The sequence below is a fragment of the Streptococcus oralis genome (genome assembly GCF_016127915.1).
GTDB lineage: Bacteria > Bacillota > Bacilli > Lactobacillales > Streptococcaceae > Streptococcus > Streptococcus oralis_BO.
Map to the genome: position 1 here is coordinate 1,814,195 of NZ_CP066059.1, position 57,671 is coordinate 1,871,865.

The 57,671-nt window shown below is 41.4% G+C and carries 57 protein-coding genes and 1 other annotated feature (2 of these 58 running past the window's edge); of the genes, 49 read left to right on the forward strand and 8 right to left on the reverse strand.

Annotated features, from left to right (window positions below; genetic code table 11):
* From I6H78_RS08880 to alaS, 6 genes are all read left to right on the forward strand, one after another.
* A protein-coding gene (locus I6H78_RS08880; RefSeq protein ID WP_198459454.1) for an ABC transporter ATP-binding protein crosses the window boundary here: on the forward strand, nucleotides 1-549 show its 3' end. 609 nt of this gene lie to the left of the window's left edge; 549 of the gene's 1,158 nt are visible here — the last part of the coding sequence; its start codon lies beyond the left edge, outside the window; the stop codon is at nucleotides 547-549.
* Complete coding sequence (locus I6H78_RS08885; protein WP_000754114.1) at nucleotides 530-1,336, forward strand: ABC transporter permease; 807 nt, start codon at nucleotides 530-532, stop codon at nucleotides 1,334-1,336. The genes I6H78_RS08880 and I6H78_RS08885 overlap by 20 nt, the downstream gene beginning before the upstream one ends.
* Complete coding sequence (locus I6H78_RS08890) at nucleotides 1,333-2,106, forward strand: ABC transporter permease (protein WP_198459455.1); 774 nt, start codon at nucleotides 1,333-1,335, stop codon at nucleotides 2,104-2,106. Before I6H78_RS08885 ends, I6H78_RS08890 begins: the two co-directional genes overlap by 4 nt.
* Nucleotides 2,103-3,173, forward strand: a complete 1,071-nt coding sequence (locus tag I6H78_RS08895) for an ABC transporter substrate-binding protein (protein ID WP_198459456.1) — start codon at nucleotides 2,103-2,105, stop codon at nucleotides 3,171-3,173. Before I6H78_RS08890 ends, I6H78_RS08895 begins: the two co-directional genes overlap by 4 nt.
* 257 nt (nucleotides 3,174-3,430) lie before the next feature.
* A complete protein-coding gene (locus I6H78_RS08900; protein ID WP_000847083.1) occupies nucleotides 3,431-3,916 on the forward strand; it encodes an LURP-one-related/scramblase family protein in 486 nt (161 codons plus the stop codon).
* Between the two features lie 20 nt (nucleotides 3,917-3,936).
* Nucleotides 3,937-6,555, forward strand: coding sequence for an alanine--tRNA ligase (alaS, locus tag I6H78_RS08905; RefSeq protein WP_198459457.1), 2,619 nt, complete (start codon nucleotides 3,937-3,939; stop codon nucleotides 6,553-6,555).
* Between the two features lie 87 nt (nucleotides 6,556-6,642).
* Here the strand turns inward: alaS and I6H78_RS08910 are convergent, their stop codons facing one another.
* The gene (locus I6H78_RS08910; RefSeq protein ID WP_198459458.1) at nucleotides 6,643-8,091 is read right to left on the reverse strand and encodes an alpha-amylase; all 1,449 of its coding nucleotides are present in this window, start codon (nucleotides 8,089-8,091) and stop codon (nucleotides 6,643-6,645) included.
* A 272-nt stretch (nucleotides 8,092-8,363) separates the two neighbouring features.
* Here I6H78_RS08910 and I6H78_RS08915 point away from each other — a divergent pair, with 272 nt between their 5' ends.
* The 16 genes from I6H78_RS08915 (at nucleotide 8,364) to I6H78_RS08990 (ending at nucleotide 26,269) form a co-directional block, all read left to right on the forward strand.
* The gene (locus I6H78_RS08915; RefSeq protein WP_198459459.1) at nucleotides 8,364-9,527 is read left to right on the forward strand and encodes a class I SAM-dependent rRNA methyltransferase; all 1,164 of its coding nucleotides are present in this window, start codon (nucleotides 8,364-8,366) and stop codon (nucleotides 9,525-9,527) included.
* A complete protein-coding gene (gene aroD / locus I6H78_RS08920) occupies nucleotides 9,524-10,201 on the forward strand; it encodes a type I 3-dehydroquinate dehydratase (RefSeq protein WP_000780376.1) in 678 nt (225 codons plus the stop codon). Before I6H78_RS08915 ends, aroD begins: the two co-directional genes overlap by 4 nt.
* A complete protein-coding gene (locus tag I6H78_RS08925; protein WP_198459460.1) occupies nucleotides 10,191-11,045 on the forward strand; it encodes a shikimate dehydrogenase in 855 nt (284 codons plus the stop codon). The genes aroD and I6H78_RS08925 overlap by 11 nt, the downstream gene beginning before the upstream one ends.
* A gap of 18 nt (nucleotides 11,046-11,063) precedes the next feature.
* Nucleotides 11,064-12,131, forward strand: a complete 1,068-nt coding sequence (gene aroB / locus I6H78_RS08930; RefSeq protein ID WP_198459461.1) for a 3-dehydroquinate synthase — start codon at nucleotides 11,064-11,066, stop codon at nucleotides 12,129-12,131.
* Nucleotides 12,132-12,140: 9 nt separating this feature from the next.
* Nucleotides 12,141-13,307 carry a chorismate synthase gene (aroC, locus tag I6H78_RS08935; RefSeq protein ID WP_198459462.1) on the forward strand — a complete coding sequence of 389 codons (1,167 nt, stop codon included), beginning with the start codon at nucleotides 12,141-12,143 and terminating at the stop codon, nucleotides 13,305-13,307.
* Between the two features lie 9 nt (nucleotides 13,308-13,316).
* A complete protein-coding gene (locus I6H78_RS08940) occupies nucleotides 13,317-14,420 on the forward strand; it encodes a prephenate dehydrogenase (protein ID WP_198459463.1) in 1,104 nt (367 codons plus the stop codon).
* Between the two features lie 10 nt (nucleotides 14,421-14,430).
* Nucleotides 14,431-14,769, forward strand: coding sequence for a YlbF/YmcA family competence regulator (locus tag I6H78_RS08945; RefSeq protein ID WP_198459464.1), 339 nt, complete (start codon nucleotides 14,431-14,433; stop codon nucleotides 14,767-14,769).
* A gap of 89 nt (nucleotides 14,770-14,858) precedes the next feature.
* Nucleotides 14,859-16,142, forward strand: a complete 1,284-nt coding sequence (aroA, locus tag I6H78_RS08950; RefSeq protein WP_198459465.1) for a 3-phosphoshikimate 1-carboxyvinyltransferase — start codon at nucleotides 14,859-14,861, stop codon at nucleotides 16,140-16,142.
* Nucleotides 16,135-16,611, forward strand: coding sequence for a shikimate kinase (locus tag I6H78_RS08955; RefSeq protein ID WP_125848739.1), 477 nt, complete (start codon nucleotides 16,135-16,137; stop codon nucleotides 16,609-16,611). The genes aroA and I6H78_RS08955 overlap by 8 nt, the downstream gene beginning before the upstream one ends.
* Complete coding sequence (gene pheA, locus I6H78_RS08960) at nucleotides 16,608-17,456, forward strand: prephenate dehydratase (protein WP_198459466.1); 849 nt, start codon at nucleotides 16,608-16,610, stop codon at nucleotides 17,454-17,456. The genes I6H78_RS08955 and pheA overlap by 4 nt, the downstream gene beginning before the upstream one ends.
* Nucleotides 17,453-18,748, forward strand: a complete 1,296-nt coding sequence (locus I6H78_RS08965) for an LCP family protein (protein ID WP_198459467.1) — start codon at nucleotides 17,453-17,455, stop codon at nucleotides 18,746-18,748. Before pheA ends, I6H78_RS08965 begins: the two co-directional genes overlap by 4 nt.
* Nucleotides 18,749-18,890: 142 nt before the next feature.
* Nucleotides 18,891-19,727, forward strand: coding sequence for a LicD family protein (locus I6H78_RS08970; protein ID WP_198459468.1), 837 nt, complete (start codon nucleotides 18,891-18,893; stop codon nucleotides 19,725-19,727).
* A complete protein-coding gene (locus I6H78_RS08975; protein WP_198459469.1) occupies nucleotides 19,724-20,692 on the forward strand; it encodes a glycosyltransferase family 2 protein in 969 nt (322 codons plus the stop codon). Before I6H78_RS08970 ends, I6H78_RS08975 begins: the two co-directional genes overlap by 4 nt.
* An 8-nt stretch (nucleotides 20,693-20,700) precedes the next feature.
* On the forward strand, nucleotides 20,701-22,854 hold the full coding sequence (locus I6H78_RS08980) for a LicD family protein (protein WP_198459470.1): 2,154 nt from the start codon (nucleotides 20,701-20,703) through the stop codon (nucleotides 22,852-22,854).
* Nucleotides 22,855-22,857: 3 nt separating this feature from the next.
* Nucleotides 22,858-23,574, forward strand: a complete 717-nt coding sequence (locus tag I6H78_RS08985) for a LicD family protein (RefSeq protein ID WP_061852448.1) — start codon at nucleotides 22,858-22,860, stop codon at nucleotides 23,572-23,574.
* Between the two features lie 181 nt (nucleotides 23,575-23,755).
* Entirely contained in the window at nucleotides 23,756-26,269 is a 2,514-nt protein-coding gene (locus I6H78_RS08990; protein ID WP_198459471.1) for an MBL fold metallo-hydrolase, read from the forward strand.
* Between the two features lie 45 nt (nucleotides 26,270-26,314).
* Here I6H78_RS08990 and I6H78_RS08995 read toward each other — a convergent pair whose 3' ends face one another.
* Nucleotides 26,315-27,793: an oligosaccharide flippase family protein gene (locus I6H78_RS08995; protein WP_061413759.1), complete on the reverse strand. Its 1,479-nt coding sequence runs from the start codon at nucleotides 27,791-27,793 to the stop codon at nucleotides 26,315-26,317.
* A gap of 122 nt (nucleotides 27,794-27,915) precedes the next feature.
* Between I6H78_RS08995 and mecA the strand changes: the two genes are divergently transcribed.
* The 11 genes from mecA (at nucleotide 27,916) to I6H78_RS09050 (ending at nucleotide 39,755) form a co-directional block, all read left to right on the forward strand.
* Nucleotides 27,916-28,656: an adaptor protein MecA gene (gene mecA / locus I6H78_RS09000; RefSeq protein WP_000782704.1), complete on the forward strand. Its 741-nt coding sequence runs from the start codon at nucleotides 27,916-27,918 to the stop codon at nucleotides 28,654-28,656.
* A gap of 147 nt (nucleotides 28,657-28,803) precedes the next feature.
* A complete protein-coding gene (locus I6H78_RS09005) occupies nucleotides 28,804-30,090 on the forward strand; it encodes a homoserine dehydrogenase (RefSeq protein WP_198459472.1) in 1,287 nt (428 codons plus the stop codon).
* A gap of 1 nt (nucleotide 30,091) precedes the next feature.
* On the forward strand, nucleotides 30,092-30,961 hold the full coding sequence (gene thrB / locus I6H78_RS09010; protein ID WP_198459473.1) for a homoserine kinase: 870 nt from the start codon (nucleotides 30,092-30,094) through the stop codon (nucleotides 30,959-30,961).
* 213 nt (nucleotides 30,962-31,174) lie between these two features.
* Nucleotides 31,175-32,113 (forward strand): peptide-methionine (R)-S-oxide reductase MsrB, encoded by a 939-nt coding sequence (msrB, locus tag I6H78_RS09015; protein ID WP_198459474.1) that lies wholly within the window; start codon nucleotides 31,175-31,177, stop codon nucleotides 32,111-32,113.
* 59 nt (nucleotides 32,114-32,172) lie between these two features.
* A complete protein-coding gene (locus tag I6H78_RS09020) occupies nucleotides 32,173-33,897 on the forward strand; it encodes an ABC transporter ATP-binding protein (protein WP_198459475.1) in 1,725 nt (574 codons plus the stop codon).
* Nucleotide 33,898: 1 nt separating this feature from the next.
* Nucleotides 33,899-35,647 carry an ABC transporter ATP-binding protein gene (locus I6H78_RS09025; RefSeq protein ID WP_198459476.1) on the forward strand — a complete coding sequence of 583 codons (1,749 nt, stop codon included), beginning with the start codon at nucleotides 33,899-33,901 and terminating at the stop codon, nucleotides 35,645-35,647.
* Between the two features lie 105 nt (nucleotides 35,648-35,752).
* Entirely contained in the window at nucleotides 35,753-37,012 is a 1,260-nt protein-coding gene (locus I6H78_RS09030) for a TRZ/ATZ family protein (RefSeq protein ID WP_198459477.1), read from the forward strand.
* Nucleotides 37,013-37,074: 62 nt separating this feature from the next.
* Nucleotides 37,075-37,210, forward strand: a sequence feature (ribosomal protein L10 leader region).
* Nucleotides 37,211-37,248: 38 nt separating this feature from the next.
* The gene (rplJ, locus tag I6H78_RS09035) at nucleotides 37,249-37,749 is read left to right on the forward strand and encodes a 50S ribosomal protein L10 (protein ID WP_001287274.1); all 501 of its coding nucleotides are present in this window, start codon (nucleotides 37,249-37,251) and stop codon (nucleotides 37,747-37,749) included.
* Nucleotides 37,750-37,823: 74 nt separating this feature from the next.
* Nucleotides 37,824-38,192 carry a 50S ribosomal protein L7/L12 gene (rplL, locus tag I6H78_RS09040; RefSeq protein ID WP_001196964.1) on the forward strand — a complete coding sequence of 123 codons (369 nt, stop codon included), beginning with the start codon at nucleotides 37,824-37,826 and terminating at the stop codon, nucleotides 38,190-38,192.
* Nucleotides 38,193-38,421: 229 nt separating this feature from the next.
* On the forward strand, nucleotides 38,422-39,324 hold the full coding sequence (locus tag I6H78_RS09045) for a DUF2268 domain-containing putative Zn-dependent protease (protein WP_198459478.1): 903 nt from the start codon (nucleotides 38,422-38,424) through the stop codon (nucleotides 39,322-39,324).
* Between the two features lie 62 nt (nucleotides 39,325-39,386).
* Nucleotides 39,387-39,755: an EXLDI protein gene (locus tag I6H78_RS09050; RefSeq protein WP_096406794.1), complete on the forward strand. Its 369-nt coding sequence runs from the start codon at nucleotides 39,387-39,389 to the stop codon at nucleotides 39,753-39,755.
* A gap of 101 nt (nucleotides 39,756-39,856) precedes the next feature.
* Here I6H78_RS09050 and I6H78_RS09055 read toward each other — a convergent pair whose 3' ends face one another.
* Together I6H78_RS09055 and gdhA are read right to left on the reverse strand one after the other, a co-directional pair.
* A complete protein-coding gene (locus I6H78_RS09055) occupies nucleotides 39,857-40,342 on the reverse strand; it encodes a GNAT family N-acetyltransferase (protein ID WP_198460247.1) in 486 nt (161 codons plus the stop codon).
* Between the two features lie 31 nt (nucleotides 40,343-40,373).
* Nucleotides 40,374-41,720: an NADP-specific glutamate dehydrogenase gene (gene gdhA / locus I6H78_RS09060; RefSeq protein ID WP_198459479.1), complete on the reverse strand. Its 1,347-nt coding sequence runs from the start codon at nucleotides 41,718-41,720 to the stop codon at nucleotides 40,374-40,376.
* 204 nt (nucleotides 41,721-41,924) lie between these two features.
* Here gdhA and I6H78_RS09065 point away from each other — a divergent pair, with 204 nt between their 5' ends.
* From I6H78_RS09065 to I6H78_RS09095, 7 genes are all read left to right on the forward strand, one after another.
* Nucleotides 41,925-42,860, forward strand: a complete 936-nt coding sequence (locus I6H78_RS09065; RefSeq protein WP_198459480.1) for a dihydroorotate oxidase — start codon at nucleotides 41,925-41,927, stop codon at nucleotides 42,858-42,860.
* A 32-nt stretch (nucleotides 42,861-42,892) separates the two neighbouring features.
* Nucleotides 42,893-43,930 (forward strand): DNA polymerase III subunit delta, encoded by a 1,038-nt coding sequence (gene holA / locus I6H78_RS09070; protein WP_198459481.1) that lies wholly within the window; start codon nucleotides 42,893-42,895, stop codon nucleotides 43,928-43,930.
* Nucleotides 43,931-43,999: 69 nt separating this feature from the next.
* Complete coding sequence (gene sodA, locus I6H78_RS09075) at nucleotides 44,000-44,605, forward strand: superoxide dismutase SodA (RefSeq protein ID WP_000974728.1); 606 nt, start codon at nucleotides 44,000-44,002, stop codon at nucleotides 44,603-44,605.
* A 155-nt stretch (nucleotides 44,606-44,760) separates the two neighbouring features.
* Nucleotides 44,761-45,291 carry a YutD family protein gene (locus I6H78_RS09080; protein ID WP_198459482.1) on the forward strand — a complete coding sequence of 177 codons (531 nt, stop codon included), beginning with the start codon at nucleotides 44,761-44,763 and terminating at the stop codon, nucleotides 45,289-45,291.
* Nucleotides 45,292-45,311: 20 nt separating this feature from the next.
* Entirely contained in the window at nucleotides 45,312-46,397 is a 1,086-nt protein-coding gene (gene rlmN, locus I6H78_RS09085) for a dual-specificity RNA methyltransferase RlmN (RefSeq protein WP_198459483.1), read from the forward strand.
* Between the two features lies 1 nt (nucleotide 46,398).
* A complete protein-coding gene (locus tag I6H78_RS09090) occupies nucleotides 46,399-46,878 on the forward strand; it encodes a VanZ family protein (protein WP_198459484.1) in 480 nt (159 codons plus the stop codon).
* 1 nt (nucleotide 46,879) lies between these two features.
* Entirely contained in the window at nucleotides 46,880-48,421 is a 1,542-nt protein-coding gene (locus I6H78_RS09095; protein ID WP_198459485.1) for an ABC-F family ATP-binding cassette domain-containing protein, read from the forward strand.
* Nucleotides 48,422-48,463: 42 nt separating this feature from the next.
* On the opposite strand, the gene I6H78_RS09100 is transcribed toward I6H78_RS09095, so the two are convergent.
* Nucleotides 48,464-48,703 carry a zinc-ribbon domain-containing protein gene (locus I6H78_RS09100; protein ID WP_000600216.1) on the reverse strand — a complete coding sequence of 80 codons (240 nt, stop codon included), beginning with the start codon at nucleotides 48,701-48,703 and terminating at the stop codon, nucleotides 48,464-48,466.
* Between the two features lie 27 nt (nucleotides 48,704-48,730).
* Nucleotides 48,731-49,537: a peptidylprolyl isomerase gene (locus I6H78_RS09105; RefSeq protein ID WP_198459486.1), complete on the reverse strand. Its 807-nt coding sequence runs from the start codon at nucleotides 49,535-49,537 to the stop codon at nucleotides 48,731-48,733.
* A 216-nt stretch (nucleotides 49,538-49,753) separates the two neighbouring features.
* Here I6H78_RS09105 and rpsP point away from each other — a divergent pair, with 216 nt between their 5' ends.
* From rpsP to I6H78_RS09140, 7 genes are all read left to right on the forward strand, one after another.
* Complete coding sequence (rpsP, locus tag I6H78_RS09110; RefSeq protein ID WP_000268760.1) at nucleotides 49,754-50,026, forward strand: 30S ribosomal protein S16; 273 nt, start codon at nucleotides 49,754-49,756, stop codon at nucleotides 50,024-50,026.
* A 19-nt stretch (nucleotides 50,027-50,045) separates the two neighbouring features.
* Complete coding sequence (gene kphA / locus I6H78_RS09115) at nucleotides 50,046-50,285, forward strand: RNA-binding protein KphA (protein ID WP_000379617.1); 240 nt, start codon at nucleotides 50,046-50,048, stop codon at nucleotides 50,283-50,285.
* 43 nt (nucleotides 50,286-50,328) lie between these two features.
* Nucleotides 50,329-50,673 (forward strand): MazG nucleotide pyrophosphohydrolase domain-containing protein, encoded by a 345-nt coding sequence (locus I6H78_RS09120; protein WP_232619934.1) that lies wholly within the window; start codon nucleotides 50,329-50,331, stop codon nucleotides 50,671-50,673.
* Nucleotides 50,663-51,214 (forward strand): hypothetical protein, encoded by a 552-nt coding sequence (locus I6H78_RS09125; protein WP_198459488.1) that lies wholly within the window; start codon nucleotides 50,663-50,665, stop codon nucleotides 51,212-51,214. Before I6H78_RS09120 ends, I6H78_RS09125 begins: the two co-directional genes overlap by 11 nt.
* Before the next feature lie 73 nt (nucleotides 51,215-51,287).
* Entirely contained in the window at nucleotides 51,288-51,806 is a 519-nt protein-coding gene (gene rimM / locus I6H78_RS09130; RefSeq protein ID WP_198459489.1) for a ribosome maturation factor RimM, read from the forward strand.
* Entirely contained in the window at nucleotides 51,796-52,515 is a 720-nt protein-coding gene (trmD, locus tag I6H78_RS09135; RefSeq protein ID WP_198460248.1) for a tRNA (guanosine(37)-N1)-methyltransferase TrmD, read from the forward strand. The genes rimM and trmD overlap by 11 nt, the downstream gene beginning before the upstream one ends.
* 11 nt (nucleotides 52,516-52,526) lie before the next feature.
* Nucleotides 52,527-52,865, forward strand: coding sequence for an ATP cone domain-containing protein (locus tag I6H78_RS09140; RefSeq protein ID WP_001196045.1), 339 nt, complete (start codon nucleotides 52,527-52,529; stop codon nucleotides 52,863-52,865).
* A gap of 27 nt (nucleotides 52,866-52,892) precedes the next feature.
* On the opposite strand, the gene I6H78_RS09145 is transcribed toward I6H78_RS09140, so the two are convergent.
* Nucleotides 52,893-53,213 (reverse strand): hypothetical protein, encoded by a 321-nt coding sequence (locus I6H78_RS09145; protein ID WP_198459490.1) that lies wholly within the window; start codon nucleotides 53,211-53,213, stop codon nucleotides 52,893-52,895.
* Nucleotides 53,214-53,316: 103 nt separating this feature from the next.
* Here I6H78_RS09145 and I6H78_RS09150 point away from each other — a divergent pair, with 103 nt between their 5' ends.
* Nucleotides 53,317-53,535 carry a YdbC family protein gene (locus I6H78_RS09150; RefSeq protein WP_198459491.1) on the forward strand — a complete coding sequence of 73 codons (219 nt, stop codon included), beginning with the start codon at nucleotides 53,317-53,319 and terminating at the stop codon, nucleotides 53,533-53,535.
* A gap of 33 nt (nucleotides 53,536-53,568) precedes the next feature.
* Here I6H78_RS09150 and I6H78_RS09155 read toward each other — a convergent pair whose 3' ends face one another.
* Complete coding sequence (locus I6H78_RS09155; protein ID WP_198459492.1) at nucleotides 53,569-54,126, reverse strand: TetR/AcrR family transcriptional regulator; 558 nt, start codon at nucleotides 54,124-54,126, stop codon at nucleotides 53,569-53,571.
* 560 nt (nucleotides 54,127-54,686) lie between these two features.
* Here I6H78_RS09155 and I6H78_RS09160 point away from each other — a divergent pair.
* Nucleotides 54,687-57,671, forward strand: the 5' portion of a protein-coding gene (locus tag I6H78_RS09160) for a Cna B-type domain-containing protein (protein WP_198459493.1). Its footprint extends 1,335 nt past the window's final position; only the first 2,985 of its 4,320 coding nucleotides appear in the window; the start codon lies at nucleotides 54,687-54,689; its stop codon lies beyond the right edge, outside the window.

Below are 57,671 nucleotides of genomic sequence, written 5' to 3' on the forward strand. Positions count from 1 at the left end.
ATGAGTGACTGGATTTTCGTTATGAACGATGGCGAGATTGTTCAGTCTGGAACGCCTGTGGACATCTATGATGAGCCGATTAACCACTTTGTTGCCACCTTTATCGGTGAGTCCAACATCTTGCCAGGAACTATGATTGAGGACTACTTGGTCGAGTTCAATGGTAAACGCTTCGAAGCAGTCGACGGGGGGATGAAGCCAAATGAGCCTGTGGAAGTTGTTATTCGTCCAGAGGACTTACGAATCACTCTTCCTGAAGAAGGCAAGCTCCAAGTTAAGGTGGATACTCAGCTTTTCCGTGGGGTTCACTACGAGATTATCGCCTATGATGAACTTGGCAATGAATGGATGATCCACTCGACTCGTAAGGCCATTGTGGGCGAAGAAATCGGTCTGGACTTTGAACCAGAAGATATCCACATCATGCGTCTCAACGAAACCGAAGAAGAGTTCGATGCTCGTATCGAGGAGTACGTAGAAATCGAAGAGCAAGAAGCAGGTCTGATTAACGCGATCGAGGAGGAAAGAGATGAAGAAAACAACCTCTAAACTCTTTGTAGTGCCCTACATGCTTTGGATTGCCCTCTTTGTTCTCGCACCCTTGGTCTTGATTTTCGGTCAATCCTTTTTCAACATCGAAGGGCAGTTTAGTTTAGAAAACTACAAATCCTACTTTGCATCACAAAACTTGACCTATCTCAAAATGAGCTTCAACTCTGTGCTTTATGCGGGGATTGTGACTCTAGTGACACTTCTTATCAGCTATCCAACAGCCCTCTTTTTAACCCGTCTCAAGCACCGTCAACTCTGGCTCATGCTGATCATCCTGCCGACTTGGATTAATTTGCTCCTTAAGGCTTATGCCTTTATCGGGATTTTTGGTCAAAATGGCTCCATTAACCAATTCTTGGAATTTATCGGAATCGGTTCGCAACAGTTGCTCTTTACTGATTTCTCCTTTATTTTTGTCGCAAGCTATATCGAGCTTCCCTTTATGATTTTGCCTATCTTCAATGTTTTGGACGATATGGACAACAATCTCATCAATGCCAGCTATGACCTCGGTGCGACCAAGTGGGAAACTTTCCGCCATGTTATTTTCCCTCTGTCTATGAATGGAGTGAGAAGTGGGGTTCAGTCTGTCTTTATCCCGAGTTTGAGTCTCTTCATGCTGACACGTTTGATTGGTGGGAACCGTGTTATCACGCTGGGAACGGCTATTGAGCAGAACTTCCTGACCAATGACAACTACGGAATGGGTTCTACCATCGGTGTAATCCTCATCCTGACCATGTTCATCACCATGTGGGTGACCAAGGAAAGGAGAGAACGATGAAAAAATTTGCCAATCTCTACATAGCCTTTGTCTTTATCATCCTTTATTTGCCAATTTTTTACTTGATTGGCTATGCCTTTAATGCAGGGGATGATATGAACAGCTTTACAGGCTTTAGCTTGAGCCATTTTAAAACCATGTTTGGTGATGGTCGCCTCATGTTGATCCTCACCCAAACCTTTTTCTTGGCCTTTCTATCTGCCTTGATTGCGACCATTATCGGGACTTTCGGTGCTATTTACATATACCAGTCTCGTAAGAAATACCAAGAAGCCTTTTTATCACTCAATAATATCCTCATGGTTGCGCCTGACGTTATGATTGGTGCCAGCTTCTTGATTCTCTTTACCCAGCTTAAGTTTTCACTTGGCTTTTTGACGGTTCTATCTAGTCACGTGGCCTTTTCCATCCCTATCGTGGTCTTGATGGTCTTGCCTCGTCTCAAGGAAATGAATGATGATATGATTCACGCGGCTTATGACCTTGGTGCCAGCCAGTTTCAGATGTTCAAGGAAATCATGCTTCCTTATCTGACACCTTCTATCATTGCAGGTTATTTCATGGCCTTCACCTATTCGCTAGATGACTTTGCCGTAACCTTCTTTGTGACAGGGAATGGCTTTTCGACCCTATCAGTTGAAATCTACTCTCGTGCTCGTAAGGGGATTTCGTTAGAGATTAATGCACTGTCTGCACTCGTCTTTCTCTTTAGTATTATCCTAGTTGTTGGATATTACTTTATTTCACGTGAGAAGGAGGAGCAAGCATGAAAAAACTCTATTCATTTTTAGCAGGAATTGTAGCGATTATCCTTGTCTTGTGGGGAATTGCGACTCATCTAGATAGTAAAATCAATAGCCGAGATAGTCAGAAATTGGTTATTTACAACTGGGGGGACTATATCGATCCAGAACTCTTGGAGCAATTCACAGAAGAAACAGGTATTCAAGTCCAGTATGAGACCTTTGATTCCAATGAAGCCATGTATACCAAGATTAAGCAAGGTGGAACGACCTACGATATTGCCATCCCAAGTGAGTACATGATTAATAAGATGAAGGATGAAGATCTCTTGGTTCCTCTTGATTATTCAAAAATTGAAGGAATCGAAAATATCGGACCAGAGTTCCTCAACCAGTCTTTTGACCCGGGCAATAAATTTTCAATCCCATACTTCTGGGGAACTTTGGGAATTGTCTACAATGAAACTATGGTAGATGAGGCGCCTGAGCATTGGGATGACCTCTGGAAGCCAGAATACAAGGATTCCATCATGCTCTTTGATGGGGCGCGTGAGGTGCTGGGACTCGGGCTTAACTCACTTGGTTACAGCCTCAACTCAAAGGATCCTCAGCAGTTGGAAGAGACAGTAGACAAACTCTACAAATTGACTCCAAATATCAAGGCCATTGTAGCCGACGAGATGAAGGGTTACATGATTCAGAACAATGCGGCCATCGGTGTGACCTTCTCTGGGGAAGCCAGCCAGATGTTGGAGAAAAATCCTAATCTCAAGTATGTCGTTCCGACTGAGGCCAGCAATCTCTGGTTTGATAACATGGTCATTCCAAAAACCGTGAAAAACCAAGATGCCGCCTATGCCTTTATCAACTTTATGTTGAAACCTGAAAATGCTCTGAAAAATGCGGAGTATGTGGGTTATTCAACACCAAACCTACCAGCCAAGGAAATGCTCCCAGAGGAGACCAAGGAAGACAAATCCTTCTATCCAGACGCTGATACCATGAAACACCTAGAAGTTTATGAGAAGTTTGACCATAAATGGACAGGCAAATATAGCGATCTCTTCCTACAGTTTAAAATGTATCGGAAGTAGGAGTGATGGTTTATTGTCGGCTTTTCCAGTTGACGCAGAACCCAAAAAACGATATAATAGTAGAGTTGAGAATTGATTTTCAGTTGTCTTAGTCCAGAGAATTGGCGGTGCTGCAAGCCATCTAAGCTAGGAAGTCATGCTACTCAATCAGACAATTGCATAAGAATAAGAGAATGACAAGTTCATTGAATGAAGGTGGTACCGCGGTTTTTCGCCCTTCGTGATATGGACTTGTCTTTTGATTTTTGGAGGTGTTTATGAAGACATTTCTCGTGAAACAAAAGTTTCGTCTTGGAGGCGAACGCTTCGATATTAAAGATGATAGAGGAGTAGTAAATTATCAGGTAGAGGGCTCTTTCTTCCAAATTCCTAAGACCTTTACCATCTATGACGCCTATGGTGAGCAAGTAAGTGAGATTAGTAAAGAATTTTTCACTTTGCTTCCTCGCTTTACTATCCAGTTACGAAACGGTTCCAATTTCGTCATTCGTAAGAAGTTGACCTTCTTTCGAGATAAGTATGAGTTTGATGATCTAGGGCTTCGTATCGAGGGCAATATCTGGGATTTGAATTTCAAATTGCTGGATGACCGCGACCAAGTGATTGCCGAAATTCGGAAAGAGATTTTCCATTTGACCTCAACTTACACCGTAACCGTCTATGAAGACTCTTATGCAGACCTAGTCATTTCCCTCTGTGTCGCGATTGACTATGTGGAGATGCTGGAAAGCCAATCAAATTAAACAAGTAATAAGGAGATATTATGAAACAACTATCTAGTGCTCAAGTTCGCCAAATGTGGCTTGATTTCTGGGCAAGCAAAGGACACTCTGTAGAACCATCAGTCAGCTTGGTTCCTGTAAATGACCCAACTCTTTTGTGGATTAACTCTGGGGTAGCAACCCTTAAGAAATACTTTGACGGAACCATTATCCCTGAAAACCCACGTATTACCAATGCGCAGAAAGCTATCCGTACCAATGACATCGAAAATGTCGGAAAAACAGCTCGCCACCATACTATGTTTGAAATGTTGGGGAACTTCTCTATCGGGGATTACTTTCGTGACGAAGCCATCACTTGGGCTTATGAGCTTTTGACCAGCCCAGAATGGTTTGATTTTCCTGCTGAAAAACTGTACATGACCTACTATCCAGACGATAAGGATTCTTATAACCGCTGGATTGAAGTAGGAGTGGACCCAAGCCACTTGATCCCAATCGAAGACAACTTCTGGGAAATCGGTGCTGGACCTTCTGGACCTGATACAGAAATCTTCTTTGACCGTGGAGAAGCATTTGACCCAGAAAATATTGGTATTCGTCTGCTTGCAGAAGATATCGAAAACGACCGTTACATCGAAATCTGGAATATCGTTTTGTCACAATTTAACGCTGATCCTGCTGTTCCTCGTAGCGAATACAAAGAATTGCCACACAAGAACATTGATACGGGCGCTGGTTTGGAACGTTTGGTGGCGGTTATCCAAGGAGCTAAGACCAACTTTGAAACAGACCTCTTCATGCCAATCATCCGTGAAGTTGAGAAATTGTCTGGTAAGGTTTATGACCAAGATGGCGACAATATGAGCTTTAAGGTTATCGCTGACCACATCCGTTCCCTTTCATTTGCTATCGGTGATGGTGCCCTTCCAGGAAACGAAGGTCGTGGTTATGTTCTTCGTCGTTTGCTCCGTCGTGCTTCCATGCACGGTCAAAAACTGGGCATCAACGAGCCTTTCCTTTACAAACTCGTTCCAACTGTTGGAAAAATCATGGAAAGCTATTACCCAGAAGTGCTTGAAAAACGTGACTTTATCGAAAAAATCATCAAGAGCGAAGAAGAGTCATTTGCCCGTACCCTTCACTCAGGTCAACACTTTGCAGAAACCATTGTAGCTGATTTGAAAGAAAAAGGCCAAACGGTTATTGCTGGTCAAGATGTCTTCAAACTCTACGACACTTACGGATTCCCAGTGGAGTTGACAGAAGAAATCGCTGAAGAAGCAGGGATGACTGTCGACCGTGAAGGATTTGAAGCAGCCATGAAAGAGCAGCAAGAACGTGCGCGTGCGTCAGCTGTCAAAGGTGGTTCAATGGGAATGCAAAATGAAACCCTTCAAAACATTACAGTGGAAAGTGTCTTCAACTACAATGCCAGCCAATTGCCTTCTAAGTTGGTGGCTATCGTAGCGGACAATGCTGAAGTAGAAGCTGTTTCAGAAGGAACTGCCTCTCTCATCTTTGCAGAGACTCCATTCTACGCTGAAATGGGTGGACAGGTAGCTGACCACGGTCAAATCTTGGATGCAGCAGGGAACCTTGTAGCGACTGTAACGGACGTGCAAAAAGCACCAAACGGACAAGCTCTTCATACTGTCGAAGTTCTTGCACCACTTGCTTTGAATCAAGAATACACCTTGGCCATCGACAGCAATCGTCGTCACCGTGTCATGAAAAACCACACTGCGACTCACTTGCTTCACGCTGCCCTTCACAATATCCTTGGTCACCATGCGACACAAGCAGGATCTCTGAACGAAGTTGAATTCCTTCGCTTTGACTTTACGCACTTCCAAGCCGTAACTCCTGAAGAATTGCGCGCCATTGAACAGCAAGTTAATGAGAAAATTTGGGAAGCAATTGCTGTAGAAACTGTTGAAACAGATATTGATACTGCCAAGGAAATGGGAGCGATGGCCCTCTTTGGTGAGAAATACGGAAAAGAAGTCCGTGTTGTTACAATCGGTGACTACTCTATCGAGCTTTGTGGTGGTACCCACGTTGGCAACACTTCTGAGATTGGCCTCTTCAAGATTGTCAAAGAAGAAGGGATTGGTTCAGGAACTCGCCGTATCTTGGCGGTAACTGGTAAGGAAGCCTTTGAAGCCTACCGTGAACAAGAAGACGCTCTTAAAGCTGTTGCAGCAACCTTGAAAGCACCTCAACTCAAGGAAGTGCCTCACAAGGTTGAAGGTCTTCAAGAGCAACTCCGTCAATTGCAAAAAGAAAATGCAGAATTGAAGGAAAAAGCCGCAGCCGCAGCCGCAGGTGATGTCTTCAAGAATGTTCAAGAAGCAAACGGACACCGTTACATTGCGAGTCAAGTTTCTGTATCAGATGCAGGTGCTCTTCGTACCTTTGCGGATAACTGGAAACAAAAAGACTACTCTGACGTGGTTGTCCTAGTTGCAGCAATTGGTGGCAAGGTGAACGTTCTAGTAGCTAGCAAGACAAAAGATGTGCATGCAGGAAACCTGATCAAAGAATTGGCTCCAATCGTTGATGGACGTGGTGGTGGTAAACCAGACATGGCCATGGCAGGAGGAAGCAACCAAGCTAAAATCCAAGAATTGTTGGATGCAGTAGCAGGTAAATTGTAAGACAATAAAGATCTATCCATTTGGGTAGGTCTTTTTGTGCATACAAAAAAGCCAAACCCGGTTGGATCTGGCTTGTACCTGATAGGTTTATTTTGCTGCCCAGACACTGACTGAACCCGCTGCTACTGGAAATTCTCCATAACCTTCAGCATTGATTGTAACTTGTGCTGGGTGATTTTTAAGGAGGTCAACAAAGGTATGGTCAGCCCATTCTTGCCCGACAAACATAGATTTGCTGTTTTCTTGGTCATTGGAGATAAGGACAGCGATTGGGGATTGATGTTCAGCACCTGAACGAACCCAACCGATACAGTTAGCATCGTCAAAGTAGTCTGTTTGCTCTCCATAGGCCAAGTCTTTTCGGATGGCTAGGAGACGGTCAAGAACTTCTCTGAAATCTTGTTGAGCAAATTGCCCTGAAATACCGTAATAATCTCCGTAAAAGACACATGGAAGCCCATCTTGGCGTAATAGAATAAGGGCATAGGCTGCTGGCTTGAACCATTCTTCAACAGTAGACTCAAGGGCTTGTCCTCGTTGAGTATCATGGTTGTCAACGAAAGTGACAGCCTTGTCAGGCTTGAGTTCAACCAAGCTATCAGTAAAGATAGTACGAAGGTCGTAGCTTGCTCCAGCCTGACTAGCTTCAAAGAGGTTTTGGTGGAGGCGAACATCGACAAGGTCAAAACGTTCTTCTGTTTTCTCAAGATAGTCTAGATTGGCTTCCTTGTCTGGATTCCAAAATTCCCCAAAAACATAGAAATCTTGACCGTATTTTTCCTTCATATCACGGATGAAATTGCCCATAAAGAAGGAGTCGATGTGCTTAACGGCATCCAAGCGGAAACCTGCCACTCCAGTCGTTTCCATGAACCAGTCAGCCCAGTCATAGATATTTTGGATGACTTCAGGATGCTTAAAGTCCAGGTCAGCATACATGAGGTAGTCGTAGTTGCCGTTTTCGTTATCGACCAATTCCTCATTTGCCCAGCCTTTGTTGTCTCCCTGGATCAGGTAAATGCCAGATTTACGGCGCTTGGCATCGTAGTCTGTACCTGTGAAGTGGTACCAGTGCCAGTGGAAGTCATTGTAGATATCTTGGCGGCCATCGAAAGTAAAGTGAGTCCAGCCATTGATAGTAAAGGGTTCGCTTAGTTGAACAGTACGATCCTCAGGATCCACTTCAATAACCTGAAAGGCTTCCATATGATCGGCAGCAGCCTTGTGATTGAGCACCACATCAGCCATAGGTTGAATTCCCTGTGCCTTTAGGGATTGAATGGCTTGAAGATAGTCTTCTTTAACCCCATACTTGGTACGGACAGTTCCTTTTTGGTGAAATTCGCCTAGGTCAAAAAGATCGTAAACACCATAGCCTACATCTTTTTCGTTGGTTGCCTTGAAGGCAGGTGGCATCCAGATATGGCTGATACCAAGGCTTGCTAGGTGCTCTGCGTCATTTGTTAGTCGAGCCCAGTGCTGGCCGTCATGAGGCAGATACCATTCAAAGTATTGCATAAGTGTCTGATTTTGCATTGTTTTTCCTCTTGCTTATCAATGTTGTGTTTTATTCTACCATAAAGTTTAGAACTAGGCAAACGTTTGCGCAAGATTCTATACTCATTTCTGAAATTGTCTATTTTTAGCGCGTGGAAACTCTCCTTCCACTACAAGGGAGAGAATATCTTGGCGAGAAAGTAAATGGAATAAACTTATTTTAATAAAAATGACACTCAGTAAACTAAAGTACAACTGGTTAAACGGTTTCTTTTTTGAGAATTGTCACAAAATTTGCTATAATAGTAGCTATGAATAGAATTAGGGTCAGCAGACGTGTTGAAAAAAAGCTAGCTAAGGGTCTAGTTCTTTTGGAAGCAAGTGATTTAACAGATATTGAACTGACAGATCAGGCAGTAGAAGTTCTTAGTCAAGACGGGAAGTTTTTAGGGAGTGCCTATCTTTCCCAGCAGAACAAGGGAATCGGTTGGTTCATCAGTAAGGAAAAGGTTCGTTTCAATCAAGCCTTTTTTGAGATTCTGTTTCGTAAGGCCAAGGAAGCCAGAAAGCCTTATTATCAAGATGACTTGACTACTGCCTTTCGCCTTTTTAACCAAGAGGGGGATGGTTTTGGTGGTCTGACTATTGATCTCTATGGAGATTATGCTGTATTTTCTTGGTACAACTCCTTTGTTTACCAGATTCGTGAGCTGATCGTAAAGGCTTTTAAAGAAGTTTTTCCTGAGGTCTTGGGGGCTTATGAGAAGATTCGTTTTAAAGGTCTAGACTACGAGTCTGCCCATGTTTATGGTGAGGAAGCGCTAGATGATTTTACTGTTCTTGAGAATGGCGTGCTCTATCAAGTCTTTATGAATGATGGCTTGATGACAGGGATTTTCCTAGACCAGCATGAGGTTCGAGGGAGTCTGGTAGACGGTCTAGCAATGAGCAAATCCTTGCTCAATATGTTTTCCTATACGGCTGCCTTTTCTGTTGCTGCAGCTATGGGAGGCGCTAGTGAGACGACTTCTGTCGATTTGGCCAAACGGTCCAGAGAGCTGTCAGAAGCTCATTTTCAGGCAAATGGACTCAGCACGGACAATCATCGTTTTATCGTCATGGATGTCTTTGAGTACTTCAAGTATGCCAAGAGAAAAGGCTTGACCTATGATGTGATTGTTCTTGATCCGCCGAGCTTTGCCCGCAATAAAAAACAAACATTCTCTGTAGCTAAGGACTATCACAAGTTGATTTCCCAGAGTCTAGAGATTTTAAATCCGGGAGGCATTATCATTGCCAGTACCAATGCTGCCAATGTTTCCCGCCAGAAATTCACAGAACAAATTGATAAAGGTTTTGCAGGAAGAAGATATCAGGTCTTAAACCAATATGGTCTTCCAGCTGACTTTGCCTATAATAAAAAAGATGAAAGCAGTAATTACCTCAAGGTGATTAGTATGAAGGTTAGTAAATGAAATTAGTCGTCTCAGTAATGCCAAGAAGTTTAGAAGAAGCGCAAGAACTGGATGCTACTAGGTATGAAGATGCCGATATCATTGAGTGGCGTGCGGACTTTCTTACAAAGGACGCTATTTTACAGGTAGCACCCGCTATCTTTGAGAAATTTGCAGGACGCGAACTTGTCTTTACCCTTCGAACCCGCGCTGAGGGAGGAGAAATCGAACTTTCCTCAGAAGAGTATGTTCAAATCATTAAGGAAGTTACTCAGCTTTATCAGCCGGATTATGTAGATTTTGAGTATTTCAGCTACAAGGACGTTTTTGAGGAAATGTTGGATTTTCCAAATCTCGTATTGAGTTATCATAATTTCCAGGAGACACCTGAAAACATGATGGAGATTTTGTCTGAGTTAACCAGTCTCTCTCCCAAAGTGGTCAAGGTATCAGTTATGGCCCATACGGAGCAAGATGTTTTAGACCTGATGAATTACACTCGAGGATTTAAAACACTCAACCCTGAGCAAGAGTACGTGACCATTTCCATGGGGAAAATGGGCAAGGTATCACGTATTACTTCAGATGTGACGGGTTCAAGTTGGTCATTTGCTAGTCTGGATGAAGCGAGTGCCCCAGGTCAGATTTCGCTATCAAACATGAAGAAAATCAGGGAGATTTTGGATGAAGCTTGATGGCTATACGCGTTTAGCTGCAGTTGTTGCCAATCCCATTAAACACTCTATTTCACCCTTCATCCACAATAGAGCCTTTGAGGCGACAGCTATTAATGGTGCCTATGTAGCTTGGGAGATTGAAGCGGGTGATTTGGCAGAAACAGTCGCCAATATTCGCCGTTACCAGATGTTTGGCATCAACCTGTCTATGCCTTACAAGGAGCAAGTGATTCCTTATCTGGATGAGTTGAGTGATGAGGCTCGTTTGATTGGGGCGGTCAACACAGTTGTTAATCAAGACGGAACGTTAATTGGATATAATACAGATGGCAAGGGATTTTTTAAGAGCTTGCCTTCTTTTACAATCTCGGATAAGAAAATGACCATTCTGGGCGCAGGTGGTGCGGCCAAATCAATCTTGGCACAAGCCATTTTGGATGGCGTCAGTCAAATTTCAGTCTTTGTTCGTTCAGTTTCTATGGAAAAAACAAGACCTTACCTAGATAAGTTGCAGGACCAAACAGGATTTAAAGTGGACTTGTATGCTTTAGAAGATCTTTCTGAACTCCAATCAAGGATTGCCGAGTCGGACTTGCTCGTCAATGCGACCAGTGTAGGGATGGATGGCAAATCATCCCCAGTTCCTGAAAGCATAGTCTTACCAGAGGCTCTCTTGGTGGCAGATATCATTTACCAACCCTTTGAGACGCCATTTTTGAATTGGGCTAGAAGTCAGGGCAATCCAGCCGTCAATGGCCTGGGGATGTTGCTCTATCAAGCTGCTGAAGCTTTTCAACTGTGGACAGGTAAAGAAATGCCGACAGATGAGATTTGGCAGTCCTTAACAGAAAAATATAAATAGTGAAAAGGAGACCCTACTATGAAAATCAGAATCGATATTCCGCATCATCCTTATGATATTCAGATTGAAAAAGGTTGTCTGGCTCAGGCTGGTCAATGGTTGCGAGAATTCTGGCAACCACAAAAAGTGGTTATCGTAACCGACAACCATGTAGCTTCTCTCTATGCAGAGAAGGTTAAACTCAGCCTAGAAGATGCTGGTTTTCAGGTAGCTGTTTTTGACTTTTTAGAAGGCGAAGAACGAAAAAATTTAACCACTGTTCAGAAGGTCTATGAATTTCTAGTTAAGCAAGGTTTAACTCGTAGCGATGGAATCGTGGCTCTAGGTGGTGGTGTCGTTGGGGACCTGGCTGGTTTCGTAACCTCTACCTATATGCGGGGGATTCACTTTGTTCAGATTCCGACTAGTTTGACTGCTCAGGTTGATTCTTCTATCGGCGGAAAGACGGGTGTCAATACTCCTTTTGCTAAGAATATGGTGGGGACCTTTGCCCAACCGGATGGGGTTCTGATTGACCCGCTTGTCCTTGAAACTCTTGGGAGAAGAGAGCTGATTGAAGGAATGGGGGAGGTCATCAAGTATGGCTTGATTGAGGATCCAGAACTGTGGGCTCTCTTGACGGAGCTAGATGGTTCTGTAGAGAGTATTCTGGAACATGCAGAGACTTTGATTGAACATTCTTGTCAGGTTAAGCGCAAGATGGTGGTTGAGGATGAGTTGGACAATGGTGTTCGCCTTTACCTCAATTTTGGGCACACTATTGGCCATGCTATTGAAGCGACTGCCGGTTATGGCAAAGTCATGCATGGTGAGGCTGTGGCCATGGGAATGGTGCAGATTGCCAAGGTTGCTGAGGGAAAAGGCCTCATGTCAGAAGGAATAACCCAGTCCATTACAGAGATGTGTCAGAAATTTGGACTACCTGTTGACTATGAAAACTGGGATGTTGACAAGCTTTATCAAGCTTTGACTCATGACAAGAAAGCGCGTGGCAATACCTTGAAATTGGTCTTGGTACCAGAGCTTGGTTCAGCGACCATTCACCCAGTTTCTCTGGAAGAGATGAAAGACTACTTGGTAAAATAAGGAGAGTGTATGAGATATTTAACTGCAGGAGAATCACACGGACCCCGTCTGACAGCTATTATCGAGGGAATTCCCGCTGGACTTCCTTTGACAGCTGAGGATATTAATGGAGACCTTAAACGCCGTCAGGGTGGCTACGGTCGTGGTGGCCGTATGAAGATTGAGAGTGACCAGGTTGTCTTTACTTCGGGAGTTCGTCACGGGAAAACGACAGGGGCTCCCATTACCATGGATGTCATCAACAAAGACCACCAAAAATGGCTGGACATCATGTCTGCAGAAGACATCGAAGACCGTCTCAAAAGCAAGCGAAAAATCACTCATCCTCGTCCAGGTCACGCCGACTTGGTAGGGGGGATCAAGTATCGTTTTGATGATTTACGAAATTCTTTGGAACGTTCATCAGCTCGTGAAACCACCATGCGAGTAGCAGTTGGAGCAGTAGCCAAACGTCTCTTAACTGAACTGGATATGGAGATTGCTAATCATGTCGTGGTCTTTGGTGGCAAGGAAATCGATGTTCCTGAAAATCTAACAGTCGCTGAGATTAAGGAACGAGCTGCTCAGTCTGAAGTTTCTATTGTCAACCAAGAACGAGAACAAGAAATCAAGGACTATATTGACCAAATCAAACGTGACGGTGATACCATTGGTGGGGTTGTGGAGACAGTCGTCGGAGGCGTTCCAGTTGGCCTTGGATCCTATGTTCAATGGGACAGAAAATTGGATGCGCGATTGGCCCAAGCAGTTGTCTCTATCAATGCCTTTAAAGGGGTGGAATTTGGTCTCGGCTTTGAAGCTGGTTACCGCAAAGGCAGCCAGGTTATGGATGAAATTCTCTGGTCTAAAGAAGACGGCTATACTCGCCGTACCAATAATCTGGGTGGTTTCGAAGGTGGTATGACCAATGGGCAACCGATTGTTGTTCGTGGTGTTATGAAACCCATTCCTACTCTTTACAAACCATTGATGAGTGTGGATATCGAAACCCACGAACCTTACAAGGCAACCGTGGAGAGAAGTGATCCGACCGCTCTGCCAGCAGCTGGGGTAGTCATGGAAGCTGTTGTAGCAACGGTTCTGGCACAAGAAATCCTTGAAAAATTCTCATCAGATAATCTTGAAGAATTAAAAGAGGCAGTTGCCAAGCACCGAGACTATACAAAGAACTATTAAGGAGTCCTTATGGCAAAAACCATCTATATCGCAGGTCTCGGTTTGATTGGTGCTTCAATGGCACTCGGTATCAAGCGCGATCATCCTGATTATGAAATTCTAGGTTATAATCGCAGTCAGGCTTCGAGAGACATTGCCTTGGAGCGAGGAATGATAGACCGTGCGACAGATGATTTTGCCAGTTTCGCTCCCCTAGCAGATGTCATCATCTTGACCTTGCCAATCAAACAGACCATTGCTTTTATTAAGGAGCTAGCAGATTTAGACTTGAAAGAAGGCGTCATTATCTCGGATGCCGGCTCGACCAAGTCAGCCATTGTGGATGCGGCGGAGAAGTATTTGACTGGCAAGCCTGTTCGCTTTATCGGGGCCCATCCCATGGCTGGTAGCCACAAGACAGGGGCTGCCTCTGCGGATGTCAATCTCTTTGAAAATGCCTACTATATCTTTACACCTTCAAGCCTAACAGGTCCTGAAACACTTGAGGAAATGAAAGCTCTTCTTTCAGGCCTTCATGCTCGTTTTATCGAGATTGATGCCAGGGAGCATGATCGGGTGACTTCTCAGATTAGCCATTTTCCTCATATTCTGGCTTCCAGCCTCATGGAGCAGACAGCAGTTTATGCTCAAGAACATGAGATGGCAAGGCGCTTTGCGGCGGGAGGATTTCGAGATATGACCCGAATTGCTGAGAGTGAGCCAGGTATGTGGACCTCCATTCTCTTGTCTAATCGTGAGACTATCCTAGATCGAATTGCGGATTTCAAGGAACGTTTGGAAGTGATTGGTCAGTCCATCAGCAATGGAGATGAAGAACAAATCTGGAATTTTTTCAATCAGGCGCGTGAGCAACGTCAGGCTATGGAAATCCATAAGCGTGGTGGTGTGGATAGCTCTTACGACCTCTATGTTGACGTTCCTGATGAAGAAGATGTCATCCTGCGGATTTTGGAATTGCTACGTGGTACTTCCTTGGTCAACATCCATATTAACGAGGAAAACCGTGAGGATATTCACGGGATTTTACAAATTTCCTTTAAAAATGCTCAGGATTTGGAACGAGCTGAACGCTTAATTACAGAAAATACAGACTATACAGTCGTCATCAAATAAGGAGAAAATCATGTCAAATATTTACGATAGTGCAAATGAACTCAGTCGTGGATTACGCGAATTACCAGAATACAAGGCGGTTAAGGAAGCCAAAGATGCCATCCAAGCTGATGAACAAGCTAGCAAGATTTTTGCAGATTACCTTGCCTTCCAGCAAGAAATCCAAGTCATGGCTCAAACTGGACAAATGCCAGACGCCTCTTTCCAAGAAAAGATGCAGTCCTTCAGTAAGCAAATCCAAGAGAATGCTCTTTTGTCAGATTTTTTTGCCAAACAGCAACAATTGTCTATTTACCTTTCTGACATTGAAAAAATTGTCTTTGAACCTGTTTCAGAATTATTGAAATAGTATTTTATCTGTATAAAAGCCAGAAATTTCAGGAATTTCTGGCTTTTTTGTGATAAAATAAGAAAAGTATTGCAAGTATGAGGTCAACTATGAAACTAAAAACAAACATTCGCCACTTACATGGTAGTATCCGGGTACCAGGTGACAAGTCTATCAGCCACCGTTCGATTATCTTTGGAAGTTTGGGTGAGGGGAAGACCAAGGTTTATGATATTCTGCGGGGTGAAGATATCCTTTCGACCATGCAGGTTTTTCGCGACCTTGGTGTTGAGATTGAGGATAAAGATGGGGTTATTACCATTCAAGGTGTGGGGATGGACGGCTTAAAAGCTCCACAAAATGCCCTTGATATGGGAAATTCTGGCACCTCGATTCGCCTGATTTCAGGTGTCCTTGCTGGCGCAGACTTTGAAGTAGAGATGTTTGGAGATGATAGTCTTTCTAAACGTCCTATGGATCGTGTGACGATTCCATTGAAAAAAATGGGCGTCAGCATTTCAGGGCAAACCGAGCGAGACCTACCTCCTCTTCGCCTAAAAGGGACGAAAAAACTTACACCTATTCACTATGAGTTGCCAATCGCCTCTGCTCAGGTTAAGTCTGCCTTGATGTTTGCAGCCTTACAGGCTCAGGGTCAGTCCGTTATTATCGAGAAAGAATGCACTCGTAACCACACCGAAGATATGCTACAGCAATTTGGTGGACATTTAAGTGTGGATGGCAAGAAAATCAAAGTTCAAGGACCACAAAAACTGATCGGACAAAAGGTGGTCGTGCCAGGAGATATTTCCAGTGCAGCCTTTTGGCTGGTCGCAGGTTTGATTGTGCCAGATTCTCGTGTAGTGCTGCAGAATGTGGGGATCAATGAAACGCGTACTGGTATTATTGATGTCATTCGCGCCATGGGAGGAAAACTAGAAATAACTGAAATAGATCCAGTCGCAAAATCTGCAACCCTAACTGTCGAGTCTTCTGACTTAAAAGGAACAGAGATTGGTGGGTCCTTGATTCCCCGTTTGATTGATGAGTTACCGATTATTGCCCTGCTTGCTACCCAAGCAGAAGGAGTGACGGTTATCAAGGATGCTGAAGAACTTAAAGTCAAAGAAACTGACCGCATTCAGGTGGTGGCTGATGCCTTAAATAGTATGGGGGCTGAAATCACACCGACGGCAGATGGAATGATTATCAAAGGGAAATCCTCCCTTCATGGTGCTAGAGTCAATACGTTTGGTGACCACCGTATCGGAATGATGACTGCTATTGCGGCCCTCTTGGTTGCTGATGGAGATGTGGAACTTGAACGTGCAGAAGCCATCAATACCAGTTATCCTAGCTTCTTTGATGATTTGGAGAACCTGATTCATGGCTAAGGTATTACTCGGATTTATGGGGGCGGGCAAGTCAACAATCGCTAGAGGATTGGACCCAGACTACATCGATATGGATACCTTAATCGAGGAACGCTTAGGCATGTCCATTGCGGATTTCTTCGCTAAAAAAGGAGAAGTGGCCTTTCGCCAAGTAGAGTCAGAAGTCCTAGCTGACTTACTAAAAACTGACCGAGTTGTGTCAACTGGCGGAGGGGTTGTCATTTCTCAGCGAAATCGTGACTTGCTCAAAACCAATCCTGATAACATCTACCTAAAAGCAGATTTTGAAACCCTCTACCAACGTATCGCAGCTGATAAGGACAATCAGCGCCCGCTCTTTCTTAACAAAAGTAAGGAAGAACTAGCAGCTATTTTCCATGAAAGACAGGCTTGGTATGAGGAAGTAGCCAGTCGGGTTCTAGATGTGACCAAGCTAAGCCCAGAGGAAATTATAGAGGAATTGAGATGAAAATTGCCTATCTAGGTCCCAAGGGATCTTTTTCGCATCATGTTGTGCAGACAGCTTTTCCTCATGAGGAATTGCAGGCTTTTGCCAATATCACTGATGTTATCAAGGCCTATGAACAGGGCTTGGTGGACTATTCTGTGGTACCAGTTGAAAACTCCATTGAAGGTAGTGTCCATGAAAGTTTGGATTACCTTTTTCACCAGGCTCGCATCCAAGCAGTGGCAGAAATCGTTCAACCCATTCACCAGCAGCTGATGGCAGTTCCAGGTCAGTCAAAAATTGAGAAAATTTTTTCTCATCCTCAGGCTCTGGCTCAAGGAAAGAAATTCATCGACAAACACTATCCAGAGGCTCAAATCGAGGTAACCGCCAGTACCGCCTATGCAGCTCGCTTTATTTCGGAACATCCAGATCAGCCTTATGCAGCAATTGCTCCTAGAAGTTCAGCTGAAGAATATGGCTTGGAATTAATTGCAGAGGATATTCAGGAAATGGAAGCCAATTTCACACGTTTTTGGGTGTTAGGGGCAGAGATACCGAAGATTCTTTTGAACTCGCAAGCTGAAAAAATGAGTTTGGCCTTGACCTTACCAGACAACCTACCTGGTGCTCTTTACAAGGCACTTTCGACTTTTGCTTGGAGAGGGATTGACTTAACAAAGATTGAAAGTCGCCCCCTTAAAACAGCCTTGGGAGAATACTTTTTCATTATCGATGTAGACTATAGTGACAAAGAACTGGTTCATTTTGCTAGACAAGAGCTAGAGGCCATTGGAATCCAGCACAAGATATTGGGAACCTACCCAATTTTTACCATAACTGATTTAGAAAAGGAGAGTCAATGAGCAAAGAAAATCCTTTAAGTCATCACGAGCAGTTACGTTATGACTATCTCTTCAAAAATATTCATTACCTCAACGACCGTGAACGGAGGGAGTTTGATTATCTGCAACAGAAAATGGCAGGTCCCAACTCTGAAGTTCACCATTTCTACCAAGAAGAAAAAGAAGAATCTTGGGGTAGAGATATTGATCTTCCGACTTATGGCAGTAGAAGCCGGTCTAAGAAACGTGAAAAGGTAGCTCCTCAACCTAAAGTCAAAAAGAAAAAGAGAAGAATTCGCTTCAAACGAATATTGACTTGGTTCTTGCTGTTGATTACCTGTGTGGTTGCAGGGATGATTTTTATGTTTCTTCGAGGGTTCCAGTCAGCAGCCAATCCAACAAATAAGCCAGCTGACGCCAAGGCGGCTCAAGTAGAGGTCTTTAACGGTCAGGATACCAAAGATGGCGTGAATATTCTTGTCATGGGGACAGATGGCCGTATCGGTCAAAATAGTGCGGAGACTCGTACCGACACAATCATGGTACTGAATGTCAGTGGATCAGATAAGAAGATCAAGCTAGTCAGCTTTATGCGTGATAACTTAGTCTATATCGATGGGTATAGTAAGATTGTAAATGGCCAGAAACAGACGGATAACAAACTCAATGTTGCCTATGAACTTGGGGAACAAGAAGGGCAAAAAGGTGCTGAAATGGTCCGCAAGGTTCTAAAAGACAACTTTGATTTGGATATTAAGTACTATGCCCTAGTTGACTTCCAGGCCTTTGCAACAGCTATTGATACCCTCTTCCCTGACGGAGTAACGATTGATGCTCAATTCTCAACATTGAATGGTCAGCCTTTGACAGAAGCCACAGTTGGAGATGACCTTCATGCAACAGAGACAGAGTCCCCAACCCAAACCATCAAAGTTGGAAAACAGCAGATGAACGGATCCACCTTGTTGAACTACGCTCGCTTCCGTGATGATGATGAGGGAGACTATGGCCGTACCAAACGTCAGCAACAAGTGATGTCAGCTGTTCTTGAGCAAATCAAAGATCCAACCAAGCTCTTTACGGGATCAGAGGCACTTGGAAAAATCTTTGGCATGACATCAACAAATCTACCATATAGCTTCTTGTTGACCAATGGTTTATCTGTCCTAGAAGGCGCTCAAAATGGTATTGAAAGACTCACCGTCCCAGAACTTGGTGACTGGGTAGACGCTTATGATATATACGGTGGACAAGGACTTCTGGTTGATCAAAATAAATACCAGACTAAACTCGCCCAAATGGGAATGAGATAGAATACTATAAAAAATCAAAGTTTGAATCACTAGTGAAAAAGTGTTTTAGGCTTTGATTTTTCTTAGTATCTGATGGATTTTTAGGGCTTTTTTATGGTATAATAAAACGATATAACTCGTTATTGGACAGAAGAGGAGAGACATGAGTGATTTGAAAGCGATTCAGGCTCGTAGTCTGGAAATGGCTGAATATTTCGTCGCATTTTGTAAAGAACATGATTTGTTGTGCTATCTCTGTGGTGGAGGAGCTATTGGCGCCCTTCGTAATAAGGGCTTCATTCCTTGGGATGACGATTTAGACTTTTTCATGCCACGTAAGGACTATGAAAAATTAGCAGAACTATGGCCCCGTTATGCAGATGAGCGTTATTTCTTGTCAAAGAGTAACAAAGATTTTGTAGACCGTAACCTTTTTATTACCATTCGTGACAAGGGAACCACTTGTATCAAGCCTTATCAGAAGGATTTGGATTTGCCACACGGTTTGGCCTTGGATGTTTTACCATTGGATTATTATCCTAAAAATCCAGCTGAGCGTAAGAAACAGGTTCGTTGGGCCTTGATTTATTCACTCTTTTGTGCCCAAACTATCCCAGAGAAGCATGGTGCAGTCATGAAATGGGGAAGTCGCATCTTACTTGGCCTGACTCCAAAATCTCTACGTTATCGCATTTGGAAAAAAGCTGAAAAAGAAATGACCAAGTATAGTCTGGCTGAGAGCGATGGAATTACGGAATTATGCTCAGGTCCTGGCTACATGAGAAACAAATACCCGATTGCATCTTTTGAAGACAATCTTTTCTTGCCATTTGAAGGAACTGAGATGCCCATTCCAGTCGGTTATGATGCCTATCTCAGCACTGCTTTTGGGGACTATATGACACCGCCACCAGCGGACAAGCAAGTACCGCATCATGATGCCATTATAGCAGACATGGACAAGAGCTACATAGAGTACAAGGGAGAATATGGAGCATGATGGGAGAAAAAATAAGCGTTATCGTTCCGGTCTATAATGTAGAAGCCTATCTGGAGAAGTGTGTAGAATCCATTTTAAAACAGACCTATACCAACTTGGAAATTCTCCTTGTCAATGATGGCTCAACAGATAAGAGCGGGGAACTGTGTAATCAACTAGCACAAAGAGATCAACGGATTCGTGTCATTCACAAGGAAAACGGTGGCTTGTCTGATGCTCGAAATAGAGGGATTGAAGAGGCAAGCTCTGATTTGATCGGTTTTATCGATAGTGATGATTACATTGACGAAGATATGTATGAGACCCTTTACTGTCAAATGCTTGAATCCAATGCTGATCTTTCTATGTGTGGACATTATGATGTCTACCACCAAATTCCAGAAAAGCAAGTTGCAGCGATTCAGACTTGGGAATTAACTCCCCAAGAGGCCATTAAAATGGTCATGGAGGCTAAAATCCTCTCGGTCACAGCTGTCAACAAACTTTATAAAAAAGAACTCTTTGAACAACTACGATTTGAAATTGGTAAAATAGCAGAAGATGCCTTTATCATGATTGCCTTGATTCATCAATGTCGCAAGGTTGTTGCAACAAATGAGAAGAAATACTACTATGTTCACCGGGAAAATAGTATCACGACTCAAAAATTCTCCTTGAAATTCTTAAACGTTATTGAAGCTTATGAGCAAAACGCAAATATTATCAGAGAGAATTATCCAGATCTAACAGATGTTGCAACCATGCGTTTAAATTGGGCTTACTTCTATGTATTGGATAGGCTCTTGGTTGATGCAGATTTCAAGGATAAGGTTTTAGAAGACCGTTTGATTGCCTATCTAAAGAAAAATACAAAGAATATTCTTTCGGATAGTCGTTTTACAAGAGCAAGAAAATTGAGTTTCTTAGCTTTGTGCTTGAGTCGAAAATTGTATACGAAAATCTTGCTTACACAAACTAAGCGTTAGGAGAAAAAATGATTTCATTTATTGAAAAAAACTATTTTAAAATCAATTTGCTATTTTTATCAGTTATATCTTTTTACTGTATGGCAGGCTTGATTGTCCCACTTCAGCCAATCTCGGCCAATAAATTTGTCACTCTTGGCATGACCCTCATGGGTGTTTTGTTGGGACTTTATAATTTCTTTATCAAAAAAGTCTATCTGAATGTCCGCAAAATTGAGTATTTGATTCTCTTTTTTCTAATGAATATCCTGACAGCTGCCTTAGTTGTCAAGTATGGATTTTCAACTAACATAAAGAATTTAGTTGTCTTTTTCATCTATTTCTTTGCAATCTATCCAGTCTTTCAATCTTTTACTGTGAAAAAAGCACGTGCCCTCTTTGATGTCTTTTTCTCAGTTATCACTGTTGCAAATACTATAGGTGTGCTTGTATCAATTTGGCAATTCTTTATGCTGCAGGGCTACCGCGTATTTGATTACAAGGGGTTATTAATCCGCCAAGGATTTGTAGAGTCTCGTCTATTTGGGATTCTAGCCAGTCCCAACTATCTCTCGATTATTTCTCTGATGGTGGTTATTTACTTGTGGATGCGCTTGTCAATCTACAAACCAGTCCTTAAAACTCTGGCTATCATATCAATTCTACTTAACTTTGCTTATATTGTACTGTCTGGTTCCAGAACAACCTATATCTGTTTGGTTGTCGTTGCCCTTTTATACGCGTTGATGACGACTAACTGGACTAAAAAAATCAAGTCACTTCTTACTGTTCTAGTAACTGTAGGTCTGGTATTTGTCTGTTATAACGGTATCAAATATAGTAGCGATATATATTTGAAAGCTCACTCAGCTCAAATCCAAAAGAACCAAGAAAATGGAAAAAATGAAGACAATAATCTTTCTCTTGAGAGAACAGACACAAGTGAAGAGAATATCTCCAATAACCGTTTTGCCATTTGGCAGTCAACAGCTTCCTTTATCCCTAGACGCCCTCTATTTGGATATTCAGGTGGAAACTGGTATGAGTTAGGTAAAGAATATGATGCTTCAGCCTACATCATCAAACAACATTACCTCACTCACAACGGCTACCTTGAGTTGTTATTCTATGATGGTATCACAGGTTTTATCCCTATGGCCATCTTTATGCTTTCCTTCATTGTTTCAAGTCTCAAGAAATATAAAAAAGACCTTCAAGAAGGTCGCCAAGATCATGAATTGATTACCATTCTCTTGATGACTGTAGTTATTCTCATCTCTAATTTGTTCTTGAGTTCAACCTTCTATGGAATTTCTCTACAGGGTTGTATCTTGTTTGTGATTTCAGGTTACTATTTCTCTATTCTCTATAAAAAAAGAGACGGCTATAGAAAACTAGATGAAGCGGAGATCAAAGAAGTTGAACTAGGTGTCATGGATTATATCCACAACCTCTGTCAAAAAGAGAACATCAACTATTCACTGGCTTATGGAACCTTGCTGGGAGCAGTGAGACACAAGGGTTACATTCCTTGGGATGACGATATTGATATCTCTTTGAAACGCGATGAATACGATAAATTGTATCAAGCTATTTTGCAAGATAATGACCCTGTCTACAAAGTGGTTTCCTGGGAAAATGACGCTCGCTACCCTTACCCATTTTATCGAGTCTATGATGCGCGAACTGTCTATGATAACAACTATATTGACAATGATATTGATTTAGGAATTTGTGTGGACGTTTTCCCATTTGACTATTATGCTGATGTTAACAAGGACATGGTAAAACTGGATACTTACCGTCGTTTATCAGTCTATACCCTTTATGGCATCCATAATAAGAATGCGAAACTCAAGAATATCATCAGATATCTACTTGTGCTTGTATTCCGTTTGACTCGCGTCAAAACTTGGAACCGTAAGATGAACATCCTATCTATGCGAGAAAAAGATGGAGACTTCATTGATTACCTCATGGAGAACAAAAGGATTTCTACGAAATTTGACAAGTCCTTCTTGGATACGACGATTGATAGTCCATTTGAAGATAGAGTTTACAAAATTCCTGAAGCCTATCAGCCAATCCTTTCTGCCATCTACGGAGATGACTTTATGGAAATTCCTCCTCTAGAAAAACGAGTGAAGCATGATGACTTCCTCGCTTATATAAAGGAGGGATAGAACGTGTTACAATGGTTAAAAAGAAGTTTAGCCAGTCTCTTAGGAGATAAGAAAGACCTGGTTAAAAACCTACCAATTATCAAAAATTTAAATCAAAAAGCCAATATCGACTTGGATTCAAAGAGAAGCAATTTGCTCAAAGAAAACTTTGAAGATATTCTAAAGGCCATCTATCAATCTAATCTGAAATCCTATGATATCTGGTTAGATTTTGGAACTTTACTTGGTTTCTACAGAGAAAATGATCTGATTCCGCATGATTTAGATATGGACTTTGGGATTATTATCCCAGACTACGAAGCCTTTTTAAGGGATGAGAAAGTTCTTTTTGAGAAAGGCTTTGTCAGAACAAAAGAGTTCTATTACAATGATAAACTTGTAGAATTATCCTATAGTTACAAGGGCCTCAATGTTGATTTTATTGTCTATGATAAAAAAGAGGGGAGTATTTCCTCAGACACTATTTTCTACATGACAAACGCCTTGGGAAATCCTACAAGATATGAAGTCTACAACTATGAATTGCCGTTTGCAGCACTTACTGAATGTAGTTTTAAAGAGATTCTAGTAAAAGTTCCAGAAAATACAAGAGAATACATCAGCCACTTGTATGGGGAGGATTTTGAAATTCCTAATACTCATTACAACTGGAAAGAAAATCCAATTTACAAACAAAGAGATGCTAGCTTGGCTAAGGTCCTTTTGGCGAAATCTCTTTAGTAATATAGAAAAGAGGGGATGTTGAAGTTCTTCCTTGTTAACTCTAGTCCCTACTCTAGTGTGACAATCAGGCTTCTCGTTCCCTCTTTTTGTCTTATATTGACGGAAAGGGAGCTAGAAAAGTTACTACCAGGATGAATTCTCATCCTAGCTTCCGCTATCAAAGAAAGAAGTGGTTTATATGAAAAAGAAACAGATAAAAGAAACCCTTGTATTTACTTCCCTAGTCTTATTGCTTGTCTCTGGACTACTTACACCAGCGGTTCAGGCAGATACTTCAAGCAACCGAATCCATTTTATCAATACCAAAGGAGTATCAGGAAGTGATGCTATTATTCTAGAAAGTAATGGTCATTATGCCTTGATTGACATGGGCGAAGACTATGATTTTCCAGATGGCAGTAATCCGCGTTATCCAAGTCGTGTAGGAATTAGCAGACAGAACGATTATGTATTAGAAGATCGTCTCTTCCGTCACATGAAACACCTTGGGATTCAAAAGTTAGATTTTATTCTAGGAACCCATGTCCATAGTGACCATATTGGATCTGCGGATGAAGTTCTTAAACGTTATCCTGTAGACAGATTTTATCTGAAGAGATACTCCGATGAGCGCATCACATCAAAATGGCGATTGTGGGACAATCTTTTTAATTATGACAATGCTGTCAAGACGGCTCTAGAGCGCGGTGTAACTCTTGTGCAAGACATCACTGAGAAGGAAAGTCACTTCACTCTAGGTGATATGGATATTCAGCTTTATAACTATAAAAACGAATATGACAGTGACGGTAAACTCAAGAGAGTCTATGATGATAATTCCAATTCCCTTGTGGCGGTAGTAACTGTGGCGGGGAAAAAGATTTATCTGGGTGGTGACTTGGATAATGCTGAGGGGGAAGAGGACAAGTTGGGTCCTGAGATTGGAAAAGTTGATATGATGAAATGGAACCATCATTATGATGCCCAAATTTCAAACACGATTCCTTTCTTAGATTCCCTATCCCCTAGTATGGTGGTTCATACATCCGCAGCAGAAGCCAATCTTGCCACAACCAGAGAATATCTTAAGAAGCATGGTATTGAAGTAGTTCATGCTTCTAGCCAGACCAAGGATGCAACAGTCTTTACAATTAGTAAAAATGGTTTTACAAACGTGTCTGATTCTCTACCTAATATCCCCACTGTTAGTGAAACATGGTATAAAGAAGATGGTTACTGGAAGTATCGCTTGTCTGATGATCAGATGGCAATCGGTTGGCGCAAAATAAATGGTATTTACTATTTCTTTAATGGTCAAGGACAAATGCAGGCAGGTAGATGGCTTCATTTGAACGACTCTCGTGAAAAAACAGATGGTAACTGGTATTATTTGAACAACAATGGACAAATGCAAGATACTGGATGGTTTAAGCAAGATGGTAGTTGGTATTATATCACATCAAGTGGAGCAAGAAGTTACAGTCAGTTAGTTGAAATTGATGGTCAGAAATATCTATTTGACAAAGAAGGTAAGATGCTGACAGGTCTTCAGGTTTATAATGGTAAGAAGATGGTCTTTGCTAGTAGTGGTGCCCTGCAGTCAGAAGGAAAAGCATCGTCTTGGCAAAAAATTGCTTCAAATTGGTACTATTATGATGAGGATGGTATTCTAACTGTTGGTAAAAAAGACATCAAGGGCACAACTTATTACTTTGACAAAGAAGGTATCATGCAAACTGGCTGGGTCTTTGTTGATGGTCACTGGAACTATTTTGTAAGTTCTGGAGCTATGAAAACCGGCTGGGTTAAGGATCGGGAAACATGGTATTATCTGGATAAAGATGGCATCATGTTAACTGGCAGACAAGATATAAATGGTGTTCGTTACTATTTGAATGCTAGTGGTGCCATGCAGACTGGCTGGAAGTGGCAAGACAATAGCTGGTACTTCTATACGAACTCAGGTACTATGAAAACTGGTTGGTTGAAAGATAAAGAATCATGGTATTATTTGGATCCAGAAACAGGTATCATGGCTGTAGGATCTAAAGAAATTGACGGTAAGAACTATTTCTTCAGCTCTTCAGGTACTATGCAAGTTGGATGGCAGAGGTCAAATGATTCTTGGCATTATTACGCTACATCTGGTGCACTCCAAACTGGTTGGTTGAAAGATGGTGATGCCTGGTATTATCTTGAAGGTAAGGAAGGCGTTATGTTAGTTGGCTCCCATCAAGTAGATGGTAAGCAATATTACTTTAGCAAATCTGGAGCCATGCAAACTGGCTGGAAATGGTTTGATAATCATTACCGTTACTTTGAATCAAATGGAGCTATGAAAACTGGTTGGATAAAAGACAAAGGTGTCTGGTATTATCTAAATCCTGAAGATGGCATCATGTTGGTTGGCCTTCATAAAGTAAATGGTGATCATTATTACTTTGATGAATCAGGAGTTATGCAAACGGGTTGGAAACAGCTTGATGGTAATTGGTACTATTTCCAAGCTGATGGTTCATTGTTGAAGAACGCAACAACACCTGATGGTTACAAAGTAAACGAAGAAGGTATCTGGAAACAGGCTGTTGCTGCTGTAGATAGCGAGGCAGTCAAGCCAGAACAGAAACAAGAAGCTGATTCCTCTATTGTTGAACAACCTAAACAAGATTCAAATCTAGAAGCCAACGCTTCTGAAAAGAAAGAAAAAGAATAAAGAAGAAATCCCCTACTGGCAACTAATTTATCAGTAGGGGATTTTTTAATTTCGTTTTAATTTAGCAAGTACAAGGTTCAGTGCATAGTGGAGTGTTTTGTCTTTGGTGATAAAGAGGGTCAAGAGGTAATAGATACCACAAGTTGCTACGGTAGACAGAACCATGAGAATCATATTGAAGTTGACCGTATAAGAGTTGATTTGGAAAAGAAATTTAAACGCAAAATAGATAGGGATGAATCCAAGGGATACAATAGTGTAACGTGTCAGAGTAGCAAAGATTTCTTTCAAATCAATCAGTTGGTGTTTCTGGATAAAGCGTATTTCCAGGAGAACGACGATAGTCTCTGCAAGAATAGTTGTAGCGATATAGTACTCAGGTGCAAAAATATTATTGAAATACAAGATGCTATTTAATAGTATATTGGCGCCACCACCAAGGAAGTAAAAGGCAGTCAAACGATTTTCGTGGTCATTGATAAAGATAATTTGTTTACCAAGGATTAACTCAATGGCCCAGATGATGGTACGGAAGGCGAAGACACTAGTCACAATACCAGCTTCGAGGTATTTTTCAGAAGAGTAGATAACTGCTGCGTAGTTTCCTAATACTATAATCCCAATACTAGTTGGAATGATGAGGAAGTAAAAGAGAGCAGCTCCTTGATTCAGAAGATTTTTATAAGAATCGTAGTCTTTCTTACCGAGATAGTAGCCGAGTCGTGGAATGCTGACGTTGATAGCTCCACTTAAGACACTGGCAATCAACATAACGATGCTAGAAGCAATAGTGTAATAAGAAATGTAGTTTTCATCTGGTCCCTTGGTGATAAACATTCTATCAAGCAAGGTATAGAGCATGTTAGCGTTCGCTAAGAGAAGCATAGTCAAGAGCGGTTTAGATGCTTTGATTAATTCAACAAGTCCAATTTTGACAAATGAAACTTCCCTCTTGATCCAAAGAAAACTGAGCAGGTAGTTGAAGATAGTGGTTGCTGTCATAACGATAGCATAAGGAACGATATCATCTGCCGTTTTAACAAAGGTGAAGATAGCGACCAGCATGGCAATCCGGATGATCAATGTCTTATAGAGGATGAAGGCATAATTTTCATAAGCCTCGTTCATCCATTCGATATTGAGAAATTGGAAGAGTGCTTGGGCCCCTAGGATGTAGTACAGAACTTTCAGATTCTCAATGCTGGTGTCAAAGAAGATAATGAGGAAGTAGATACCTGTCGTCAGGAGAGAGGTGAAAACCGAGATATAAAACAACTTAGAAAAGACGTAGTTGATTTTATTCTTGTCATCCTTGACCTTACTGATAGCTCGAATCCCGTAGTTGTATATTCCAAAGGCAGCTAGTGGAATAACGAAACTTGCCCAGGTATTGGCTGTATTGAAATAACCGTAATTGGATTTGCTGAGAATCCGCGTCAGATAAGGATTGGTTATCAGTGGAAAAACGATATTGAGAATATTGACCAGCAAGCTGGCCAAGGCATTTACTTTTATATTTTTCATTGAACTTTCTTTCTTAAATCTAAAATCATATCTAGTATTATATCACATTCTCGCTTCATTCTTTTGATAAAATCGTAAAAATCTAGTATAATAGATAGACTGAAAGTATGAGGTTACTAGATATGAAGATGAAACAAATTAGTGATACAACACTGAAAATCACGATGACTTTAGATGATTTGATGGATCGGGGAATGGAGATTGCAGACTTTCTCGTCCCTCAGGAGAAAACCGAAGAGTTTTTCTATGCTATTTTAGATGAGTTAGAGATGCCAGACAATTTCTTGGATAGTGGCATGCTGAGTTTCCGCGTGACGCCAAAACCTGATAAGGTGGACGTCTTTGTGACCAAATCCAAGATTGACCAAAATCTGGATTTTGAAGATTTGGCGGATCTACCAGACATGGAAGAATTAGCCCAAATGTCGCCGGATGAATTTCTCAAAACCTTGGAAAAGAGCATTGCAGATAAGACCAAGGACGATATTGAGGCCATCCAATCTCTAGAGCAGGTCGAAGCAAAGGAAGAAGAGCAAGAGCAGGCAGACAAGGAGACTGAGAGTAAGAAAGAACCTTATATATACTATATCCTGCGCTTTGCAAGCCTTGCTGACTTGGTTGCTTTTGCAAAGACGGTTAACTACCAGATGGAAACATCTGAACTCTATAAGATGAATGGGCACTACTATTTGACAATCTTAGTCGATGTGGAAAATCATCCAAGTCCATATCCGGCTTGGCTCTTGGCTCGTATGCGTGAGTTTGCAGACGACAGTGACATCAGCCGTTCAGTCTTGCAAGAGTATGGGCAAATATTGATTAACCATGACGCAGTTCTCGGCCTGCAAAAGATTCGCTCATAATTTTTAAAATCAATTTTCATTTATCAAGAAAGACGAATCATGGGATTCGTTTTTTCTTTTCTAGACCGAAATAGTGATTTACTATAATAGGAATTTTCACAAAATTCTGTTATAATGGCTATATCAGAAAATTTCTAGGAGACAAACATGACAGTTAAAATTGCTTTACTTGGATTTGGTACCGTTGCAAGTGGTGTGCCATTCCTCCTAAAGGAAAATGGAGAAAAAATCGTTCAGTCAGCTCATTCAGAGATTGAAGTAGCCAAGGTATTGGTCAAGGATGAAGATGAAAAGAACCGCTTGCTTGCAGCAGGAAATGACTTTAACTTTGTGACCAATGTAGATGATATTTTAGCAGACAAAGATGTTACCATTGTAGTGGAATTGATGGGACGTATCGAACCTGCTAAGACCTTTATCACTCGTGCTTTGCAAGCTGGAAAACACGTTGTTACTGCAAACAAGGACCTTTTGGCTGTCCATGGTGCAGAATTGTTAGAAATCGCTAAAGAGCATAATGTAGCACTTTATTACGAAGCAGCAGTAGCTGGTGGGATTCCAATTCTTCGTACTTTGGCAAATTCATTGGCTTCTGACAAAATCACGCGCGTGCTTGGTGTCGTAAACGGAACTTCTAACTTTATGATGACCAAAATGGTCGAAGAAGGCTGGTCGTATGATGATGCTTTGGCTGAAGCGCAAAGACTTGGTTTTGCAGAAAGCGACCCTACAAATGACGTGGATGGGATTGACGCAGCCTACAAGATGGTGATTTTGAGCCAATTTGCTTTTGGGATGAAGGTTGCCTTTGACGATGTAGCCCACAAGGGAATCCGCAATATTACGCCAGAAGACGTAGCTGTAGCCCAAGACCTGGGCTATGTAGTGAAATTGGTTGGTTCTATCGAGGAAACTCCTTCAGGTATTGCTGCAGAAGTGACTCCAACCTTCCTTCCTAAATCGCACCCACTTGCTAGTGTGAATGGCGTAATGAACGCTGTCTTTGTAGAATCTATCGGCATCGGTGAGTCTATGTACTACGGACCAGGTGCTGGTCAAAAACCAACTGCAACAAGTGTTGTGGCGGACATTGTCCGTATCGTTCGTCGCTTGAATGATGGTACCATTGGTAAAGACTTCAACGAATATAGCCGTGACTTGGTCTTGGCTAATCCAGAAGATGTCAAAGCTAATTACTACTTCTCAATCTTGGCACCAGACTCAAAAGGTCAGGTCTTGAAACTAGCTGAAATCTTTAATGCTCAAGATATTTCCTTCAAGCAAATCCTACAAGATGGCAAAGAGGGTGATAAGGCGCGTGTAGTGATTATTACTCATAAGATCAATAAAGCACAACTTGAGAATGTTTCAGCTGAGTTGGCAAAAGCTTCAGAATTTGACCTCTTGAATACCTTCAAGGTGTTAGGAGAATAGGATGAAGATTATTGTACCTGCAACCAGTGCCAATATCGGGCCAGGTTTTGATTCGGTCGGTGTAGCTGTAACCAAGTATCTTCAAATTGAGGTATGTGAAGAACGTGATGAGTGGCTGATTGAACACCAGATTGGCAAATGGATTCCACATGACGAGCGTAATCTTTTGCTTAAGATTGCCCTGCAAATTGCGCCTGACTTGCAACCGAGACGCTTGAAAATGATTAGCGATGTTCCCTTGGCGCGTGGTTTGGGTTCTTCTAGCTCGGTGATTGTTGCTGGGATTGAACTGGCCAACCAACTGGGGAATCTCAACTTATCTGACCATGACAAATTGCAACTGGCTACCAAGATTGAAGGACATCCTGACAATGTGGCTCCAGCCATTTATGGAAATCTTGTTGTTGCGAGTTCCGTTGAAGGGCACGTTTCTGCGATTGTGGCAGACTTCCCGGAGTGTGATTTTCTAGCTTATATTCCCAACTATGAATTACGCACTCGCGATAGCCGAGGTGTCCTTCCTAAGAAATTGTCCTACAAGGAAGCTGTTGCAGCTAGTTCTATCGCCAATGTGGCCGTTGCAGCCTTATTAGCAGGAGATATGGTGACAGCTGGCCAAGCAATCGAGGGGGACCTCTTCCACGAGCGTTATCGTCAAAGTCTGGTCCGTGAATTTGCGATGATTAAGCAAGTAGCCAAAGAGAATGGTGCCTATGCAACCTATCTTTCTGGTGCTGGACCGACAGTTATGGTCTTGGCTTCTCATGACAAGATGCCAGCGATTAAGGCAGAATTGCAAAAGCAGTCTTTCAAAGGCAAACTTCATGATTTGAAGGTTGATACCCAAGGTGTCCGTGTCGAAACAAAGTAAAGAAATAGAAGATAGGATGGGGAAAGTCTTGATTAAAGGGCTTCCTATCCTTTTTTTGAAAAGAAGTTTATACACAATGAAAATCAAAGAGCAAACTAGGAAGCTAGCCGCCGGTTGCTCAAAACACTGTTTTGAGGTTGCAGATAGAGATGACGTGATTTGAAGAGATTTTCGAAGAGTATTAGTTAAAAACTTGATAAAGGAGAAATAAAGATGGCAGAAATTTATCTAGCAGGTGGTTGTTTTTGGGGTTTAGAGGAATATTTTTCACGTATTTCTGGAGTGCTAGCAACCAGTGTTGGCTACGCTAATGGTCAAATCGAAACGACCAATTACCAACTACTCAAGGAAACAGACCATGCAGAAACGGTTCAAGTGATTTATGATGAGAAAGCAGTGTCACTTCGAGAGATTTTGCTTTATTATTTCCGTGTCATTGATCCCTTATCAATCAACCAACAAGGAAATGATCGTGGTCGCCAATATCGGACAGGAATCTATTATCAAGATGAAGCAGACTTGCCAGCTATCTATACAGTTGTTCAGGAGCAGGAGCGCATGCTGGGGCGAAAGATTGCAGTAGAAGTGGAGAAACTTCGCCACTACATTTTAGCTGAAGACTACCACCAAGACTATCTCAAGAAAAATCCTTCCGGTTACTGTCATATCGATGTAACCGATGCTGAGAAGCCATTGATTGATGCAGCCAACTATGAAAAGCCTAGTCAAGAAGTGTTAAGGGGAAGTTTGTCAGCAGAATCTTACCGTGTTACGCAAGAAGCTGCTACAGAGGCTCCATTTAGTAATGTCTATGACCAAACTTTTGAAGAGGGCATTTATGTAGACATCACGACGGGTGAGCCACTCTTTTTTGCTAAGGATAAGTTTGCCTCAGGTTGTGGTTGGCCAAGTTTTAGTCGTCCGATTTCTAAGGAATTGATTCATTATTACAAAGACCTGAGCCATGGAATGGAGCGAATCGAAGTTCGTTCTCGGTCAGGCAATGCTCACTTGGGTCATGTTTTCACAGATGGTCCTCAGGAATTAGGTGGCCTGCGTTACTGTATTAATTCTGCATCCTTGCGCTTTGTGGCAAAGGATGAGATGGAAAAAGCAGGATATGGCTATCTATTACCTTTCTTAAACAAATAAAACTGAGATGGTGGGGCTTCCCACTTTCTTCATTTCCAGAATAAGAATAGAAGGGACTTATGAAACACTTACTATCTTACTTCAAACCCTACATCAAAGAATCCATTTTAGCACCCTTGTTCAAGCTACTAGAAGCTGTTTTTGAACTTTTGGTTCCCATGGTGATTGCTGGGATTGTTGACCAGTCCTTACCCCAGAGAGATCAAGGACACCTCTGGATGCAGATTGGCCTGCTCCTCGTCTTTGCAGTAATTGGCGTTTTAGTGGCCTTGGTAGCCCAGTTTTACTCAGCCAAGGCTGCGGTTGGATTTGCCAAAGAACTGACAGACGACCTTTATCGTCATATTCTTTCCTTACCCAAGGATAGCAGAGATCGTTTGACAACTTCGAGCTTGGTGACTCGCTTGACTTCGGATACCTACCAGATTCAGACTGGGATCAATCAATTTCTGCGCCTCTTTTTGCGAGCGCCTATTATCGTTTTTGGAGCCATTTTTATGGCCTATCGCATTTCTGCTGAGCTGACTTTCTGGTTCTTAGTCATGGTTGTCATTTTGACGATTGTCATTGTCGGGCTCTCTCGTCTTGTCAATCCTCTCTACAGTAGTCTCAGAAAGAAAACGGACCAACTGGTTCAGGAAACGCGCCAGCAATTACAAGGGATGCGAGTTATTCGTGCTTTTGGTCAGGAAAAACGAGAGTTAAAGATTTTTCAAACTCTTAACCAAGTTTATGCCAGATTGCAAGAAAAAACAGGCTTCTGGTCTAGTTTGTTAACACCTCTGACCTATCTGATTGTTAATGGAACTCTTCTCGTCATCATCTGGCAGGGATATATTTCAATTCAAGGAGGTTTACTCAGTCAAGGTGCCCTCATTGCCCTTATCAACTATCTCTTGCAGATTTTGGTGGAATTGGTTAAGCTAGCTATGCTGATCAATTCTCTCAATCAGTCCTATATCTCAGCCAAGCGAATTGAGGAAGTTTTTACCGAAGCTCCAGAGGATATTCATTCAGAATTAGAACAAAAGAAAACTACCAGTGATAAGGTTTTACAAGTCCAAGAATTGACCTTTACCTATCCTGATGCGGCCCAGCCTTCTCTGAGAGACATTTCATTTGATATGAAACAAGGGCAAATCCTTGGTATCATCGGGGGAACTGGTTCTGGTAAGTCAAGCTTGGTGCAAGTCTTACTTGGACTTTATCCAGTAGACAAGGGGATCATTGACCTTTATCGAGATGGACGTAGTCCTCTTAATCTTGAGCAGTGGCGGTCTTGGATTGCCTATGTTCCCCAAAAGATCGAACTCTTTAAGGGAACTATTCGTTCCAACTTGACTTTGGGTTTGAATCAAGAAGTATCTGACCAGGAACTCTGGCAGGCCTTGGAAATCGCGCAAGCTAAGGATTTTGTCAGTGAAAAGGAAGGACTTTTGGATGCTACTGTTGAGGCAGGAGGTCGAAATTTCTCAGGCGGACAAAAACAAAGGCTGTCTATCGCCCGTGCAGTCTTGCGCCAAGCTCCATTTCTCATCCTGGATGATGCGACCTCGGCCCTCGACACCATCACCGAGTCTAAGCTCTTGAAAGCTATCCGAGAGAATTTACCTAACACGAGCTTAATTTTGATTTCTCAACGGACTTCGACACTTCAGATGACTGACCAGATTCTCCTCTTGGAAAAAGGTGAGTTATTAGCTGTTGGCAAGCACGATGACTTGATGAAAATTAGTCAAGTCTATCGTGAAATCAATGCATCCCAACATGGAAAGGAGGACTAGCATGAAACGACAAACTGCAAACCAGACGCTCAAACGTTTGGCCGTAGATTTAGCAAGCCATCCCTTCCTCCTTTTCCTAGCCTTTCTAGGAACTATTGCCCAAGTTGGTTTATCAATTTACCTACCTATTTTGATTGGGCAGGTCATCGACCAAGTCCTAGTGGCTGGTTCTTCAGTAATTTTTTGGCAGATTTTCATCCAGATGATCTTGGTGGTCATAGGAAATACACTGGTACAATGGGCCAATCCTCTTCTTTATAATCGTCTAATCTTCTCTTATACCAAAGACTTGCGAGAGCGAATTATCCATAAGCTCCATCGTTTACCGATTGCTTTTGTGGACCGGCAGGGCAGTGGAGAGATGGTCAGTCGTGTGACCACAGACATAGAACAGCTGGCAGCCGGCTTGACCATGATTTTCAATCAATTTTTCATTGGTGTTTTGATGATTTTGGTTAGTATTCTAGCCATGCTCCAAATTCACCTTCTCATGACCCTCTTGGTCTTGCTGTTGACGCCATTATCTATGGTGATTTCACGCTTTATTGCCAAACGGTCCTATCATCTCTTCCAGAAGCAAACAGAGACCAGGGGGATTCAGACTCAGTTGATTGAAGAATCGCTTAGCCAGCAGACCATTATCCAGTCCTTTAATGCTCAGACAGAGTTTATTCGAAGACTGCACGAGGCTAATGGCAACTACGCAGGCTATTCTCAGTCAGCTATCTTTTATTCTTCAACGGTCAATCCTTCGACTCGCTTTGTCAATGCACTCATTTATGCGCTTTTAGCTGGAGTGGGAGCCTATCGTATTATGATGGGTTCAACCTTGACCATTGGGCGTTTAGTGACTTTTTTAAACTATGTCCAACAGTACACCAAGCCCTTTAATGATATTTCTTCTGTTTTAGCCGAGTTGCAAAGTGCTCTCGCTTGCGCAGAGCGCGTCTATGCTGTCTTAGAAAGTCCTGAGGTTGCTGAAATAGGTAAGGAAATCTTGACCAGTGACCAAGTCAAGGGAGCTATTTCCTTTAAACATGTCTCTTTTGGCTATCATCTTGAGAAGGTTTTGATTAAGGATTTATCCATTGACATTCCAGCTGGTAGCAAGGTTGCTATTGTTGGTCCTACGGGTGCTGGCAAATCAACCCTCATCAATCTCCTCATGCGTTTTTATCCTATTAACTCGGGAGATATCTTGCTAGATGGTCGTTCCATTTATGACTATAGTCGTGCTTCTCTGCGCCAGCAGTTTGGCATGGTGCTCCAAGAAACCTGGCTCAAGCAAGGGACCATTCATGACAATATTGCCTTTGGCAATCCTGAAGCCAGTCGAGAGCAGGTGATTGCTGCGGCAAAAGCAGCTAATGCAGATTTCTTTATCCAGCAGTTGCCGCAGGGATACGATACTAAGTTGGAAAATGCAGGAGAATCTCTCTCTATCGGCCAAGCCCAGCTCTTGACCATCGCCCGAGTCTTTCTAGCTATCCCTAAGATTCTTATCTTAGACGAGGCGACTTCTTCCATTGATACACGGACAGAAGTGCTAGTTCAGGATGCCTTTGCCAAACTCATGAAGGGGCGCACAAGCTTTATCATTGCTCACCGCTTGTCAACCATTCAAGATGCTGATTTGATTCTTGTCTTGGTAGATGGTGATATTGTTGAGCAAGGTAACCATCATGACCTCATGGCTAGAAAGGGCAAATATTACCAGATGCAAAAAGCTTCAGCTTTTAGCTCTGAATAAGCAATTCCTATCCATTTTAAAGTCTTAATGACACTAAAAGTTGCCTTCGGGTGACTTTTTTGTTACAATAGCTAGAAAAAATCAGGGTCTTAGAAGGAGAAAACAATGAAAGTCTATCAGCATGTAAATACCGTGACTTGTGACCAAGATTTCCATGTTTATTTGGATGGTATCTTAGCCGTTAAGGACTCTCAAATCGTCTATGTCGGTCAAGAGGAGCCAGAGATTTTAGAGCAAGCTGAGCAGATTATAGACTATCAGGGAGCCTGGATCATGCCTGGATTGGTTAATTGCCATACCCACTCTGCTATGACAGGCTTACGCGGAATCCGAGATGATAGTAATCTCCACGAATGGCTCAATGACTATATTTGGCCAGCAGAAGCAGGATTTACTCCCGACATGACTACCAAGGCGGTCAAAGAAGCTCTGACAGAGATGCTCCAGTCAGGAACAACAACCTTCAACGATATGTATAATCCCAATGGTGTGGCTATTGAGCAAATTTATCAGGCAGTCAAAGCTTCCAAGATGCATTGTTATTTCTCACCGACCCTCTTTTCTTCAGAAGCTGAATCAACTGCTGAGACTATAATCAGAACACGAGCTATCATAGAGGAAATCTTAGGATATGAAAATCCAAATTTCAAGGTTATGGTAGCTCCACATTCTCCGTATAGCTGTAGTAGAGACTTGCTGAAAGCGAGCTTAGATATGGCAAAAGAGCTGGATATTCCTATCCATATCCATGTAGCGGAGACCCAGGAGGAATCAGGAATTATCCTCAAACGCTATGGCAAACGCCCCCTCGCCTTTCTAGACAAACTAGGTTACTTAGATCATCCGTCTGTCTTTGCTCATGGGGTCGAATTAAACGAGAGAGAAATTGAACGCTTGGCAACTTCTCATGTGGCTATCGCCCATAATCCTATTAGTAACCTCAAACTGGCCTCAGGAATCGCTCCCATCATCCAACTGCAAAAAGCAGGAGTAGCAGTCGGAATTGCGACTGACTCGGTTGCTTCCAATAACAATCTAGATATGTTTGAAGAAGGACGGACTGCAGCCCTTCTTCAGAAGATGAAAAGTGGAGATGCCAGCCAATTCCCTATCGAAACAGTCCTCAAAGCTCTGACGATAGAAGGTGCTAAGGTTCTTGGAATGGAAAACCTGATAGGAAGTCTGGAAGTTGGCAAGCAAGCAGATTTTCTCGTGATTCAACCTAAGGGAAAAATCCATCTTCAACCTCAGGAAAATATGCTCTCTCACCTCGTTTATGCAGTCAAATCCAGTGATGTTGATGATGTCTATATTGCAGGAGAACAGGTGGTTAAGCAAGGCAAAGTTTTGACAGTAGAGATTTAAAAAAATTTAAAAAAAAGTTTGCAAAAATCTTGCATTCTTTTTTTGTCTATGCTATACTTATATACGGTTTGAAAAAACTGCCTAAGACAGTAGGGGAGCTCGACTCATAAAGATCCTACCGAGGACAAAACGTATCATGTAAAAAGAAGCGTATTGTACTTTCGTGTCTAGGTTTGGGCGCGTTTTTCTTTTGGAAAAATTCCCCAAGCAAAATAATTACGGAGGTGAACACACTAATGAGTGAAGCAATTATTGCTAAAAAAGCGGAACTAGTTGACGTAGTAGCTGAAAAAATGAAAGCTGCTGCATCTATCGTCGTTGTAGACGCTCGTGGTTTGACAGTTGAGCAAGATACAGTTCTTCGTCGTGAGCTTCGTGGAAGCGAAGTTGAGTATAAAGTTATTAAAAACTCAATCTTGCGTCGTGCAGCTGAAAAAGCTGGTCTTGAAGATCTTGCATCAGTATTTGTTGGACCATCTGCAGTAGCATTTTCTAACGAAGATGTTATCGCACCAGCGAAAATCTTGAACGATTTTGCTAAAAACGCTGAAGCACTTGAAATCAAAGGTGGTGCAATCGAAGGCGCCGTCGCATCTAAAGAAGAAATCGTTGCTCTTGCAACTCTTCCAAACCGCGAAGGACTTCTTTCTATGCTCCTTTCTGTACTTCAAGCGCCAGTGCGCAACGTTGCTCTTGCAGTCAAAGCGGTTGCAGACAACAAAGAAGACGCAGCTTAATCTTAAGCTACGCAGCGTAGCCTAGCTACGGAAAAACTATTATAAAATTAAAAACTTATTTGGAGGAAATAACAATGGCATTGAACATTGAAAACATTATTGCTGAAATTAAAGAAGCTTCAATCCTTGAATTGAACGACCTTGTAAAAGCTATCGAAGAAGAATTTGGTGTAACTGCAGCTGCTCCTGTAGCTGTTGCTGCAGCTGGTGCTGCTGACGCTGGTGCTGCTAAAGACTCATTTGACGTTGAGTTGACAGCTGCTGGTGACAAAAAAGTTGGCGTTATCAAAGTTGTGCGTGAAATCACTGGTCTTGGACTTAAAGAAGCTAAAGAACTTGTTGATGGTGCACCAGGTGTCATCAAAGAAGGCGTTCCAACTGCAGAAGCTGAAGAAATCAAAGCTAAATTGGAAGAAGCTGGAGCTTCAGTTACTCTTAAATAATAAAGTAACTACATTAGTAGCTTAAAAAACTTATAAAACTGCTATTCTTAGGAATAGCAGTTTTTTCTTTTTAGAATGGTAAATCTACCTCTAAATTATAGTCTGATACGAAAGTTCTAGGATGCTTTTTTCTAACAGTTACTAGAATTTTGATAGAAATTCGATTTTCTTCTTGACTCTGACCTTAGGTAAGGGATTATACTAATAGTAGATAAGAAAGGAGATTATTATGCAAATCAATATGATTCGTTCAGATAAAGTTTACCAAGAGATGCTCGAGCTTCCTTTGGAAAAGAGAGAAGGTTGCTTTCGAGCTAAAATATTAGCACCTTTTGCAATCAAATACCAAACTCAACATATTCCTCTGAAAGCAAAGTATCCCGGAGGATTTGATGCTCTATTCCTACTTGGTTTTATGAATCAGCTACCCGGCACTCTGTCAGAAAAGGATAGACCGGCTATTGATGCTCTGAGCTCTGATCAACTCTGGCAAAATTGTCAAGGTACCATCAAGAGGAGTATCGGTCTTTTTGAGCAGGCTGGCTATGATTTAGAGGTTGAGGATTATCATTTTACTATTTTATTGGGCAATCCAGAAAAGCCTATGTTGCAGCTCAATAAGGGTTATAGCGGAGATGGTGGAATTCCAGGCTACCTCATACTTAGTCTGCTACCAAATGACTATACTTTACCACGTGTGCAGGCTGCGTTGGCTCACGAGTGCAATCACAATGTCCGCTTTCAATTTGTCAAATGGAACCAGCAGACGACACTAGCAGACTGGGTAGTCAGTGAAGGATTGGCAGAGTCTTTTGCTGCTGAGCTCTATGGCAAAGATCTCATTGGGCCTTGGGTCACTTCAACCAGTCCAGAGCAGTTAGAAGAGATTAAGCCCATCATCTCAAGTCAGCTTCAGCTAACGGGGATGGCGGAAATGGTTCCTTATCTTTATGGTGATGAAATAGCTGAGATTCAAGGTCAAATACCGGTTGGTATGCCTTATGCTGCGGGCTATGCTTATGGTTATCATCTGATACAAGCTTATCTGAAAAAGACTGGCAAGAGCATTATTGAGGCTACTGTGACATCAACGGAAGAGATTCTAGAGGCGACGAAAGACTTTTGGAAATGACACTTTTGCTTGCAAATCTGCCAGAGTTTGATATAATGTAGGTAATTTTTGGAGGTGACTATATGCACTATAAAAGAGTTGAATTAAAAGTTACAAATCAGGGTATCCATGAGCGCAAGATTTTTCAAGGTGTTAAGATTTTCAGTCGTAGTAAGTTGTCCAAAGATCAGAAAAGCATTCTAACACAGAAGCTTTACCTGACTCCGAAGCAGAATATCGTTTACTATCAGCGAACAGATGTCAACTATGACCAGAACTGGCATCATCATAAGGACTATTATGAATTAGCTTATGGTCAGATGGATAGAGAGACGGTTTTTAAGGTTTGCCAAGATTTTGACGAACTAAGCCCTTTTCTGGAAAATGAGCTGCTGGAGAAGCTAAAAGAAAAGCAGATAGCAGGCAAATTTTTTGAAAAATTAGATATATAAAAATCCGGCTGCTTTGATAAGCAGTCGGATTTCTTCTAGTTTGATAGTGCTTAAACAATACCTTTACTATCATGGCATTGGCTACATTAGTATACTGACATCTATTCATCTGATAAGAGAGACTTTATCATCCAGATATTCATAGCAGGATGGCCGGCGGCGTTAGAAAGTGGTTGTTGCAGTGATGTGAAACCATAGTGTTGATAGATGGCCACAGCCGTAGCCAGTTCAGTAGAGGTTTCTAGATAAAGCTGTTCATAACCAGCTAGGCGGGCTTCCTGGAATATCCGCTTTATCAAACGGCTAGAATAACCTTTGCCACGACTGTTTTTAGTGACATACAGTTTTTGTAATTCAGCAATCTTATCGGACACAGGTGCAAAGCCACCACAGCCAACCAGCTGATCTTCGTCTTCCAGGACAAAGTAAGCTGCTCTCTCTTGCTGTTGATAATAATCGGCTAAATGATCTAGATGAGAATCAAAGTAGACAGTTCCTGGTTTGTCAAGCCCGAATTCTTCTAGGCTAGCTCGAATGAGTTGCGCTACAGCTGGATTGTCTCTCTCTTCCATCGGCCGTAAGTTCATCATTTGTCCTCCGATAAGATGTATCGACTAATTAAACAATACCTTGAGCGATCATAGCGTTTGCTACGTTTTCGAAGGCAGCGATATTTGCTCCTGCAAGGTAGTCGGTACCAAGTCCGTATGTTTCAGCAGTTGTTTTAGCTGTATTGAAGATGTTTGTCATGATGTCTTTGAGACGTCCATCAACTTCTTCACGGGTCCATGAAAGGCGAAGGCTGTTTTGGCTCATTTCAAGCGCTGATACAGCTACACCACCAGCGTTGGCAGCTTTGGCAGGTCCGTAAAGGATTCCGTTTTCTTTGTAGACTTTAATCGCATCAAGGTCACTAGGCATGTTAGCACCTTCAGATACACAGATAACGCCTTGAGCAACCAAACGTTTAGCTGCTTCACCGTTGATTTCGTTTTGAGTCGCACATGGAAGAGCGATGTCGTAGTTTCCAACGTAAGTCCATACAGAACCTTCATGGTAAGTAGCAGTTGCTTTCTCAGCTGCGTACTCAGTCAAACGAGCACGGCGTTTTTCTTTAACATCAACCAAAAGATCGAAGTCAATACCATTTTCGTCGATGACATAACCGTTTGAGTCAGATACAGAGATAACAGTAGCGCCGAGTTCAGTCGCTTTTTGAAGAGCGTATTGAGCTACGTTACCAGAACCTGAAATAACCACTTTCTTACCAGCAAAACTGTTACCGTTAGCTTTGAGCATTTCTTCAGTGTAGTAAACCAAACCATAACCAGTTGCTTCTGGACGAATCAAGCTACCACCAAATCCAAGAGGTTTACCAGTCAAGACACCCGCATCAAATTGGTTAAGACGTTTGTATTGTCCGTAAAGGTAACCAATTTCACGTCCACCAACACCGATATCACCAGCAGGTACATCAAGAGATGGTCCGATGTATTTTTGCAATTCAGTCACGAAGCTTTGGCAGAAGCGCATCACTTCAGCATCAGTCTTTCCTTTAGGATCGAAGTCTGATCCCCCTTTACCTCCACCGATTGGAAGTCCAGTCAAGACGTTTTTAAAGATTTGTTCAAATCCGAGGAATTTCAAGATCCCTTGGTTTACAGTTGGGTGGAAACGAAGTCCGCCTTTATATGGTCCAACAGCTGAGTTAAATTGAACACGGTAACCACGGTTGACTTGTACTTTACCTTCACGGTCAACCCAAGGAACACGGAAAGAAATCACGCGCTCAGGCTCAGTGATACGTGCCAAGATGTTTTCTTCGATATACTCAGGGTGTTTTTCAAATACAGGTTCCAAAGTGCTGAAGAATTCTTCAACCGCCTGGAGAAATTCAGCCTCATGCCCGTTACGAGCTTTCACAGTTGCAAACACGCTTTGGATATAGTCTTTAGCAGATGTCATATCGTTCTCCTTTTGTTGTTATATTTTATTACATGAGCCATTATAGCAGAATTTTTTTTGAGTGTAAAGAAAAAAACAGAAATTTTCTAAAAATTCTTTCAATTTACAAAACCGAACATTTTATATAGAAATTAGTTTCTCAAAGAGAAAATCTTAAAGTATGGTATAATATTAGAAATAAAAGGAATCTGGAGGATCAGAATCATGGTATCAACGAAAACACAAATAGCTGGCTTTGAGTTTGACAATTGCTTGATGAATGCAGCGGGTGTGGCTTGTATGACGATAGAGGAACTAGAAGGAGTCAAAAACTCAGCGGCAGGTACTTTTGTTACGAAAACTGCGACCTTGGACTTTCGTCAGGGAAATCCTGAGCCACGATACCAGGATGTTCCACTTGGTTCTATCAACTCCATGGGCTTACCAAATAATGGCTTAGACTACTATCTGAACTATCTTTTGGACTTGCAGGAAAAAGAGCCAAACCGAACTTTCTTCCTATCTCTAGTTGGCATGTCTCCAGAAGAAACACATACCATCTTGAAAAAAGTTCAAGAGAGTGAATTCAAAGGACTGACAGAGCTTAATCTCTCTTGTCCAAATGTTCCAGGAAAACCTCAGATTGCCTATGATTTTGAAACAACAGACCGTATCTTGTCAGAGGTGTTTGCCTACTTTACCAAACCTCTTGGGATTAAATTGCCACCTTATTTTGATATTGTTCACTTTGACCAAGCGGCAGCTATTTTTAACAAGTATCCACTTAAGTTTGTTAACTGTGTTAACTCTATCGGAAACGGCCTTTATATAGAAGACGAGTCGGTCGTGATTCGTCCTAAAAATGGTTTTGGTGGCATTGGTGGAGAGTATATCAAACCGACTGCTCTTGCTAATGTGCACGCCTTTTATCAACGTTTAAATCCTCAAATCCAAATCATTGGAACGGGTGGCGTTCTAACGGGTCGTGATGCCTTTGAACACATCCTCTGCGGTGCTAGTATGGTGCAAGTAGGAACGACTCTCCACAAGGAAGGTGTCGGTGCTTTTGAACGCATTACCAATGAACTAAAAGCAATCATGGCGGAAAAAGGGTATGAGGGTCTAGAAGATTTCCGTGGGAAATTGCGCTACATTGATTAAAGTTACTAAAAAATCAGAAGAAAGGAGAGAAGATGCTAGCTATTGAAGACAGTCAGAAGTTGACTTTATCAAATCTATCTAGCTTGAATCTATTTACAGGGACAGACCAGGGTCAGTTTGAAGTTATGAAGAGTCAAGTGTTGAAACAGATTGGTTATGATCCAGCTGATCTCAACTTTGCTTACTTTGATATGAAAGAAGTAGCTTATAAAGACTTAGAGTTGGAGCTGGTCAGTCTCCCTTTCTTTGCGGATGAAAAAATCGTGATATTAGATCATTTTGTCGATATCACAACTGCCAAGAAACGCTTTTTAACAGATGATGAGCTCAAGTCGTTTGAGGAATACCTTGATAACCCTTCGCCAACAACCAAGTTGTTGATTTTTGCTGAAGGAAAGTTAGATAGTAAAAGACGGCTGGTCAAATTGCTCAAACGAGATGCGACTGTATTTGATGCTATTGAACCCAAGGAACAAGAACTCCGCCAGTATTTCCAAAAATGGAGTCAGACACAAGGTCTGCAGTTTGTGGGGCAATCCTTTGAAAATCTACTTCTCAAATCTGGTTTTCAATTTAGTGAAATCCAGAAAAATCTCCTCTTTTTGCAGTCTTATAAGTCAGACGGCGTGATTGAGGAGAAGGATATTGTCGAGGCTATTCCAAAGACCTTGCAGGACAATATTTTTGATTTGACTCAGTTTATTTTAGCTAAGAAGATTGACCAGGCCCGTGACTTGGTTAGAGATTTGACCTTGCAAGGGGAGGATGAGATCAAGCTCATAGCTGTCATGTTAGGACAGTTTCGTACCTTTACCCAAGTGAAGATTTTATCAGAAGCTGGTCAGACAGAATCGCAGATCGCAAGCAGTTTGGGGACTTATTTGGGACGCAATCCAAATCCTTATCAAATCAAGTTCGCATTGAGAGATTCGAGAGGGATTTCCTTGACCTTTCTCAAGCGAGCGATTTCTTATCTGATCGAAACAGACTACCAGATTAAGACAGGTGTCTATGAAAAAGGGTATCTGTTTGAAAAGGCACTTTTGCAGATTGCGGCAGAAGCAAATTGAGCAAAAAACTTGAAAAAAGAGGATGATTGCGTTATCATTTTCATATAGAAAGAAAAAGAGGTATTACAGATGGCTATTATCTTACCAGACCTTCCATACGCATACGACGCCTTGGAACCATACATCGATGCAGAAACAATGCACTTGCATCATGACAAACACCACCAAACTTATGTAAACAATGCAAATGCAGCTCTTGAAAAACATCCTGAAATTGGTGAAGACCTTGAAGCTTTGCTTGCTGATGTAGACTCTATCCCAGCTGACATCCGTCAAGCGCTTATCAATAACGGTGGTGGACACTTGAACCACGCTCTTTTCTGGGAATTGATGACTCCTGAAAAAACAGCTCCATCAGCAGAACTTGCAGCAGCAATCGACGCAACATTTGGTTCATTTGAAGAGTTCCAAGCAGCCTTTACAGCAGCAGCTACAACTCGCTTCGGTTCTGGATGGGCTTGGTTGGTTGTCAACAAAGAAGGAAAACTTGAAGTAACTTCAACAGCAAACCAAGACACACCAATCTCAGAAGGTAAAAAACCAATCTTAGGCTTGGACGTTTGGGAACATGCTTACTACGTGAAATACCGCAACGTGCGTCCTGACTACATCAAAGCTTTCTTCTCAGTCATCAACTGGAACAAAGTAGACGAGCTCTACGCAGCAGCAAAATAAAAAAATAGGAAGGGAAGAGTCATTCTTCTCTTTTTTGTTTTATATGGCAGAAGTCTGACAAAATCGTCAGACTTTTCTCATTTTTATGAGAAACGTGCTAACTGCTAGAAATTATGGTAAAATAGAGTGTTAAGTAATCGTGGAAAAGGAAGACTATGCGTAAAGAAATTGCACCTGAATTATACAACTATAACAAGTTTCCTGGCCCAGAATTTCATGTGAATGGGGATAAGGTTGAGACTGAAGGGATTGCTTTTACCTTGGTTGAAAATATCAAGGAGGCTTTCGATGTGACCGTCTTTAATCAGCGCTTCTCAGAAGTGTTGACCAAGTTTGATTATGTCGTGGGGGACTGGAGTAATGAACAGCTCCGCCTACGTGGCTTTTACAAAGACGACCGAACAGAGGAAAAAATTGAAAAAATCAGTCGCTTACAGGATTATCTTTTAGAGTACTGTAGTTATGGTTGTGCCTATTTTGTTCTAGAAAATCAAGCACCGAAACGGGCTTCATTTGACAAGAAAATGCGTAAAAAGGAAGAGGAAAACCTTCCTAGAAGAGGCAAGAAACCTTCGCAAAACAAGAGAAAACCAAATACGGATAAGCGAAATAGACGTCGTCTTAAGGACCAAAAGTCTCAGAAAGAGGACAAGGGACAGCGCCATTTTGTCATTCGTCAGAAATAGATAGAGAATAAGGAGAAGAGATGAAACCGTCTATTTATAGTTTAACACGTCAAACCATGCAAGAATGGGTTTTAGAACAAGGAGAAAAGAAATTCCGAGCAGATCAAATCTGGGAATGGCTCTACCGTAAACGTGTCCAGTCGTTTGAAGAAATGACCAACCTTTCCAAGGATTTGATTGCCAAACTCAATGACCAGTTTGTGGTCAATCCTTTGAAACAACGGATTGTACAAGAGTCAGCTGACGGTACTGTTAAGTATCTTTTCGAGTTGCCAGATGGCATGTTGATTGAGACAGTACTCATGCGTCAACACTACGGTTTGTCAGTCTGTGTGACCACTCAGGTCGGCTGTAATATTGGTTGTACTTTCTGTGCATCAGGCTTGATCAAGAAACAACGTGACCTTAATAACGGTGAAATTGTAGCGCAGATTATGCTAGTTCAGAAATACTTTGATGAGCGTGGTCAGGATGAGCGTGTCAGTCATATCGTTGTTATGGGAATTGGTGAACCATTTGATAACTACAACAATGTATTGAATTTCGTTCGTACCATCAATGATGACAAGGGGATGGCTATCGGTGCTCGTCACATCACAGTTTCAACTTCAGGTTTGGCCCATAAAATTCGTGACTTTGCTAATGAAGGCGTACAGGTTAATCTCGCTGTTTCCCTTCACGCACCAAACAATGATCTTCGTTCAAGCATCATGAAAATTAACCGTGCCTTTCCGATTGAAAAACTCTTTGCTGCTATTGAGTACTATATCGAAACAACCAATCGCCGTGTGACCTTTGAATACATCATGCTCAATGAAGTCAACGACGGTGTTGAACAAGCCTTGGAGCTGGCGGAATTGCTCAAAAATATCAAGAAATTGTCTTATGTAAACTTGATTCCCTATAACCCAGTTAGTGAACATGACCAATATAGCCGTAGTCCTAAAGAGCGCGTGATGGCCTTCTACGATACCCTCAAGAAAAAAGGGGTCAACTGTGTTGTTCGTCAAGAACATGGTACAGACATTGATGCAGCTTGTGGACAATTACGCTCCAATACAATGAAACGTGATCGCCAGAAGGCAGTCGCAGCGGTAAATCCATAAAATGACTAGAAAAAGAGAATTAATCTTAAGATTGGGAGTGGCTGTTTACGGCCTATGCATTGTCTGTTTTTGCTTTACTCCCCAGCCTCAACTTCCTATAGGAGTGGAAACTCCAGGTATTCAAACTTTTGGACGCCTGGTTTTTCTTTTAACTCCCTTAAACTCCCTTTGGAATCTGGGTGAAGTGACTAGTTTGGGACAAGTCCTTTGGATCTTTTTGCAGAACATTTTAAATGTCTTCTTGCTTTTCCCACTAGTCTTTCAACTGATTTATCTCTGTCCAAATTTACGACAAACGAAAAAAATCATCCTTCTCAGTTTTCTACTGAGTCTAGGAATTGAGTGCACGCAACTAGTTTTAGATTTTTTATTCGACTTTAATCGGGTCTTTGAGATTGATGATTTGTGGACCAATACCCTGGGAGGCTATCTGGCTTGGGTCCTCTATAAAGGACTGCATAAAAACAAGATAAGGAATTAGAATGAGTATTTTAGAAGTTAAAAATTTGAGTCACGGTTTTGGTGACCGTGCAATTTTTGAAGATGTGTCTTTCCGTCTCCTAAAGGGAGAACATATCGGTCTAGTCGGTGCCAATGGTGAAGGGAAATCAACCTTTATGAGCATCGTGACTGGTAAGATGTTACCAGATGAAGGGAAGGTGGAGTGGTCTAAGTATGTGACTGCTGGCTACCTGGATCAGCATGCTGTGCTAAAGGAAGGCCAAACTGTGCGTGATGTTTTGCGGACAGCCTTTGATGAGCTATTTAAAGCAGAAGCTCGTATCAATGACCTCTATATGGAAATGGCTGAAGACGGAGCGGATATTGACGCGCTCATGGAAGAAGTTGGCGAACTCCAAGACCGTTTGGAGAGTCGTGATTTTTATACTTTAGATGCTAAGATTGATGAAGTGGCGCGTGCTCTCGGTGTTATGGACTATGGCATGGATACGGATGTAACAGCCTTGTCAGGTGGACAAAGAACCAAGGTACTTTTGGCCAAACTGCTTCTTGAAAAGCCCGATATCTTGTTGCTTGACGAGCCAACCAACTACTTAGATGCTGAACACATTGACTGGCTCAAGCGTTATCTCCAAAACTATGAGAATGCCTTTGTCCTTATCTCGCATGATATTCCTTTCATCAACGACGTAATCAATATCGTCTATCATGTGGAAAATCAACAGTTGACGCGTTACTCTGGTGACTATTACCAGTTCCAAGAAGTCTATGCTATGAAGAAATCTCAACTGGAAGCAGCCTATGAACGTCAACAGAAAGAGATTGCCGACCTCAAGGATTTTGTGGCTCGAAACAAAGCGCGTGTTGCAACGCGTAATATGGCCATGTCCCGGCAAAAGAAACTCGACAAGATGGATATCATTGAACTCCAAAGCGAGAAACCAAAGCCGTCCTTTGATTTCAAACCAGCTCGTACACCAGGGCGCTTTATCTTCCAAGCCAAGGACTTGCAGATTGGTTATGACCGTCCACTTACCAAACCCTTAAATCTTACTTTTGAACGCAATCAAAAGGTTGCCATTATTGGAGCCAATGGTATTGGGAAAACAACACTCTTGAAGAGTCTCTTGGGCATTATTCCACCAATCGCTGGAGAAGTAGAACGCGGTGATTACCTAGAACTTGGTTATTTTGAGCAAGAAGTAGAAGGTGGAAATCGTCAAACACCACTAGAGGCTGTCTGGAATGCCTTTCCAGCCCTTAACCAAGCAGAAGTCCGTGCAGCCCTTGCTCGTTGTGGCTTGACAACTAAGCACATCGAAAGTCAGATTCAGGTCTTGTCAGGTGGGGAACAGGCCAAGGTGCGTTTCTGTCTCTTGATGAACCGTGAAAACAACGTTTTAGTGCTGGATGAGCCGACCAATCACTTGGATGTAGATGCCAAGGATGAACTCAAACGGGCGCTTAAAGAATACAAAGGAAGCATTCTTATGGTTTGCCACGAACCAGACTTCTATGAAGGCTGGATGGACCAAATCTGGGACTTTAACAAGCTAACTTAAAAGCAGTAAAAAAGCCAAGTCGAAATGACTTGGCTTTTTTGACTAGTAATTTAAATAGCTTTCAACTTCAGATTTCTCAATTTCTTTACCGTAGTGGCAAATCGGACAAGAAACGAAGTAACTTTTACCATAAGGGAAAAGTGGAATCCAGTAAAGGGTGAACTTGCGCCCAGTTTCTACGATCTCCCAAGTGTCGACATTGTTACAATGACCACATTCGATCGCTGTTTGCGTATGTCCCAAATCTTTCTGATAACCTTTAGAACCCCAAAATAAAATCATGTCATCGTCTCCTTATCTGTTGATGGCTTATTTTTTACTGAAGTCGTAGTCTTTCACCACTTCGATACTATCAATGGTGATAGCAGACGTTGGTTTGTCTTTCTCATCTTTTTCAGCCTTGGCAATCTTGTCAACAACATCCATGCCATCGATGACTTGACCAAAGACAGGGTGTTTGCCATCTAGACTTGGATTTCCACCTTCTTTATAGGCTTCGATGATTTTCTTTGGATACTTGCTGGTAGGAAGTTTAGCTGAAATATCTGTTGAATTTTGGTTGATGAAGAACTGGCTACCGTTGGTGTTTGGTTGACCAGTGTTAGCCATAGCAAGGGCTCCTCGGATATTGTATAGGTAAGGGGAGATTTCATTTTTGAAACCAGTTCCCTTATCCTTCGTTTTATCCTTATCATGCCAGATAGATTGGCCACCTGTACCATCTCCCTTAGGATCTCCAGTTTGGACCATAAAGCCATCGATGACACGGTGGAAGGTGATGCCGTTATAGTAGCCTTCTTTGGCATGAGTGAGGAAGTTTTCAACTGCTAGAGGTGCTAGTTTTGGAAAGAGTTTGATGCGGATATCGCCTTGATTTGTGTGTAAAATGACCTCAGCTTCATCTTCAGCAACTTCTTTAGAAAGTTGAGGGAAGTTGGCATTTTCATTGGTTAAAGCGTCATTCAAATCTTTGGCAGCCTGAGCAGCTGCTTTTGAGCTTTCTTCAGCAGAGATGCTGGAGTCGACATATTCATCACCACGGAGACCACGTTGGATACTAGTACATCCAGCAAGGGCTACAGTGGATAGTAAAAGAAGGGCTGCTAGTTTTTTCATTGTTAACCTCTCAAAAATTCATTTCTACCATTGTACCTTAAAAGGAGTTTGATTTCAAATGTAAAAGATTTTACTAAAAATTTCTAGTAGTTAAAAAAATTAAAACTCTGTCAAGTTTTTTTCTTGACACCTGTCAGAAATCTGCTATAATAGAACATGTGCTAAATAGCTTAGCTATTTCACCGAAATAAAAAATAAGAAAAGAGACATTAAAAAATGGCAGTTAAAATCCGTTTGACTCGTATGGGTTCTAAGAAAAAACCTTTCTACCGTATCAACGTAGCAGACTCACGTTCACCACGTGACGGACGTTTCATCGAAACAGTTGGAACTTACAACCCACTTGTTGCTGAAAACCAAGTAACTTTGAAAGAAGACCGCGTTCTTGCATGGTTGGCTGATGGAGCTCAACCTTCAGATACAGTTCGCAACATCCTTTCAAAAGAAGGCGTATTGAAAAAATTCCACGATTCTAAATTCTCAAAATAAGTTTAAAGTAGGTTGACAGATGGATACGATTGAAAATCTCATTATTGCGATTGTGAAACCTTTGATTTCACAACCTGATGCCTTAACTATCAAGATTGAAGACACACCAGAGTTTTTGGAGTATCACTTGGATCTTGACCAAAGCGATGTCGGTCGTGTTATCGGTCGTAAGGGTCGCACTATCTCAGCGATAAGAACGATTGTCTACTCTGTCCCAACTGAAGACAAAAAAGTAAGAATCGTTATCGATGAAAAATAAAAAAAGCGGGACGGATGTCTCGCTTTTTTGTGAGGAGGAGAAGATGAAGGATTTAACGTTTAGACAATTACAAGATTACTTACTCGAACTTTACCAGCAATCTCGAACTGAGGAAGGTCTCTTTATCAAGCTAGTGGAGGAAGTCGGAGAAGTAGCCGAGGTCTTGAATGGGCGCTCTGGTCGAAAAGAGGGCGTTCAGGACTCAAACGAGGAACTTGCCAAAGAACTGGTTGATATCATTCATTACACCGTCGCTATTGCGGCTATCAACGACATTGACCTAACCAAAACCATTTTTGACAAAGATAAAAAAGCAGCCATTAAGTACCAACATGAAAGAGATTTGGAGAGTTTTTTGAAGGGAGATTTGAGAAATATTGAACACTGATTATTTTTTAAAAATAGACTGGGCGGTGTATATTGATTGGTTATTACGAATTATACAGATTTCGACTTTTATAGGTGTAATTTTAAAAATAAGTTTCCAGAATAAGGCCTATATTAATAATATCGAAATTCAGGCAATTAAACCAATCGAATTTGATTCCTTACATACGAGATTTCATCATGTTTATGAGTTTAAACATAATAAAAATGATAAACATTATAACCATTTGATTTTTTATCCAAAAGAAGTTGACATTGAAATTGTAGAATTTTATTCTTTAATCTATGATTCAAAAAGTAATCGTTTAGTCATTCAAGATAAAATACATACAGTCAAAAATTTAAAAAATTATACATGCTTATTGATTTATACAAATTTACCTGAGACTATACCTAGTTTAAGAATGAAATGGAAGACAAGTCAAGGTCAAATTGGGGAGTATACATTTTATAGTAATATGTATAACGGGAATATAAATATTTCTTCTTTTAAATATAAATTAACATTAAAGAGGAAACTACTAGCAATTTTGGGATTATAGCTGATTTTCTCCAACTTGTGAAAATCCCTGGAACGTGATAAAATAAAGGATAGAAATAGATACAGGAGACAAGATGAACTACTTTAATGTTGGAAAAATCGTCAATACGCAGGGTCTACAGGGTGAGATGCGAGTCTTGTCTGTGACGGATTTTGCAGAGGAACGGTTTAAAAAAGGGGCAGAGCTGGTTTTATTTGATGAAAAAGATCAGTTTGTCCAAACAGTAACCATCGCTAGCCACCGTAAGCATAAGAATTTTGACATTATCAAATTCAAAGATATGTACCATATCAATGCGATTGAAAAGTACAAAGGTTACAGTCTCAAAGTTGCTGAGGAAGATTTGAACGACTTAGATGATGGAGAATTCTACTATCACGAGATTATTGGTTTGGAAGTTTACGAGGGAGACAATTTGATTGGAACTATCAAGGAAATCCTACAACCAGGAGCCAACGATGTCTGGGTGGTCAAGCGAAAAGGTAAGCGTGATTTGCTTCTACCTTACATTCCGCCAGTAGTTCTCAATGTTGATATTCCAAACAAGCGGGTCGAAGTGGAAATCTTAGAAGGACTAGATGATGAAGATTGATATTTTAACCCTCTTTCCTGAGATGTTTTCTCCGCTGGAACACTCAATTGTTGGGAAGGCTCGAGAAAAAGGGCTCTTGGATATCCAGTATCATAATTTCAGAGAATATGCTGAAAAGGCCCGTCATGTTGACGATGAACCTTACGGAGGCGGTCAGGGGATGTTGCTAAGGGCTCAACCCATTTTCGATGCCTTTGATGCTATTGAAAAGAAAAATCCCCGTGTCATTCTTCTTGATCCTGCTGGAAAACAGTTCGATCAATCTTACGCTGAGGATTTGGCTCAGGAAGAGGAACTAATCTTTATCTGTGGTCACTATGAAGGGTATGACGAGCGTATCAAGACCTTGGTAACCGATGAAATTTCCCTAGGAGACTATGTTTTGACTGGAGGAGAATTGGCGGCCATGACCATGATTGATGCGACCGTGCGCTTGATACCAGAAGTGATTGGTAAGGAGTCTAGCCACCAGGATGATAGCTTTTCTTCGGGTCTTCTCGAATATCCTCAGTACACACGCCCTTATGACTATCGAGGCATGGTCGTGCCAGATGTGCTCATGAGTGGGCACCATGAAAAGATTCGCCAGTGGCGGCTTTATGAGAGTCTAAAGAAAACCTACGAGCGCAGACCTGACCTGCTAGAAAACTATCAACTAACAGCCGAAGAAGAAAAGATGCTGGCTGAAATCAGAGAAAACAAAGAATAAAGGAGAATCTTATGCAAGTAATCAAACGTAATGGAGAAATTGCTGAATTTGATCCAGATAAAATTTACCAAGCTGTCTTAAAAGCAGCTCAAACAGTTTATGTTTTGACTGATGACTTACGTCAAAACCTAGCTCAAGTTACTAAGAAAGTCGTTTTGGACTTGGAAGAAGCAAAAGTAGAACGTGCCACTATCAGCATGATCCAGTCAATGGTTGAGCACCGCTTACTTGGAGCTGGCTACATTACTATTGCAGAACACTATATCTCTTATCGCTTGCAACGCGATTTGGAGAGAAGTGGTTATGGCGACCATATCGCCGTTCATCTTCATTTTGAACAAATCCGTTAAGAAAAAGAGTGGGATGCAAAGAACATCTCACTCTTTCTTAAATAGACTTTTCTGAGCTTTTTGTACGGTTGAGGGAACAAAACGAAGTCGTTTAATATCACTGATACGAATGATTCGGGTCACGTTTTTTGAAAAATTTTTGACGATAATTTGTTGGCGATTAGCATCGTGTTTAACAATATCACCCGAAAAACTTGTTTCAGCAAATATGACATGAACAGCCGTCTTTTTCTGGATGGCTTGTTCAATCATAGCAGTGAGGGAGTTGTCCTCGGTTTGGCGAGGTTCGTCATTTCCATTGAGAAAACCATGTAGTTTATCTAGAACTAGTTTGAATGTCTGTCTCATAGAATCCTCCCTTCTTATATATCCACATTATATAAAATTTTCCTAAAAACCACAAGATTTTTACGAATAGACTACAGAAAGCATATCACATAAAGGAGTTAAAATGGCAGAATTTACATTTGAAATCGAAGAACACTTACTGACCTTGTCTGAAAATGACAAAGGATGGACAAAAGAACTAAATCGCGTTAGCTTTAATGGTGCCCCTGCAAAGTTCGATATTCGTTCTTGGAGTCCTGACCATACCAAAATGGGCAAAGGAATCACGCTTTCCAATGAAGAATTTCAGATAATGGTCGATGCCTTTAAAGGTGGACAATAAAAAGAATCTTGAGTGCAGCTCAAGATTCTTTTTTTAGGACACAATGTAGTCACACAAAGAAGTTTTAGACAATTGAATGAAAGTCTCTTTATACTCTTCAGGTGGTATTGGATTATCTTTACGAATCCAGACTTCGATGAAAGAGATTGCCGTGGTCGTAATGATATAAGCGATGTCTTCTTTACTAAAATTATATTTCAGTTGGTAATTGACATTCTTGAGTACCCACTCAGAGTATGTCCCACGCAGAAACTCCTTCCAACAAGTGTCGGCTTGAGAATTGTACAAGGTACCGATGACTTCTCGCTTTTCATAGATGAGAGGAAGAACGCGGTCCGCTAAGAGAGTGATGGGATCGCCATCTCTTTCAGAACAGTAGTTGTTAAAAATATTGAAGATTTGTTGATCGGTCTCCTTGTGGATATAATCGATAATATCTTCAAAGTTATTAAAGTGCTTTTGATAAATCGCTTGGCGGGAAATACCAGCTTCTGCAGCAATCTCAGTCATGGTAAAAGAAGTTCGCTGAGGGTTTCTCCTTGCAAGAGTGATAAAAGCATCTAAGATTAACTCTCTAGTTTTGTTTGCCATAACTTTACCTTCCTATCTATTAATATTAAAAATACTAGATTTAGTATTACCCAAGCTTTCCCTTTAGCATAAATAAACTGAATAGATGATTATTTGAAAGCCTCTATAAGACTATTATATCATAGATTTATTAGAAATAACAGATTGTTACAAGGAGGCATTACTTTTTGCAAACTCCTATTATGTCAGTATTTTCAGATAATTCTTAGGAAAGTCATTTTTTATATGGTGTTATGGAATAATATATCAAAATACTTGACAATGTGTAAATAAATAATTTTATAGGTGAAAAGATTTTAATAAAAATATTCAAAGATATGTAGTATAATAGTCGTGGATGATATTTTGCTATATTTCCATCTGACCAAGAGTAATGATACTCCTGCTAAAGATTGAATTGAATAAATATTTCGAAATACTATAATAGTGTACTCGTTTTTCAAAGCAAGTGTTACAAGTATATTATCGTGTAACAAATCATGCGATTGAAAGGGGTGTTGCCTACTGGGAGAAGAAGATGCACTATTCAATCAATTTCAATCATTTAGAAAGGAAAAATCATGAAATTTAAAAAATTGTGGTTGTATATTTTGACACCACTCTTAGTTTTGCTTGGCTCGGTTTCTTTAATGAATCCAGTACAGGCGCAAGATTTGACAGATAAGGTCACATTGTCAAATGTTGAAATACGAAATTCGGGGTCTGGTACAGCTGACGAAACTTTTTGGCATTCTAAGGGACAAAAAGAGGTACGAGCTCTCTATTATGGGGAGTACAGTTTTCCCAATTTAGGAGCAGGAGAGATAAAGAATGGTGATTATTTCACCGTAAAAGCTCCAGATGGTCTAGATTTAGTTGACGCTACATTTGAATTAAAGGATAGTGTAAGTGGAGAGGTACTAGGACAAGTTACAGCAAGTAGTGCTACGAAGACAATAACCTTTACATTTAATGAAAAAGCTGAAGATAAGCAAGATATTAGAGGGACATTTAATGCTACTTCAATACTAAAAACAACTGGAGAAGTGAATAAAGTCACGTATCGTTTACCTGGGGGTAAAGAACAAACAATAACCTTTAAACCATCTGGTAGTGATAGCCAAGATGTCCCAGTTGAAGGCGAAATTGGTTATAAGGGTGGATGGACAAATTCTGATACGGACCATCTAGCCTGGTGGATGCGAATCAATCGTGCTGGCGAAGATTTAACTGGAAAAGTTGTCAAGATAAATGATAGCATTGACACCAGTAAGGGGTCATTAGCAACTTATCTTGTGGATAGTTTTAAGTTTTTTGAAGCAGAATATAAAACAAAAGACACTAGCAACGCAGATGTTGTTTCCTCTGGTCATCAATATAAGGTTACGACAGATCCAGCGGTTTATCAAGCAAATCCGGATGATACAGCACTATTAACCCTCAAAAATGGTGGTACTTCATTTGAACTTTTATTGCCAACCAATACAGGGACCAAAACTTTACGTTTAGAGTATAGTACGACTACTCCTGCAGATGGAACGGAAGTTGTTAACAGTGCAGGGATAACTTATGATGGTGTCCCTCAGAAAAGTTGGAAATCTTGGGATGGAAAAGACACTGGTAGCACAACTATGAAATCAGGTGTCAAATCCGTTAAAGGAGCTGGTGCAACTGTTACAGCGGATCTTGCTGGTAAAATTAAAATCACCAAGTATGATGAAGCGGATGCTACTGTGAAGTTAAGTGGCGTTGTCTTTGAAATTCTTAAGAAGAGTGATAGAACGAAAGTTGCTGAAATTACGACAGATGAACATGGCGTTGCCCTTTCTCCAGTTCTCTCAGAAGGTCAATACATTGTAAAAGAAAAAGCACCTAAGTCAGGTTATATTGCAAATAGTCAAGAGTTTGAAGTAGAGATGAAAAAAGAGGGTGTTCCTCTAAACATCTCCAACAAACGCGAGACAGTTGACTTTGAAGCTACTAAGACTTGGGTAGGTGGAAAAGCCTCAGATTATAAGAAAGTTAAGCTCGGTTTGTATGTCCATAAAGAAGGACAGACTATTGAGGACTCTAAACCTGTTTCTGGTAGCTATACTCCAGAAGTGACAGAATCCAATGGTGTTTATACTTACAAATGGGCGAAACAACTTCCTAAGTATGATGTTGATGGAACAAAATTAATCTACTCTGTTCGTGAGCTTCAAGATACTACTGAACTTCCTTTGAAAGAAGGAGAGAAAGTCGCATCTAACGATCATAACTACATCGTCTCTTACAATGCAGACAAGACACAAGTAACCAATACTTATGAGGTTCCAAAAACAAAAGTAACTGCGAATAAAGTCTGGACTGGTGGAACAGATAGTGTTCGTCCAAGTCTCTTCTTTAAATTGTATCGTACTCTAGAAGGTGGTACTGAAGAAGCAGTTACAGATGCTGACCAAAAAGAAGTACCTAAGACAGACGGTGCTGTAGAATGGTCAGATCTTCCTGCGACCGATCAAAATGGTGTGACATATACCTACAGTGTTAAAGAGGTTGATAAAGATGGAAATCCAGTTACTACAGTTGATGGCTATACCTCAGAACAAACAGCAGGATTGACTGTTACCAATAAGTATGCAGTAAAACCAACTTCAGCCTCTCTTGAAGTGACTAAGAAGTTGACAGGCCGTGAGTTGAAAGCTGATGAATTTGAGTTCACTTTGACAGACCAGGCTGGTAATGTTGAAACAGCGAAGAATGATGCCAACGGAAAAGTTAAGTTTAAAGAGTTGACCTTCGATGAAGCAGGCACTTATACTTATAAGATCGCTGAAAAAGCTGGAACTGCTACAGGCATCACGTACGACTCGAAAACAATCACAGCTACAGTTACTGTAGCGGACAATGGTAAAGGTGCCCTTGAAGCAACTGTTACTTACGACGATGAAAAAGCATTCGAGAACACTTACACTCCAGCCGGGGCTACAAGTGTAACTCTTGGAGCTAAGAAAGTTCTTGAAGGTAAAACACTTGAAGCAGGCAAATACAGCTTCGAATTGAAGAAAGAAGACGGTAGTGTTGTCGAAACAGTGACAAACGCTGCCGACGGAACTGTGACCTTCTCACCAATCTCATATGATGAGAGCCAAGTGGGAACTCACCAGTACACTATCTCAGAAGTTGCTGGAACTGAAGCAGGAATCACTTATGATAAGACAGTTCAAGAAGTTGAAGTAACGGTTGAAAAAGTAAGTGCGACTGAATTGAAAGCAACGGCTTCAAAAGAAGCAAAAGACCTAGTCTTCACAAACAAATACACTCCAGCGAAAACTGAAGTTCCTGTGAAAAAAGAATGGGATGATAAGGACAACCAAGATGGTAAACGTCCATCTTCTGTCACAGTTAAATTGCTTGCAGATGGTCAAGATACTGGTAAAACACTTGAATTGACTGAAGCAAATGGTTGGGCTGGAAGCTTCAAAGACCTTGATGCTGATAAAGGTGGCACACCTATTAAGTACACTGTAGTAGAAGTAACTGTTGATGGTTACACTCCTAAGGTTACAGGTGACGCTGCATCA

Bases quoted from the DNA above. Each gene is read 5' to 3' on its own strand.
- I6H78_RS08885 (WP_000754114.1), top strand. From the start codon at position 530: ATGAAGAAAACAACCTCTAAACTCTTTGTAGTGCCCTACATGCTTTGG.
- I6H78_RS08890 (WP_198459455.1), top strand. From the start codon at position 1,333: ATGAAAAAATTTGCCAATCTCTACATAGCCTTTGTCTTTATCATCCTT.
- I6H78_RS08895 (WP_198459456.1), top strand. From the start codon at position 2,103: ATGAAAAAACTCTATTCATTTTTAGCAGGAATTGTAGCGATTATCCTT.
- I6H78_RS08900 (WP_000847083.1), top strand. From the start codon at position 3,431: ATGAAGACATTTCTCGTGAAACAAAAGTTTCGTCTTGGAGGCGAACGC.
- alaS (WP_198459457.1), top strand. From the start codon at position 3,937: ATGAAACAACTATCTAGTGCTCAAGTTCGCCAAATGTGGCTTGATTTC.
- I6H78_RS08910 (WP_198459458.1), bottom strand. From the start codon at position 8,091: ATGCAAAATCAGACACTTATGCAATACTTTGAATGGTATCTGCCTCAT.
- I6H78_RS08915 (WP_198459459.1), top strand. From the start codon at position 8,364: ATGAATAGAATTAGGGTCAGCAGACGTGTTGAAAAAAAGCTAGCTAAG.
- aroD (WP_000780376.1), top strand. From the start codon at position 9,524: ATGAAATTAGTCGTCTCAGTAATGCCAAGAAGTTTAGAAGAAGCGCAA.
- I6H78_RS08925 (WP_198459460.1), top strand. From the start codon at position 10,191: ATGAAGCTTGATGGCTATACGCGTTTAGCTGCAGTTGTTGCCAATCCC.
- aroB (WP_198459461.1), top strand. From the start codon at position 11,064: ATGAAAATCAGAATCGATATTCCGCATCATCCTTATGATATTCAGATT.
- aroC (WP_198459462.1), top strand. From the start codon at position 12,141: ATGAGATATTTAACTGCAGGAGAATCACACGGACCCCGTCTGACAGCT.
- I6H78_RS08940 (WP_198459463.1), top strand. From the start codon at position 13,317: ATGGCAAAAACCATCTATATCGCAGGTCTCGGTTTGATTGGTGCTTCA.
- I6H78_RS08945 (WP_198459464.1), top strand. From the start codon at position 14,431: ATGTCAAATATTTACGATAGTGCAAATGAACTCAGTCGTGGATTACGC.
- aroA (WP_198459465.1), top strand. From the start codon at position 14,859: ATGAAACTAAAAACAAACATTCGCCACTTACATGGTAGTATCCGGGTA.
- I6H78_RS08955 (WP_125848739.1), top strand. From the start codon at position 16,135: ATGGCTAAGGTATTACTCGGATTTATGGGGGCGGGCAAGTCAACAATC.
- pheA (WP_198459466.1), top strand. From the start codon at position 16,608: ATGAAAATTGCCTATCTAGGTCCCAAGGGATCTTTTTCGCATCATGTT.
- I6H78_RS08965 (WP_198459467.1), top strand. From the start codon at position 17,453: ATGAGCAAAGAAAATCCTTTAAGTCATCACGAGCAGTTACGTTATGAC.
- I6H78_RS08970 (WP_198459468.1), top strand. From the start codon at position 18,891: ATGAGTGATTTGAAAGCGATTCAGGCTCGTAGTCTGGAAATGGCTGAA.
- I6H78_RS08975 (WP_198459469.1), top strand. From the start codon at position 19,724: ATGATGGGAGAAAAAATAAGCGTTATCGTTCCGGTCTATAATGTAGAA.
- I6H78_RS08980 (WP_198459470.1), top strand. From the start codon at position 20,701: ATGATTTCATTTATTGAAAAAAACTATTTTAAAATCAATTTGCTATTT.
- I6H78_RS08990 (WP_198459471.1), top strand. From the start codon at position 23,756: ATGAAAAAGAAACAGATAAAAGAAACCCTTGTATTTACTTCCCTAGTC.
- I6H78_RS08995 (WP_061413759.1), bottom strand. From the start codon at position 27,793: ATGAAAAATATAAAAGTAAATGCCTTGGCCAGCTTGCTGGTCAATATT.
- mecA (WP_000782704.1), top strand. From the start codon at position 27,916: ATGAAGATGAAACAAATTAGTGATACAACACTGAAAATCACGATGACT.
- I6H78_RS09005 (WP_198459472.1), top strand. From the start codon at position 28,804: ATGACAGTTAAAATTGCTTTACTTGGATTTGGTACCGTTGCAAGTGGT.
- thrB (WP_198459473.1), top strand. From the start codon at position 30,092: ATGAAGATTATTGTACCTGCAACCAGTGCCAATATCGGGCCAGGTTTT.
- msrB (WP_198459474.1), top strand. From the start codon at position 31,175: ATGGCAGAAATTTATCTAGCAGGTGGTTGTTTTTGGGGTTTAGAGGAA.
- I6H78_RS09020 (WP_198459475.1), top strand. From the start codon at position 32,173: ATGAAACACTTACTATCTTACTTCAAACCCTACATCAAAGAATCCATT.
- I6H78_RS09025 (WP_198459476.1), top strand. From the start codon at position 33,899: ATGAAACGACAAACTGCAAACCAGACGCTCAAACGTTTGGCCGTAGAT.
- I6H78_RS09030 (WP_198459477.1), top strand. From the start codon at position 35,753: ATGAAAGTCTATCAGCATGTAAATACCGTGACTTGTGACCAAGATTTC.
- rplJ (WP_001287274.1), top strand. From the start codon at position 37,249: ATGAGTGAAGCAATTATTGCTAAAAAAGCGGAACTAGTTGACGTAGTA.
- rplL (WP_001196964.1), top strand. From the start codon at position 37,824: ATGGCATTGAACATTGAAAACATTATTGCTGAAATTAAAGAAGCTTCA.
- I6H78_RS09045 (WP_198459478.1), top strand. From the start codon at position 38,422: ATGCAAATCAATATGATTCGTTCAGATAAAGTTTACCAAGAGATGCTC.
- I6H78_RS09050 (WP_096406794.1), top strand. From the start codon at position 39,387: ATGCACTATAAAAGAGTTGAATTAAAAGTTACAAATCAGGGTATCCAT.
- I6H78_RS09055 (WP_198460247.1), bottom strand. From the start codon at position 40,342: ATGAACTTACGGCCGATGGAAGAGAGAGACAATCCAGCTGTAGCGCAA.
- gdhA (WP_198459479.1), bottom strand. From the start codon at position 41,720: ATGACATCTGCTAAAGACTATATCCAAAGCGTGTTTGCAACTGTGAAA.
- I6H78_RS09065 (WP_198459480.1), top strand. From the start codon at position 41,925: ATGGTATCAACGAAAACACAAATAGCTGGCTTTGAGTTTGACAATTGC.
- holA (WP_198459481.1), top strand. From the start codon at position 42,893: ATGCTAGCTATTGAAGACAGTCAGAAGTTGACTTTATCAAATCTATCT.
- sodA (WP_000974728.1), top strand. From the start codon at position 44,000: ATGGCTATTATCTTACCAGACCTTCCATACGCATACGACGCCTTGGAA.
- I6H78_RS09080 (WP_198459482.1), top strand. From the start codon at position 44,761: ATGCGTAAAGAAATTGCACCTGAATTATACAACTATAACAAGTTTCCT.
- rlmN (WP_198459483.1), top strand. From the start codon at position 45,312: ATGAAACCGTCTATTTATAGTTTAACACGTCAAACCATGCAAGAATGG.
- I6H78_RS09090 (WP_198459484.1), top strand. From the start codon at position 46,399: ATGACTAGAAAAAGAGAATTAATCTTAAGATTGGGAGTGGCTGTTTAC.
- I6H78_RS09095 (WP_198459485.1), top strand. From the start codon at position 46,880: ATGAGTATTTTAGAAGTTAAAAATTTGAGTCACGGTTTTGGTGACCGT.
- I6H78_RS09100 (WP_000600216.1), bottom strand. From the start codon at position 48,703: ATGATTTTATTTTGGGGTTCTAAAGGTTATCAGAAAGATTTGGGACAT.
- I6H78_RS09105 (WP_198459486.1), bottom strand. From the start codon at position 49,537: ATGAAAAAACTAGCAGCCCTTCTTTTACTATCCACTGTAGCCCTTGCT.
- rpsP (WP_000268760.1), top strand. From the start codon at position 49,754: ATGGCAGTTAAAATCCGTTTGACTCGTATGGGTTCTAAGAAAAAACCT.
- kphA (WP_000379617.1), top strand. From the start codon at position 50,046: ATGGATACGATTGAAAATCTCATTATTGCGATTGTGAAACCTTTGATT.
- I6H78_RS09120 (WP_232619934.1), top strand. From the start codon at position 50,329: ATGAAGGATTTAACGTTTAGACAATTACAAGATTACTTACTCGAACTT.
- rimM (WP_198459489.1), top strand. From the start codon at position 51,288: ATGAACTACTTTAATGTTGGAAAAATCGTCAATACGCAGGGTCTACAG.
- trmD (WP_198460248.1), top strand. From the start codon at position 51,796: ATGAAGATTGATATTTTAACCCTCTTTCCTGAGATGTTTTCTCCGCTG.
- I6H78_RS09140 (WP_001196045.1), top strand. From the start codon at position 52,527: ATGCAAGTAATCAAACGTAATGGAGAAATTGCTGAATTTGATCCAGAT.
- I6H78_RS09145 (WP_198459490.1), bottom strand. From the start codon at position 53,213: ATGAGACAGACATTCAAACTAGTTCTAGATAAACTACATGGTTTTCTC.
- I6H78_RS09150 (WP_198459491.1), top strand. From the start codon at position 53,317: ATGGCAGAATTTACATTTGAAATCGAAGAACACTTACTGACCTTGTCT.
- I6H78_RS09155 (WP_198459492.1), bottom strand. From the start codon at position 54,126: ATGGCAAACAAAACTAGAGAGTTAATCTTAGATGCTTTTATCACTCTT.